The organism is Collinsella aerofaciens, from assembly GCF_964283865.1.
Taxonomy (GTDB): Bacteria; Actinomycetota; Coriobacteriia; order Coriobacteriales; family Coriobacteriaceae; genus Collinsella.
This window is the reverse complement of sequence record NZ_CAXYLS010000002.1, coordinates 173015-229418: the sequence shown is the minus strand read 5'-3', so window position 1 is coordinate 229418 and position 56404 is coordinate 173015. Positions and strand designations below refer to the sequence as shown.

Here is a 56404-nt window from a genome sequence, read left to right as displayed (position 1 = left end):
CATTACAGAATGGTTACTGTGTGTATAACCACTCATGACCTTTCCAATTTATGGAAAAAACGACTCAACAGTCTCCGTAAACTAACTGACATGCTTCGCGATCAGCGAAATAAGGTTTTCGCCCATAGCGACATGGAAGCACTGAAATATGATGAGCTTGTTAGGCGACTTCCTTTAACTTACGGCGAAATTCAAAAACTAATCGACTTCGCACTCGATCTGACAATCGAATTATTTGCAAAAATTACTGGCATTGAAAAAGATCGATTGCCCAAGAACTACAACGATATACAAGGCCTCCTAAAATATGCGGAGGTTGGCATGGAGGCTGTTGAGCAGCATTTGGGTAATCTATAGGATTCAAGCGCCTGCAAGTAGTTAAGCATGCGAGCGCTTGAATCTGAAGACGATCCTTGACATAAAGTCCGACTTTCGCACAATGACGGTTTTCCATGCCAAAAAGACACTGAAGTGTGAGGTGGTTCAAATCTCAGTAATACAAATAATCAGCAGTTCAGGTCTTATGGGAATAATTCAATTCGCATCACGTTGCATCTAAGCGGCTGTTTATACTTGGATATAAACACTAAGGAGGTAGCAATGCTTTGGAGCTATGTTCAGCTAGATGACGGCACTCAGTTTGCCTACTCAGAAACACGAGACGACGGGACCGTTCGCGTAGCCGTCGAGCGCCCGGTTGATTTTGGTTTTGACCATGCAGAATGCTTTCTACCTGCAGTCAAATGGTTTAATGTCGAAGGATTTTCTACTGCCGAACTGGATTTTTTGACCGAGTTCGTTAGATCAAACGCTCCGTTTATCTTCGAGCTTGCAGAACGGCAAAAAGCCGGACCGGCGGTGGCATAATGCCTCGAATTCTTGTTTTTGGACAGTATGTTCTGTTCTTTTGGATTGCAGAAAATGGCGAGCCCGTTCACATCCATGTAGGAGTAAAGAGGGCAGCTGCAAATTCGACTAAGTTTTGGCTCACTAAAAATGGCGGATGCACACTTGCGAACAACGAGAGCAAGATTCCGGCTAAAGATCTCAGGGATCTTTCAAAACTAATCACCATGAACCATCGATACATTTGTGACAAGTGGCGCGAAACCTTTGGTGATGATTCCCCGACATTCTATTGCTAAACCGCAATTGAGCCATGATTACGCTTGTCAACTCATGATTGCCGATGTTGACGGGCGGGACCTTCCTGTTACGCCGTTAGTGCTCCAATCGTACTTTCCGATAGCTCGGAACCCAAAGACAACCAGCACTACGCCTGGATCCAGGACCTTGTTTCCGGAAACCGCACGCGAGCAGAACTCGCCGACGAGCTGCGCCGCAATTGCGTTGTGTGTCTCGACGGTGCGTCGCACGTATAAAATCTAAGCATCCAAACTCTAACTATGAAATGGAATGGACGCCACATGGAACTCCCTAGCACCCTGTGCAGCAATGTGTACGACTTCGCGTTTTGCCCCGAGCCCTGCTACGAACGCCTGGCCGACCTCGCCGACCCCGAGGACTGGGGTCCCGGCAACCGCATCCTCAGAAACTACTTGTCGTTTTCATTTAGCCGGGCGGTGTTCCTGACCGAGCGCGACGTGGACCAGACCGCCCCGTCCAACTTGCCGCTGGTGTTCGACGACGACCGCTGCCTATTCAACACCGGCCTGTACACGCGCCGCTACGAGACCATCTACGGTCTGTTTGAGCCCAACACCAAGCCCGATGCGCGCCAGCGCTGGTTTTTGAAGGGTTTCTTTAAGGAAAGCGATCCCATGATGGTCTCGTTTGAATACCTGCCGTGCCGCGTGCGCTTTGCCGAGGACCCCTCCGAGCTGGTCTTTGACTACCGCCTGCCCATCCGTTCCAACATCGACCACATTCTGGGCGACGAGGAGAACCTCACGCGTATTCCCGCCAGCCTGATGGGGGAGGGCAACTCGCTGCTGCTGCGCCGCGCCTTTGAGGGAGCCGTCGTCGAGGCCGCCCGCCGCGCCGCCGCCAATTACACGCTCGCCGTGCCGCAGTTCTACGGCGGTCGGATCCAACTGCTGCTGCCGCTGTGCCTAACCGGCGACAAGCCCGAACTGGCGCTGACCATCCAGCGCGAGGACGGCTTCTACGCCGCGCGCACCTGCCTCACGCTCGACATGGCATACAACAATGCGCGACTAATCTGTCGCCCCGAGACCTCGTGGATAAAGCGGTAAATGGTGGTTAAGCTGCTGTTTTACCTATTGCTTTGGTTGCTTTGGCTTAGCTAGCATCCACGAATTTAAAATCGGGGGCAAAAAGTTCTTGGTAAACCAGGCGCGGCTATGATAGTATCTCTTTTGCCGAAAGGCGACGGGCGATTGGCTCAGGGGTAGAGCATATCCTTCACACGGATGGGGTCACAAGTTCGAATCTTGTATCGCCCACCATCAAAAGCGCAGGTCAGAGGTGTTAAGCCTCTGGCCTTTTTCTATTTGATACCAAGGGTGACACCAAAAGTGACACCAAATTTTCGATTTTTATTAGCATGGGGTCCTATTTTTTATTGATCGCAAACCCTTCATAGTTCCTACATATTGAATATTATTTTCGTTCGTTGACCAACTATAGAGTGACGTCGTCGAACATTTTGAAAATAGTTCACGCGATCTTTCAATGAATTCTTTGCATGATTCATACGCAATTGTGGAGAAAAAGACCACTGGCTCACAGCTCGTACCAGCACATTCACGCCTTGTGACAACCTTTCAACACATCCCATCCATTTTTTGGTCAGCGTTTGGTCAGCTTCCGGTACTTACCCGCATGATGCCCCAGTAGATAATCGTCCACGACCACAACCGCATGGCCTACGGCCGATACCAAGGGAGGCGCAAATGGACGAAATCGTCTGCGCAAACACCGCATTCCGCTATTGGCGCTGCCCACCGCAGGTGCGCGACCTCTACCCGCGCCTACCCAACTCCGAAGAAGGCTGGCGAGCTCTATCCCAAGCCCCATTCGTAACCGACGTCCTCAAGACCCCGATTATCGCTGTTGCTTCGCCAGGTTATTGCAATCACCACTCGGGATTGCGCTCCACTATTCGCTGGGAAGGGACATCGGATGTCAGCACAACAATCGACACTAATTTAGGCTTTAGTGTTACCAATCCGCTTAACACATTATTTACTATGACACGCTTTGTGTCCCAAATAGATCTCGTACTGGCTATGTACGAACTTTGCGGTTGGTTTTCCGTTTTCGAGCTTGCTCCCGCTGCCGAAATGCAGTTAAAAATGGCGGTAGAGGAGAATCGCAATTCCAGCACGCAGGATCTGTTCGAACTTGGAGAAGGCGAAGACGAGGTTCCTTGGAAACGAGTTTACGCCCGCGCAACCGTAAAGGCCACAGATAAAGAAGGCCAAACGAACAAGCGTGAGGATGGAAGAGAGGTTACGAAACTCAAAGGCACTTCTCTTTGGATGAGAAAGCCGCTCATCGAGCTAAGCGATCTACATCGATTCGCCGACAAGGTCAAAAGTCAAATGTGGGGAAAGCAGTTTTATGATGCCGCTCAGCAGGTTATCGGCATTGCTGCGTCTCCGCTCGAGGTCGCGGGGGTACTGCTTCTAAGTCGTTCTCGACGTCTAGGTGGTTCAGGATTCAGATACGTGTACCTCAACGATTTAACCCCTCTATCCGTGGCAGCCCAAAGCATCGCAGGCCAAAAGGTCTGCTACGGCGACATCGTGATCGTAAACCCAATCCTAATGAAGGCAGTTATTATCGAGATCCAAGGTGAGGTCATTCATGGCTCAGGTGCAATACTTGACCACGATGCGGAGCGCATGACTGCGTTGCAGAGCATGGGATTCGATGTATTCCTGGTGACTCACGATATGCTCAACGATTCAAAGCTGCTAGACACCATAGTCAGAAGTGTCTGCGACCGTTTAGGGATTCGCTATAAAGCCAAAACTGAGGCAATGAAGTGCGCCGAGACGAGACTGCGAGCAAATGTTTTGTGCAACTGGTTGGAAATCGGAAATTAGTCGGCGACAAGGCGCTAGAACTACCTAGTTTGCCTGTTAGTGAAATAATGTCATTTCAAAACTATGCCGGATTACGGGGCTGGACCCGGACTGGCCGTCCATACCCTGCATTTCACGGAATACGCAAGCCGTCTACCTGCGGTTTTGATTTTACCGATTACGGCATGCTCGGGGGTTCCCGGCCTGGCCCCGTAAACCGGCATAGTTTTGAAATCGCCGGGTCGGCGGGAGCGCGATTGGCCCCGGTAATGGGCCTGGCGCCGGCAAGACGGCCGTTGGGCGGATGGCGGCCCGCGCCGCGACTGCGAAATTTTCCAAAAATGTCCTTGCATCGCCGTCCGAGTTCCCGTATAGTACTTTTTCGCACGGGGGCGTAGCTCAGCTGGGAGAGCGCTTGACTGGCAGTCAAGAGGTCAGGGGTTCGATCCCCCTCGTCTCCACCCGAGCATTGAATGAGGCTCCAACGCAAGTTGGGGCCTTTTTTCTTATCTAACGATTGAAGCCATGTGTTGGTTGGGTAGCATCTTGGCGACATTCCCATTGTTAATTACGAATATGAATGTTAATAACTTTACGTCTCTGGATGGCAAAGCTAGTTTGCAGCGCTAACAACAAAGAGGCCGGGCGTAATGCCCGGCCTAAAATACTCTGGTGGGCCCTCCGGGATTCGAACCCAGAACCCAGGGATTATGAGTCCCCTGCGCTAACCGTTGCGCCAAGAGCCCTTATGAACGGTGAATGCAATTCTAATAAAGGCATCTAAGGCCTAATTTCTTCGCTTCACGTCGTGAAATACTACCATGCACGAGCAAGTCGCACAACGCAAGATCAAGTCCAATGCTAAACAACAACCAATCTAGGCGCGTCGCAGAAAAGACGTGTTTTAGAAAAAGTTAAGGCCATTAATTCAGGGCTCAAACACATTTAACCGCGAAATCAAGCTGATGCCATTTCAAAACACCGCCAGTTTACTACGACTGATCGGCGACTCCCGAGCACCGCGTGTTCCCCGTTTGCAAAACCGCAGGTAGGGAGCCCGACGGTTGCGTGAAAAGGCGTGCGTGGTCGAACATTCCTGATTCATCGTAGTAAACCGGCATAGTTCTGAGGCGCAGAGGAGGGGCGGTTCGCAATCGGGTCCGATAATGGGACTGGCGGAGCACGGGAAACCCGGTTGAGCGGGCGGGTCGTGTTTCGCCCGTGCCGGCACGGGCGAAAGTTTTTCTAAAATTGCCCTTGCATCGCCGTCGGAGTTCCCGTATAGTACTTCTTCGCACGGGGGCGTAGCTCAGCTGGGAGAGCGCTTGACTGGCAGTCAAGAGGTCAGGGGTTCGATCCCCCTCGTCTCCACCCGAGCATTGAATGAGGCTCCAACGCAAGTTGGGGCCTTTTTTCATATAGGCACACAAGGTCAAAGGCGGCACCATGATCCTCCTGGTCGACAAGATCGAAAAAAGCTTCGGCGCACGCGTCCTCTTTAGCGGCGCGTCCTTCCAGATCAACCCCGGCGAGCGCTTCGCGCTCGTGGGCCCCAACGGCGCCGGCAAAACCACCATGCTCAAAATCATCATGGGCATCGACAGTCCCGACTCCGGCCAGGTCCAGTACGCAAAGGACTGCCAGGTGGGCTACCTAGAGCAGGAAACTAATCTGGAGCACAAGGACACCACCATCCTTGCCGAGGTCATGGCCGCCGCCAAGGAAATCCGCCGCATGGGCGAGCGCGCTAACGAGCTGCAGGCCCAGATCACCGAGCTCTCCGAGCAGGGCAAGGACGTCGACGCACTCCTTAACGAGTACGGCCAGGTCCAGGACCGCTTTGAGCACCTGGGCGGCTACGAGCTCGAGAGCAACGCCCGCAAAATCCTGTCCGGCCTAGGCTTTAAGGTCACCGACTTTGAGCGCCCGTGCTCCGAGTTCTCGGGCGGCTGGCAGATGCGCATCGCGCTCGCCAAGCTCTTCCTGCGCCATCCCGACCTGCTGCTTCTGGACGAGCCCACCAACCACCTGGACCTCGAAAGCGTCCAGTGGCTGCGTGGCTTTATCGCCAACTACGACGGCGCCGTCCTCATCGTCAGCCACGACCGCGCCTTTATGGACGCCTGCGTCGACCACGTCGCCGCGCTCGAAAACCGTCGCGTGACCACTTACACCGGCAACTACAGCAGCTACCTCAAGCAGCGCGAGGACAACCTTGAGCAGATGCGCGCCAAGCGCGCCGCCCAGGAGCGCGACATCGCCCACATGCAGGTCTTCGTCGACAAGTTCCGCTACAAGCCCACCAAGGCCGCCCAGGCCCAGGAGCGCATCCGCAAGATCGAGCAGATCAAAAAGGAGCTTGTCATCCTACCCGAGGGCCACAAGCACATCGACTTTAAGTTCCCCGACCCGCCGCGCTCCGGCGACATGGTCGTGGGCCTGGAGGGCGTCTCCAAGTCCTACGGCAACAAGCACATCTACAGCGACATCGACCTCAAGCTCTACCGCGGCGAGCACGTGGCGCTCGTCGGCCCCAACGGCGCCGGCAAGTCCACGCTCATGAAGATCATCGCCGGACTGGAGCCGCCCACCACCGGCACCCGCGACCTGGGCACCAACGTGGGCGTGGCCTATTACGCCCAGCACGCGCTCGAGGGCATGACCGAGTCCAACACCGTCCTGCAAGAGATCGACACCGTCACGCCCAAGTGGACCGTGCCGCAGCAGCGCAGCCTACTGGGCGCCTTCCTGTTTAGCGACAACGATTCCATCGAAAAGCAGGTGCGCGTCCTTTCCGGCGGTGAAAAGGCGCGCTTGGCCCTGGCTAAGATGCTCGTGGCCCCCGAGGCACTTCTGTGCCTGGACGAGCCCACCAACCACCTAGACATCGACTCGGTGGACATGCTCGAGAACGCCCTGCAAAACTTCCCCGGCACCATCGTGCTGATCAGCCACGACGAGCACCTGGTGCGCGCCGTGGCCAACCGCGTCATCGACATCCGCGACGGACAAGTCACGGTCTACGACGGCGACTACGACTACTACCTCTACAAGCGCGAGGACCTCGCAGCCCGCGCCGCCGCCGAGGCGTCCACGGAGAGCGCGCCGGCCACGACCAAGTCCGCCAAGGCCAGCGCCGCCCAGGCCGACACCCCCGTCGCCGCCCCCAAGCCTGCCGAGGGCAAAAAGACCAAGGAGCAAAAGCGCGCCGAGGCCCAAGCCCGCGCTGCGCTCAACAAAAAGCTCAAGGGCGTGCGTAACCAGCTCAAGAAGATCGAGACGGAGCTCGACAAAAAGCGCGCCCGCTATGACGAGCTTATGGAATTGATGGCGAGCGAAGAGCTTTATGCCGATCAAGACAAGTTCAACGCCGCGCTGGGGGAATATAACGGCCTTAAGCAAGAGCTACCCAAGCTCGAGGACGAATGGCTGGAGCTTTCCACCCAGATCGAAGAGGAGACCGCGCGTGAACTCTCGTAAGGCCGCTGCCGTGGCGATGAGCATCATCGCCATCGCCTGCCGCATCTGCGGCATCTTTATGAGCGCGATGACCGTGCTGCTGTGCTTTAGCGGCCTCACCGCCAAGTTGCAGATTGTGGGCTTCGTCGTCGAGCTTTCGCGCGCACTGCCGAGCGCCATCGCCGGCTACGGCGTCATCACATCGCCCTTTGGCGGCGTGTTCCGCTTGGATTACGCCATCGTGGCCGTCATCCTGTTTGTGGCCGACTACCTGCTCACGCGCGCCTCGCGTCGCGTCCGCTAGGGGAGCGCCATGTCCAGCAGCTACCTCATGAACCTGCTAGCCAGCGCCGTCGCCGTCATCGTGGGCATCGTGATCCACGAGAGCGCACACGCCGCCGCGGCCTGGGCACTCGGCGATAAGACGGCCCGTTCGCGCGGACGCGTCTCACTCAACCCGCTCAACCATATCGACCCGTTTGGCACCATCATCCTGCCGCTGCTCATGCTTGCCGCCGGCGGCCCGGTGTTCGCCTTCGCCAAACCCGTGCCCGTGTACCTCAACAACCTCAAACACCCCAAGCGTGATGAGGTCCTGGTGAGCGCAGCCGGCCCCGCATCGAATATCGCGCTCGCATGCCTGGCCGCAGCCCTCATGCACGCTGCATACGGCAACCTCTACGCCAGCATGTCCTTTGCCGTGGCGACGCAAATCATGAACTTCGGCGCCACCTTTATCGTGGTCAACCTGTCGCTTGCGTTCTTTAACCTCATTCCGATTCCGCCGCTTGACGGCTCGTCGATTATCGTGCCGTTCCTCAAAGGCAAGGCGCTCTCCACCTACTACCAGCTGCAGCGATACGCCATGCCCATACTCATCATTGTGCTGTATCTGCTGCCCATGTGGACTGGCATCGACGTGATCGGCCGCTATTTCGACGTTACCGTGTATCCGTTGGCCGAGTGGCTGCTCAACTTCGCAATCGCCGGCATCTAAGGTAAACTTACAGGTCGACCGTGCAAAACGGTCGCAACATGCACCCAAACCGCGCCGCGAAGGCGCCGTCAAAGGAGGTCGAAGATGTCGTATCGCGTGTCGACGCAGGTCTACAGCGGACCGTTCGACCTGCTGCTGCAGCTGGTAACCCGCCAAAAAGTTGATATCGGCGCCATCTCGATCAGCGAGGTGGCCGAGCAATACCTGGCCGAGGCCGAGCGTATCGAGGCGCTGGACCTGGACGTGGCGAGCGACTTTTTGCTGGTCGCGGCAACTCTTTTGGACATTAAGGCAGCCTCGCTGGTACCCCAGGAGGCCCCGCGCAAGACAGGCGACGGTGACGAGGACGACGAAGACCTCGAGGAACTCAGTGCGCTCGACGGCGACGCCCTGCGCGAAGTCCTGATCCAGCGCCTGATTGCCTACAAGCAGTTTAAAGGCGCGGCGGCAGCCCTTGGCGCGCGGATGCAGGCCGAGAGCCGCATGCATCCGCGCGTGGCCGGCCCCGACCCCGAATTCCTTGGCCTTATGCCCGACTACCTGGCCGGCATTACCCTGCGCGGCCTCGCCGTCATCTGCGCCGACCTGGACGGCAAGCGCCAGACTTTCCTGCTGGAAGCCGAGCACGTGGCACCGCATCGCGTGCCGCTCGACCTGACGGTGGCCTCGGTCGATCGCTTTACCATGGCTCACCAAACCTGCACCTTCCGCGAGCTGTTGGACGGCGATGCCACCACCGAACAGCTTGTCGTCACCTTCCTGGCCATGCTCGAGCTCGCCAAGCGCGGCTCGCTTACCCTGAGCCAGGACGAAATCTTTGGAACCATTCAAATCAATCGCGTCGAGGGCGCCGAGGCATACGTGCCCGGCGAGGGCCCTGAGCTCACCGAATAGGAGCGGCAACCATGTCAACCCTTTCCACGCTGGAGGCAAACAGCCTCAAAGGCGCCTTGGAGGCGCTGCTGCTGGTGTCGAGCGACCCCGTGAGTGCGCCCGCGCTGGCAAGTGCACTGGATATCGCCCCGGGCGAGTGCGCATCGCTGCTCGCCGAGCTCAAAGTTGAGTACGAGGAGGCTAACCGCGGTTTTCAGCTGCGCGAGGTCGCCGGTGGTTGGCGCTTGTTTACGCACCCCGCCTACCACGATGTGGTAGAGGCCTATGTGCTGAGCTGGGACACGCAAAAGCTGTCGCAGGCGGCGCTCGAGACCTTGGCCGTTATCGCCTACCACCAGCCAGTCACGCGCGAGGTGGTCAAGGGCATCCGCGGCGTCAACTCCGACGGCGTCATTGCGTCGCTCGTGGACAAGGGCCTGGTGCGCGAGCTCGGCCGCGACCCCGAGCGCGGTCAGGCCATCATCTACGGCACGACCAACGCCTTCTTGGAAAAGTTCGGTCTGCGCTCCACCCGCGACCTGCCCGATCTGGAGCAGTTTGCCCCCGACGAGCAGTCGCGCCGGTTTATCCGCGAGCGCCTGAGCGGTCGTAGCATTCAGTCCACGCTCGAGGAGCAGGCCGATGACCTGGACGAAGAGCGCGAACTGCTCGATACCGATGTTGAAGATGTTGAGGCAGTCGAGGACTTGGAAACCCTGGTCGTCGACGAGACCTCGGAGGATTTACATGACGAGGACTAACGAAGTAGGGGAGACGCGTGCCATGGGCAACGCAGTACCCGCAACCGACGCCCAGCCCGTCTACCCGCATACCATGCGCCTGCAGCGCTTTTTGGCGCGCGCGGGCGTGGCGAGCCGCCGCGGATCGGAGGACCTGATGACCGCCGGCCGCGTGACCGTCAACGGCCAGATCGCGACCGAACTGGGCACCAAGGTCGACGTCGACCACGACCATATCGAGGTCGACGGCATGCCCGTCAAGCTCAACCAGGGCTCCGTGTACCTGATGCTCTACAAGCCGACCGGCTACCTCACCACCATGAGCGATCCGCAGGAGCGCCCTTGCGTGGCCGACCTGGTCCCGCGCGACCGCTTTCCGGGCCTGTTCCCTGTGGGCCGCCTGGACCGCGACACCACGGGCCTTTTGCTCTTTACCACCGACGGCGACCTGTCGCAGGATCTGCTGCACCCCAGCAAGCATGTTTACAAGACCTACCAGGCGCTCGTGGACGGCAACCTGACCGATCGCGACTTAGAACCACTCCGCCGCGGCATCGAGCTCGATGACGGCCTGTGCCAGCCGGCGATCTGCCGCGTCATTAACGCGCGCGAGGCCGAGGCCGTAGCTCCGCAAGGCGTTAAGCCCGGCACCACCGCCGTGGAGGTCATCATCCGCGAAGGCCGCAAGAACCAGGTCAAGCGCATGCTGAGCAAGATTCACCACCCGGTGATCCGCCTGCACCGCTGCAACTTTGCCGGCCTGGAGCTCAAGGATGTGGCCAAGGGCTCGTGGCGCGAGCTCACCGACCGCGAGGTGCAGATCCTCAAAGACGGCGGTATCCCGCCCAAGCAGGCCAGCTCCAAGCGCAGCGCCGCGCCGGCGACCAACACCGCGAGTCGCACGCGTCACCACGGTAGCCACGGCTCCGCGCCCAAGCGCAACACCTACCGCGAGCGCTACACGAGCTAGGCAATCGCAAAGCCCCAGCGCCCGCGTCCCATACCAGCACGTCAACCACCGAAAGGAAGCATTGCATGATCGTCGCCATCGACGGCCCCGCCGGTTCCGGCAAGTCCACCATCGCCAAGGAGATTGCCCGCCAGCTGGGCTTTAACAAGCTCGACACGGGCGCCATGTATCGCGCCGTCACCTTCGCCGCGCTCGACCGCGGCATCGATCTGAACGACGAGGCGGCCATTGACACCCTCGCCGAGCAAATCGAGATCCGCTTTACCAACGGCACCGGCGAGGACACGCGCCTGACCATCGACGGCAAGGACGCATCGGCCGCCATTCGCACCCCGCAGGTCGACGCCAACGTGTCCAAGGTCTCGGCCTACCCGGGCGTGCGCGCCGCCATGCTCATCCACCAGCGCCGCGCCGCCGAGGACCGCGATATCGTCGCCGAGGGTCGCGACATCGGAACCGTCGTGTTCCCCAACGCACAGGTCAAGGTCTTCCTGACCGCCGACCCGCGCGAGCGTGCCCGTCGCCGTGTGCTGCAGCGCCACCAAAACGACGCCCAGCCGCTCACCGAAGAGCAGCTTGAGGCCGAGGTCGACGAGACCCTCGACGCCCTCAAGCAGCGCGATAAGCTCGACAGCAGCCGCGAGGTCGCGCCGCTCGTTCCCGCCGAGGACGCGGTACATGTCGACTCCACCGCCCACACCATCGACGAGGTCGTCTCGATCATCGAGGACCTCATCAACCAAAGGAGGTAGCCCATGCGCCTGTTTAAGCAGACGCCCGAGGATTACTACAACGCCCCCTACGCCGAGTTCCCGGCGCTCATCCGCGGCACCGTCGCCGTGGTCATGGGCATCCTGTGGGTCTTCTCCAAGCTCATGTGGCGTTGGAAGGTCGAGGACAGCGACCTGCTGTTTGAGCGCCAGGAAGGCCGCGGCAGCGTGGTCATCTGCAACCACACATCGATGGCCGAGCTCCTAGCTGTGGAGACGGCGCTGTTCTTTGGCGGCCGCCGCATTCGCCCCATTTTTAAGTCCGAGTTTGCGAAGAGCAAGATCGTGCGCTGGGCCTTTAGCCGCGTGGGCGGCATTCCCGTCGAGCGCGGCACCGCCGACATGAAGTGCCTGCGTGCCGCCCAGCATGCGCTGCAGCGCGGTGAGGACGTCCTGATCTTCCCCGAGGGTACGCGCATCCGCTCGCGCGAGATCAAGCCCGAAGTCCACGGCGGCTTTGCGCTCATCGCCCAGATGGGTAAGGCACCCGTCAACCCGCTCGCCATCTGCGGCTGGTCCGATATTACGCCTGCGGGCAAAAAGATCATGCGCCCCAAAAAGTGCTGGATCCGCGCCGGCAAGTTAATTTCGCTTTCCGACGCGCCTGTCGAGCTCAAGCGCAAGGAGCGCCTAGCCTGGTTTGAGTCCGAAGCCATGAGTCGCGTCTACGCCATGCGTGATGACCTGTGCGCCGAGCACCCGGGCAGGTTCTAGCCATGGACGAGGAAGTCATGAACACCGCCGAGGCTGTGCCCGGCAAGGCAGACGCCCCCACTATCGAAATCGCTGCCCACGCCGGCACCTGCTACGGCGTACAGCGTGCGCTCGATATGGCGCTGGCCGCTGCGCCGCAGGCAGGGGAGTGCACTCAGGTCCATACCTTGGGTCCGCTCATCCATAACCCGATCGTGGTACGCGAGCTCGCCGAGGCAGGCGTCGGTCTGGCCGACACCTTGGACGACGCCACGTCGGGCACTGTGATCATCCGCGCCCACGGCGTGGTGCCGCAGGTCATTGATGCCGCTCGCGAGCGTGGCCTTAACGTCGTCGACGCCACCTGCCCCTACGTGAAGAAGGTCCACGTGGCGGCCGAGCGCCTGGTGCGCGAGGGCTACCGCGTGATCGTCGTGGGCGAGCCGGGCCACCCCGAAGTCGAGGGCATCCTGGGCCACGCCGGCGATGACGCGCAGGTCGTGAGCTGCGCTGCCGATGCGGACGCGCTGTCGCTCAAGGGTAAAGTGGGCTTGGTTGTGCAGACCACCCAGACTGCGCAGAACTTGGCCGAGGTCGTGGCTGCTATCACCCCGCGCGTGCAGGAGCTGCGCGTGATCAACACCATCTGCGCCGCCACGAGTGAGCGTCAACAGGCAGCAGCCACACTTGCCAACCGCTGCGACTGCATGGTCATCGTGGGCGGCAAGAACTCGGGCAACACCCGCCGCCTGGCGCAGATTTGCGCAGACGCCTGCGAGCGCACGTATCACATCGAGGAAGCTTCTGAGCTCCAAGCCGCGTGGTTTACCGACGCTCACCACATCGGCATCACCGCCGGAGCCTCCACCCCGCAAGAACACATCGAGCGCGCCGTCGAGCGCATCAAGGAGCTTTGCCGCTAACCATGGACCAGACCGTACCCGCATACGCCGCCGAGGTGGCCGATTACGGGCGCAGCCGCGACCCCGAGCCGGGTGAGGGCGCGCTCGTAAAGAACGTGCGTCCCGAATCGCCCGCGTGGGATGTGGGTATCGAGCCGGGCATGCGCGTGCTCACGGTCAACGGTGAGGCGCTCACCGACATGATCGTGTGGCTCTGGGAGGCCGACGATGATACCGTCGACCTCGAGGTTTTCGACCCGCGCGACGGCACCGTCACCCCCGTCGAGCTCGACCGCTTTCCCGGCGAGGATTGGGGTTTGGAGTTCGATGGCCCCATCTTCGACGGCATGCGTACCTGCGTCAACGCCTGCGTGTTCTGCTTTATGACCATGCTCCCCAAGGGCGGCCGCTCCACGCTCTATATTCGCGACGACGACTATCGCCTAAGCTTTTTGCAAGGCAACTTTGTCACGCTTACGAACCTCACCGACGAGGACGTGCAAAACGTCATCCAGCGCAACATGAGTCCCATGAACGTGTCGGTCCACGCTGTGAGCCCCGACGTCCGCCGTCGTATGATGGGCCGTAACGCCCAGCGAGGCATGGACGTACTCGAGACCATCATGGCCGCCGGCATCGAGATTCACGCGCAGATCGTGTTGTGCCCCGGCATGAACGACGGCGAGGAGCTGGAAAAGACCCTGCGCTTTTGCGAGGAGCACGAGCAAATCACAAGCCTGGGCATTGTGCCGCTCGGTTTTACCAAACACCAAAACCGCTTTAGCTGGTCATACAGCGACAAGCCCGAACTGGCGCGCGAGACCATTGCCATGATCCGACCGTTCCAGGACCGCGCCTATGAGCGCTTTGGCCGCCACACCTTCCAGATGAGCGACGAGTTCTATCTGGACGCCGGCATCGATCCTCCAGAGGCAGACTTTTACGACGGTTACCCGCAGTACTACGACGGCATCGGCATGATCCGCTCGTATCTAGACGAGACCGACGACGTGCTTGCCGCCTATACCGAGCGTCTGGCCCGCGTCCGCGAGGCCATCGCCGCCCGCAGCCAGCATCTGCTGTGCCTCTCGGGCGCCAGCGCACGCGACACGGTGGCCCGCTTTGTGGAGTCGCCCCAGGGACTCGCCGGCACTGTCACGGCCATCAAGAACCGCTACTTTGGCGGCAACGTGGACGTGACCGGCCTCATCGTCGCGTGTGACATCTTGGAGCAGCTGCCCCAAGATCTGTCGGGGGTTATGCTCTTTGTGCCTAAGCTCATGTTCAACGCTGACGGCATGACGCTTGACGAGTATCATCGTGACGATTTACTCGCAAGCCTTACCAGTCGCGGCGCCGAGGTTCATGTGGTGTCAACCATGCCGCATGAGCTGCTCGATACCCTGGAGCATATCCTTGGCATTGTGCCTGCCGACTCTAACACTTCCACTGAACCTACCCATTAAAGGAGAGCAGATGAAACCTATCGTCGCCGTCGTCGGACGCCCCAACGTGGGCAAATCCACGCTCGTTAACCGCCTGGCCCAGACCTCGGACGCCATCGTCCACGAGTCTCGCGGCGTCACGCGCGACCGCTCGTATCACACGGCCGATTGGAACGGCCGCGAGTTCACCATCGTCGACACGGGCGGTATCGAGCCGCTCAAGAGCGACGACGTCTTTGCCACGTCCATCCGCGACCAGGCGCTCGCCGCCGCCGAGGAAGCCGCAGTCATCCTGTTTGTAGTCGATGGCCGCACCGGCGTCACCGAAGAGGACGAGTCGGTCGCCCGCATGCTCAAGCGCTGCGACAAGCCGGTCTTTCTGCTGGTGAACAAGCTCGACAACCCCGATCGCGAAAACGACAGCATCTGGGAGTTCTATTCGCTCGGTATCGGCGAGCCCACGCCGCTCTCGGCCCTGCATGGCCATGGCACGGGCGACCTGCTCGACGATATCGTGGCCCTGCTTCCCGAGGAAGAAGACGAGGTCGCCGATGAGTTCCCCGACGCGCTGAACGTGGCCATCATCGGCCGCCCCAACGCCGGCAAGTCGTCGCTGTTCAACCGCATCCTGGGCGCCGACCGTTCTATCGTGTCCAACATTGCCGGCACGACGCGCGACGCCATCGACACTGTCGTCGAGCGTAACGGCAAGCACTACCGCATGGTCGACACCGCGGGCATTCGCAAGAAGAGCACCGTGTACGAGAACATCGAGTACTACTCCATGGTCCGCGGCCTGCGCGCCATCGACCGCGCCGACGTGGCGCTGCTCGTCGTCGACGCCTCCGTGGGCGTTACCGAGCAGGACCAGAAGGTCATGGGTCTTGCCATCGAGCGCGGCTGCGCCATCGTTGTGCTGCTCAACAAGTGGGATCTGCTCGACGACGACCGTAAGCGCGAGGCCTGCATGGAGACCATCGACCGCCGTCTGGGCGTCATGGCTCCCTGGGCCCAGTACCTGCGCATCTCTGCTCTCACCGGCCGCAGCGTCGAGAAGATCTGGGCGATGGTAGACGCCGCCGAAAAGACGCGCTCGCAGAAGATTAGCACCTCGCGCCTCAACGCGTTCCTCACCGACCTGCGCGAGTTCGGTCATACCGTGGTGGACGGCAAGCGCCGCCTGCGCATGCACTACGTGACCCAGACGGGCGTCAACCCGCCGACGTTCACGTTCTTCGTCAACCACAGTGACCTGGTCAACGACACCTACCAGCGCTACGTGGAGAACCGCATGCGCTCGACCTTCGACTTTGCCGGCACGCCCATTCGACTCTTCTTTAGGAAGAAGGAGCAAAAGGATGCATAATCCGATTCTGCTGACCGCCATCTGCGCCGTGGTCTCGTTCTTTATCGGAGCGATTCCGTTTGGCCTGATCTTGGGCCGCGTGTTTAACCACACCGACATTCGCAAGGCGGGCTCCGGTAACATCGGCACCACCAACGCCCTGCGCGTAGCCGGCCCCAAGGTGGCCGCGCTCACGCTGCTGCTCGACTGCCTTAAGGGCGCCATCTGCGTTGTCATCGCCCGTCCGTTCATCGCGAGCGTGGGCTATGGATTTCCGCCGAACATCATGGCGCCCGGAGCCCCCGGCGACTGGATGCTCGGTGTCATTTGCCTGGCAGCCGTGTGGGGCCATATCTTCTCGCCCTATCTCAACTTCCACGGCGGCAAGGGTATCGCAGTTGGTCTGGGTGTCATCCTCGCCTGGTACTGGCCTATTGGCCTGTCGCTGCTGGGCATGTTTATCGTAGCCGTCGCCATCACCAAGTATGTGTCAGTGGGTTCGCTTGCCGCGGCCATCGGACTTCCTATCGCTGCTTGCGCGGTCTTTCCGTACAGCAGCCTGGGCCTCAAGTTCTGCATGGCGATGATCGGCATCACCGTGGTGTGGGCCCATCGCTCGAATATCCAAAAGCTCATGGCCGGTAAGGAGTCCAAGCTCTCGTTTACCAAGCGCGTCACCGAGCCCGACGATAAGTAGGAGAGAGTCATGAATGTTGCGCTGATTGGCTCCGGCTCCTGGGGAACCGCCGTCGCCGGCCTCGCCGCCGAGCGAGCCGAGCGCGTGACCATGTGGGCCCATAGCGAGCAGACGGCCACCGGCATCAATGCCGAGCACCGCAATCCCCGGTATCTGGTGGACTACGAGCTGCCCGGCAACGTTGTCGCCGCCACGGACCTGTCGCAGGCGCTCGACGGCGCCGAGGCCATCATCTTTGCCGTGCCCTCCACGCACCTGCGCAGCGTATGCCATCAGGCAGCACCCTTCATCGCCGCCGACACCCCGGCACTCTGCCTCACCAAGGGTATTGAGCCCGAATCCGGCCTGCTTATGAGTGAGGTAATCGCCAGTGAGATCGGCAACGAGTCGCGTGTCGCGGCGCTCTCGGGCCCCAACCATGCCGAGGAGATCTGCCGCGGCGGGCTTTCTGCCGCCGTCATCGCCAGCAAAGACTCGCAGGTAGGGGAGACCTTTAAGGACCTGCTCTTATCCACGGCCTTCCGCATCTACCTGTCGCAAGACATGACCGGCGTCGAGGTATGCGGCGCTATGAAAAACGTCATCGCCATCGTGTGCGGCATCTCCGCCGGCTCGGGCGCGGGCGACAACACGCTCGCCCTCATCATGACGCGCGGCTTAGCCGAGATAAGCCGTCTGGTACACGCCCGCGGCGGCCAGGCCATGACCTGCATGGGTCTTGCCGGCATGGGTGACCTCATTGCCACCTGCACCTCCGAGCATTCGCGCAACCGCAGCTTTGGCTACGAGTTTGCCCACGGTGTTTCGCTCGACGAGTACCAGACGCGCACGCATATGGTGGTCGAGGGTGCCGTCGCCGCCCGCAGCGTGAGCGAGCTCGCCCGTTCACTTGGCGTAGACATTCCGCTCACCTTTGCCGTGGAGCAAACGCTCTATAACGGTGTTACTTTGGATAGGGCGCTCGAGATCCTTACCGAACGCGTCCCCTCTCAAGAGTTCTACGGACTTACCGACTAGCGCAGAAAGGCAACAACCATGGGTTCCATTAAAATCGCTCCGTCCGTCCTTTCGGCCGACATGGCCAACCTCAAGGGCGAGCTCGACAAGATCGCCGGCGCCGACTACGTGCACTTCGACGTGATGGACGGTCACTTTACCGGCAACCTCACCTTTGGCGTTGACATCCTCAAGGCCGTCAAACGCTCCACCAACGTGCCGGTCGACGCGCACCTCATGGTGTCGAACCCCGACGAGACGGTCGATTGGTATGCTGACGCCGGCGCCGACATGATCACCGTGCACTACGAGGCTTCCACGCACCTGCACCGCACGCTCACGCACCTGCAGCAGCGCGGCGTCAAGGCCGGCGTGGTGCTCAACCCCGCTACCCCCGTGTGCGTACTCGAGAGCATCATCGACGTTGTCGACATGGTGTTGCTCATGAGCGTGAACCCCGGCTTTGGCGGCCAGAGCTTTATCCCGGGCACTCTGCATAAGCTCCATGAGCTCAAGGCCATGTGCGAGCGCCACGGCGTGTCGCCCATGATCGAGGTCGACGGCGGCATTTCCTCCAAAAACATTGCCGAGGTCGTCAAGGCCGGTGCCAACGTGCTCGTTGCCGGCTCCGCCGTATTTAAGTCCGAAGATCCCGCTGCCGAGGTTGCGCTGCTGCAGAAGCTGGGCAACGAGGCTGCACAGGAGGCATAAATCCTTATGACCGCAGGTCAAAACCGCATAACCGTGAATCTTGACTATGCCGCCTCGACGCCCATGCGCGCCGAGGCGCTCCTTGCGCAGCGTGAGTACGACGATAGCGAGCTTGCGGGCGTCAACCCCAACTCTTTGCACTCACTCGGCCGCAAGGCTGCCGCGCGTCTGGAAGTCGCTCGTCGCGAGATCGCCCGTAGCTTTGGCGCGCGCGTCCGCCCGTCCGAGATCGTCCTGACCAACGGCGGCACCGAGGCCAACCAGCTGGCGCTCCTCGGTCTTGCCGAAGGCGCTCGCCAGCGCGACCGCAAGCGTAACCGCGTGATCGTATCTGCCATCGAGCACGATTCGATCCTGGACAACCTTCCGCTGCTGCGTGCCGCCGGCTTTACCGTCGACCTGGTGCAGCCCTGCCGCGCGGGCTACATCGAGCCTGCCGCTCTCATCGAGCTGCTCGGCGACGACGTCGCGCTCGTGAGCATCATGGCAGCCAACAACGAGACCGGCGTGGTGCAGCCCATCCGCGAGCTAGCCACGGCCGCGCATACCGAGGGCGCCCTGTTCCACACCGACGCCATCCAGGGCTATCTGCACATTCCGCTCGATGCCACCGAATTGGGCGTCGATGCCATGTCCGTTGCCGCCCACAAAATTGGCGGTCCCGTTGCCTCCGGCGCGCTCTATCTTAAGAACCGCACGCCGCTGCGCCCCCGAATCTTTGGCGGTGGACAGGAAGCCGGACGACGTGCCGGCACGCAGGACCTGCGTACGCAGCTGGCCTTTGCCGCTGCCGCCCGCACGCTGGCACCCCATGTGGCCCAGGAGCGCGAGAAGCTGCAAGCCCTTTCCGACAAGCTCTACGCCACGCTTACGGCCCATCCGCGCATTCACGCCACCATGGGCGACTACGCACATGCAGACCGTCTGCCCGGCATGGTATCAATCTACATTGACGGCATGGACTCCGAGGAGCTTATCATCAAGCTCGACGCCGCCGGTTTTGAGGTATCGGCAGGCTCGGCATGCTCGAGCGGCAGCATGGACCCCAGCCACGTTTTGAGCGCGATGGGCATCGGTCGCGAGCAGGCGCTGGGCGCACTGCGCATCTCCTTCGATGACCGCGTGAATCCGGCCGATCTGGACGACTTTGCCCAGGCGTTGCTCTCGATCGTAGGTGCCGCATGACCGTCGCCGAGCTCGAGCGCGCCCTGCTGACGCGCTATCCCAAGACGGACGCCGAACCCTGGGACCACGTAGGCTTATCCGTAGGCGACCCCGATGACGAGATCCGCGGCGTGGCCTGCGCGCTTGACGCTACCAGGGACAACGTGCACCGCGCCTTGGCAGCCGGAGCCAACGTGTTGCTCACGCATCATCCCGTCTACATCAAGGCACCCGAGGCATTTTGCCCGCCCAGCGCGACGCGTCCCCAGTGCAGTGCGGCGCTCTACGAGGCTGCCCGCTGCGGGGTAAGCATCATCTCGCTCCACACCAACCTGGACCGTTCGCACGAGGCGCGCGTTCGCCTGAGTGAGTTGCTGGGCGCTGAGCCCATGAGCTCACTGGAGCATGTGGACGAGCCCGAGGCCTGCGGCCTGGGAGCCCTTACGACACTCGACGAGCCCTGCAGCCTGCGCGACCTTACCACTCGCGCCGCCACGGCGTTTGGCAGCGACCCCCGCGTGTGGGGCGAGGCCGATCGCCCGTGCCGCACCGTCGCCATTTTGGGCGGCTCCTTGGGCGACTTTGGAGAGCTCGCCATCGCCTCAGGCGCAGATGTCATCGTGACGGGCGAGGCTGGCTACCATGTGGCGCAAGACCTTGCCTTGCGCGGTCTGCCGGTGATCTTGCTCGGCCACGACCGCTCCGAGGAGCCATTCGTTGATATCTTGATGAACTCTGCAGTTGATGCCGGGGTCGACCCCCGTCATGCGATTAAAATACTGAACCCTTGCCAATGGTGGACTGTGACAAAAGGAGAGAACTTATGAGCGCCGGCGCTACGCTACTCAAGCTGCAACAGATCGATTTGGAGCTCGCCCGCAACAAGAGCGAACTTGCCAATATGCCGGAGCTCAAGGAGCTCGCTTCCAAGCGCAAGACCTACGTTAAGCTCAAGGCCGAGATGACCAAGCTCTACGCCCAGCGCAAGGACCTGGATATTGAGCTCGACGATCTCAACACCACCGAGATCCAGACCAACAACGCCATCGAGGCCGCCAAGAAGCGCCACGTCGACGGCTCCGACTACCGCGAGGTTCAGGACCTGGAGAACGAGCTCGCCACCCTGGCCAAGCGTCTGGACAAGATCGAGCACACCCGCAAGGACATTGTCGTCGCCCACAAGGAGGCGCTCGACCGCGAGACCCGCGCGCAGGCCATCATCGCCAAGTTCGAGGAGGGCGTGAAGGCCGACACCAAGGCCGCCCGCGCCAAGGCCGCCGACCTCCAGGTCCAGATTGATGCCGCCACCAAGGAGCGCACCGCGCTTGCGGCCACGCTGCCGACCGACGTGCTCACCGACTACGAGCGCCTGCTCAAGCAGTTCCGCGGCCTGGCCGTCGAGACCATCAAGGGCAACATTCCCACCATCTGCCACACCGCACTGCAGGCATCGTCCATGAGCGACCTCAACCACGACGGTAGCGAGATCGCGCACTGCCCGTATTGCCACCGCCTGCTGGTGCTTCCCAGCAAGGAAGCCTAAATGATGACGGCGGCATCCAACAATTCAATGCAACTTGAGGGAAAAACGATCCTGCTGGGCATTACCGGCGGGATCGCCGCCTATAAGTCGTGCAATATCGTTCGCCTGCTGCAAAAGCGCGGCGCGCGTGTCAAGGTCGTTATGAGCGAGCATGCCACCGAGTTTGTGGGCGCGCTCACCTTCCGTGCGCTCACCAACGAACCGGTCGCCGTGGGCCTATTCGACGATCCCTCCGACCCCATCCACCACATTTCGCTAGCGCAGGAGCCCGATCTTGTGATCGTGGCGCCCGCGACGGCCAATATCATCGCCAAGATGGCCAACGGAATCGCCGATGACCTCATCTCTACCACGCTGCTTGCCACGCCGCGACCCATCGTGATCGCACCCGCTATGAACAACGGCATGTGGAAGGCGCCGGCGACGCAGGCCAATATGGCCACATTGCGCGACCGTGGCGTCCATGTGGTGGGACCCGGTAACGGCTACCTTGCCTGCGGCGACGTGGACACGGGGCGCATGAGCGAGCCCGAAGACATCGTCGAGGCCGTCTGCAAGGTGCTGAACCCCGTGCCCCAGGACCTTGCGGGCAAGCGCATCGTGATCACCGCCGGCCCCACGCACGAACCAATCGACCCTGTGCGCTTCATCGGCAACCGGTCGTCGGGCAAGATGGGCATCGCCCTGGCGGGGGAAGCCGCTCGCCGCGGTGCTGCGGTCACGCTTGTGCTGGGGCCGACATCGCTCGATGTTCCCCGCGGCGTGGAGTGCGTGCGCGTGCAAACCGCCGCAGAGATGCTGCAGGCGGCGCTGAAAGCCTTCCAGACGGCCGATGCGGCCATTTGTGCGGCCGCTGTCGCCGACTACACGCCCGCGGCCCCTGCCGACCATAAGCTCAAAAAGGCCCACGAGCGCCTGGATCGCATCGAACTGGTCGAGACGGTCGATATTTTGGCCGAGCTCTCGCGCCAAAAGGGAGGGCGGTGCGTGATCGGCTTTGCGGCAGAGACTGATAACGTCGTGGAGTACGCGCAGCGAAAGCTCGCCCGCAAGGCCTGCGATGTAATTATTGCCAACGATGTCTCGCGCGCCGATTCGGGCTTTGGAACCGACACCAACAAGGCTTGGATCGTGAGCACAGCGGGTACGCAAGAACTTCCCGTGCTAACAAAACCCCAGCTCGCAGATACAATTTTGGACTTGCTTCAAAATTTGTAAAAAAGTTCTTGCACAAGGGCAAAGTTTCGGGTTAATATACTCCCTGTTGCGAGCGAGAGCAGCGCAACAAACAAAAGCTTCGGGACGTGGCGCAGCTTGGTAGCGCACTTGACTGGGGGTCAAGGGGTCGCTGGTTCGAATCCAGTCGTCCCGACCAGAAGTTTGCAGGTCAGGTACTTAGTGCCTGACCTTTTTTGTTTTAAGCAATTGCTTAATTTTGATTAATCAACAGGGTGCCAAAAATCACCCTGCGCGATAATCGCCTTTTGCGGCTACTTGCGCGTTTTGCACACGCTTGGGCCGATTTATTAACGCGATATGAATCTACATACGCGTAGTTGGTATACAGCCGAGTACAGGCTGTATTTATCGCGGCGATTTACACAGATATAGCGACTGTAACGGACAAGCGTGTCGCTGTATTTATTCCAGTAGTTCACTTGACCGGTGGGCAAGTGGGCGATTGCAACGATATGCCAAACGGTATGGGCTCTATACGAGGACGCCGCAGAGGTAATGGCGGGGGAGTGCGGCAAGCGCTCTGAGAGCTGCTGTATGACCCCATTTCTCCTTAACTCGATAATTTGCGTTTCAAGCCACGAATCGGTCGAGCAATTGCCAAAAGTAAGGCCCATGCAGGATTGCACGGGCCTTACATCAGATCAAATTTGAGCTAGAAGCACCAAACGGGGCAGACGCAACACCATCTCGTCGCGGCCTCGGCGAGCGACATATCGCAGTCGAGGTAGACATCGAGGAAATCGTCAGATCCCGCACAGGGGGACCGCGATGGTGGCCACCGCACCGCCCGAGGGGCCGTTGGCGAGCGAGACGGATCCCCCGTGGGCGCTCGCGGCCTCGGAGGCGACGTGGAGGCCGAGCCCGTAGTGGCGGCCTTCGTCACGCGAGGAGCGGGAGGAGTCGTCTGTGAAGAGGCGCTCGCAGCCGCGTTCGAGGGCGGCGGGAGAAAAGCCCGGTCCGTCGTCGGCAACCTCGATGACGAGGTGCCCGCCCGCGACGTCGCAGGAGACAGCCACGCGCGAGCGTGCGTGCTCGGCGGCGTTGGCCACGAGGTTCGCGGCGGCTCGCGCCAGGGCGGTTCGGTCGAGCGCGGCCTCGGGCGCGCCCGCGACAGCGGGGCCCGTGGCCGCGTCGAGCGTCACGCCTCGCGCCCGGGCGATCTGGGCGGCCTCGGCGAGGACCTGCTCGCAAAGCTCGGCCGGCCGCATGGGGGCCCTCTCCGCCCCGCCGGACCCGCGCGAGGCCTCGATGAGCAGGCGCACGTAGCCGTCGAGCCTTTCGACACTGCCGGCTATGTCGCGCGCGGCGGCCGCGAGGTCGGCGTCTTTCTCGTCTTCCAGCTCCTCCGCTACGAAGTCGGCGTTGGCGCGCAGCACGGTGAGCGGCGTCTTGAGGTCGTGGGCGAGCGACGTCATCTGCTCGCGCTGCCCCCGCTCCGCGGCCCAGCGGGCCTCGAGCGACTCGGCGAGGGAGGCCCGCATGGCGTCCATCGCGGCGAGGACGTCGTTCACCTCGCGCACGTTGGTGCTGCCGACCGCGAAGTCGAGCTCCCCCGCGCCGACGCGCCCCGCCGCCTCCGCGAGCGGCGCCATCTTGCGCGAGATCACGCGGCTCGCGCGGCGCGCGACGAGCGCAAGCGCAAGTGCGCTTCCCGCCGTGGCGCCGACGAGCATGAGGTTCTGCGGGTTGGGAAGCAGGCCGGCGAGGTCGCGCGAGACCCACTGCGGCAGATACTCGCTGACGAGCGCGCAGGCCCCGCCACCTTTGAGCGGGAACGCGGCGTAGGTAACGCCCGAACCCCCGCCCTCGATCTCCACTGTGCCCGGATCCGCGGCGAGTGCCGTACGAGCCATTTCCTTCGCGTCCTCGAGCCGCGTGCTCTCGAGGTCTGTCATCAGCACGTTTCGATCCTTGTTCAGGATGAGGTAGCGGTACGCCGTCGGCACGTCCTGCTGCCCGCAGACGCCGTCGCGTGCCAGGCCCTCCGCGACCTCGCGCGCATTGGCCGGCCCCCAGCTTGCCTCGTAGACGAAGCCCGCGTTGATCGCCACAGAGAGCATCATGAACGAGGCGAGCCACGCCGTGGCGACTGCCGCGAACGCGTAGGCGAAGTAGCGCGCGATGACGAAGGAGAGCGGCATGCCCCCGCGACCTCGCGCCCCGATCCTCAGAGCTGCCACTTGTACCCCATCCCCCAGACGGTCGCGATCGGATCGGCGCCGGCCTCGGAGAGTTTCCTCCGGGCGCGACTGACCTGCATGGATATGGCCGCGTCGTCGGCGTCGCTCTCCCAGCCGAGCACCGCCTCGCGTATCTGCGCGCGGCTCATGACCTGCCCGGGGTGGCGGGCGAGGTACTCGCAGATGGCGTACTCGGTGGGCGTGAGCGGCACGGCCTCGCCGCCCACGGCGAGGCCGCGCGCCCTGAGGTCGATCCGCACCTCCCCGAAGGAGAGGGCGTGCGAGCGCGGCCGGCGCTCACGGCGTAGATGGGCCGCGACCTTGGCGCGCAGCTCCGCGGCCCCGAAGGGCTTGCGGACGTAGTCGTCGGCGCCCAGGCCGTAGGCGGCCACGGCATCCTCCTCGGCCACGCGAGCGGTCAGGAAGACGATGGGGCCGTCGAAGTCCGGGCGGATCTGCCGCACGAGCTCGAAGCCGTCGAGCCCCGGCATCATGACGTCGCAGAGCACGAGGTCGAAGCGCGAGAGGTCCATCCCCGGGACCGCCGTCGGGTCCTCCGCCTTGACGACCTCATGGCCGTCGCGGCCGAGGACGCGCGCAAGCGCGTCGAGGATCGCCCGTTCATCATCCACTGCCAGTATCCTCGCCATGTTCGACCTCCTGAAACTCTCGTCGGAATTGTACTAACGCCGCGCTCAGCGGTCCAGAGCCCTGCGCGCAGCCACGGGTGTCTCGGCCGCGTCGCACGCGCGGTAGCGCACGCCCGAGCCGCCGCGCGCCTCGATCTCGAGCCAGCCCTCGCCGTCCGACTCCCGCCCGAAGAAGATGAGCTGGAGCTCTCGGACATTGCCTCTGTCGTCCGCCGCGTCCACCAGGTAGACGTAGTTTGCCCCCGCCCCGGTGGCGTCGGCGTAGGAGCTCGCGTGGCTGCCGGGCTCGGGCGCGGGCGCCCACATGGCGATCTCAGGGTTAGGCAGCACGCGGTCGGCGATCGAGCGCAGCGCCGACCCCCAGCCGGCGTCGAGCAGGGCATTCCCGCCCAGGACGAGCGCTGCGGAGAGGAGGACGAACATGGCGGCGAGCGGCTTCCTACGCATCTACCCTCCCGTCCTCGAAGCGGCAGAACCAGGCAAGAAGGACGGCGTCGGCTGCCAGGGTGAGAACGAGGCTAGCGAGCGCAGTCGTGAGGAGAGGGCCCGCCGCGCGTGCGGCGTCGATGAAGGCCTCCACCCCGAGCGACCCCAGGCGCGCGGGCCAGGCGAGCGGCACCCAGCTCAGGGGCGTCGCCAGAGCGCCGGTGAGCTCGCCGGTCATGAGGCCGTGCGCAAGTCCGCCCACCGAGAAGAACGCGAGGAGCACCCCCGCCGCGCCGGCGCCGATGGCGGCGTTGCGGCCGAGGCGCAGGGCCACGCCGAGCCCCAGCGCGTAGAGGGGCAAGCTGCCCAGCACGATGCCCGCCCAGGCGGCCGCAAGCGGAGCGGGCCCGAGCGGCAGGCGCCCGGCGACGGCGAGCACGGCCCCGAACACGCCGAGCGCCACGGCCAGCGCGCCCGCGCCGAGCGCCGCAAGGGCGAGCAGCTTCGCCGCGACGGCGCGCCCGCGCGAGGGGACCGCCGTGAGGTTGGCGAGGCGCCCGGCAGCGCGCTCCTCGTCCACGGCGAGCCCGCAGACGATGGCGGACATGAGCGGCATGAGGGCGCCGAGGAACTGGGCGCAGGCGTCCGCGCCCAGCGCCGGGTCCCATCGGGTTACGGAGAAGTACTCGCCGCAGGCAAGACCGGCTGCCAGGCCGCAGGCGAGGTGCACCGCCGAGAGCGGGGAGCGCGCCAGGCGCAGGGCCTCGGAAAGCAGGGCCCGCGGGAGAGTCATGCGCGGCGTCGGATCGGAGAGTCGTGTCATGGCCATCACCTCTCCTCGGAGTGCGCAAACCAGGCCGCGCCCGCCGCCGTGAGCGCGGCGAACGCGAGCGCACTGACCGCAAGGCCCGCCAGCGTGAGCATGCCGTCCGCCGTGAGCGCCCCGCCGAGCGCCATGTCCGCCGCGAGCGGCTCGCCGCTCGGCAGCACGGGAATGAAGCTCGTGGGGATGACCATGCTCGCCGACGGCGGAAAGAGCTGCGGCAGCGGCATCAGCGACCAGGCGAACCCACCCACGAGCTGCGCGGCGAGCGGGCAGAAGATGCCCGCGAGCATGCCGAGCCGCGCCGTGAGGAAGAGCCCTGCGGGGATCATCCACGCCGCGGTCACCGTGTTGGCGAGCGCGCAGAGGAGCATCGTGAGCGTGCCCGCGGCCGTGAGACCCTGCGAGGAGAACGCCGATCCCGCGAGGTAGATGCCGAAGACCACGAGGTTCGAGAGCGTGCAAAGAGCAAGGCACCAGAGCGCCTTGGCCCACCAGGCGCGCCCGAGCGGGAAGCCCAGGCCCAGAAGCCCCCGCATCCGCGTGCGAGCGTCCGCCCGTGCGACGCACGCCACCACGAGCGATAGAGACACGGGCAGGAAGAGCGCGTACCAGTAGTTCCACGCACTAAAGATCTGCACGCCCCGGTAGGGCATCGCGCCGAGCAGCGGCATCGGCAGCGCCATGAGCACGGCCAGGCGAACCGGTGCCGCGTGGCGCGACTTCAGGGCCTCGGCGCGCAGGCCCGCGAGCAGGCCGCCTTTCTCGCCCGTCATGCCGCCACCTCCCCGCGTGCTCGTCGCCCTTCCCGACAGAAGCTCATGAAGAGTTCCTCGAGGTCCTGCCCGGGCCGAAGCGCATCCTCGTAGGCGAGGCGCCCCCCGCAGATGATGCCGATGGTGTCCGCCATCTGCTGCACCTCGGAGAGGATGTGGCTCGAAACGATCACCGTCGTACCCGCCGCCGCGAAGCCGCGGATCTGGTCGCGCAGCTCCTCGATGCCGATGGGGTCGAGGCCGTTGGTGGGCTCGTCGAGCACGAGCAGGCGTGGCCGGGCGATCAGCGCCAGCGCGAGCCCCAGGCGCTGCCGCATGCCCATCGAGAAGCGCCCGGCGCGCTTCTTCCCGGTGTCCGCGAGGTCCACGGCGGCGAGCACCTCATCTATGCGGCTCTCGGGAAGGCCCAGCAGCGTGGTGCGCACGCGCAGGTTCTCGCGCGCGGTGAGGTTGGGGTAGAGCGGCGCCTCCTCGATGAGGCTGCCGATTGCGTAGAGGTCCTCGCGGCGCCAGGCGTGCCCGGCAAAGAGGATCTCCCCGGCCGTCGGCCGCAGCATCCCGCAGATCATCTTGAGCGTTGTCGACTTGCCGGCGCCGTTGGGACCGAGCAGCCCGTACACCTCGCCCTCGCGGATATGAAGGCTCACGTCGGCCACGGCGTCCTGCGCCTGGTCGCCGCGGCCGAAGCGCTTGGTGAGCCCGCGCGTCTCGAGCATGTAACCCATGGGTTTATCCTTTCTCTTCCGGGCGCGCGGGCCGAGCCACCGTGCCCGCGCGCCTTACCTTTCGGGTTCACCATCCATGGTGGGGCGCGTTTCTAACGAAGCCGTAACGGCCGTTGGGCTCTTTTGGCGCCAACCCTTCTCGACCCGCACATCATGATTAATTTGCTTAAGGCAACAACTTTCCCGATAGATGTAATCACCGAATCAAAACGTGTACATCAGCCATCAAAGATGCCGAAAAATGTCATATTTGGAGGCTGATGTACACAAATGCAGAATCCCGCACAACCCAGTAGCATCCTCCATATGTCTGGACTCTCTATGCTTACGCTGGATAGACATCGCCGGAACGGGTATAGTATCGAAAGTTTTGTCGTTAACCAGCGGGGGAGTCCTGTGGGCATCAAAAAGAAGATCAAAAAGGAGCTTATCGGCACTTCCGATTACCCGTCGAATAAGATCTTTACGATCTCCAATTTCATCACCTTTACGCGCCTGATCCTCACCCTGGTATTTCTGTACCTGTTTGTGACGGATAACAACCGCGTCATCGCCATCGTTATCTACGCCGTTGCCGCCTCTACCGACTGGATGGACGGTCAGATCGCCCGCATGACCAAGACGGTCTCGTGGCTCGGCAAGGTCATGGATCCCATCTGCGACCGTGCGCTGCTGTTCACCGGCGTACTTGGGCTGGTGGTCCGCGGAGAGCTGCCCATCTGGGTCTGCGTGCTCATTATTGGCCGCGACATCTATCTGGGCATCGGCACGCTTATCGTTCGTCATTATCACCGTCGCCCCATCGATGTCGTCTTTCCCGGAAAGATTGCCACTGCACTGCTCATGACCGGCTTCTCGCTCATGCTGCTCGGGTTCCCCGTTATTGACGGCCTGCATCTTTTACCTTCAACCCTTACGGCCTTCCCGGGCCTCAACGGAAGCTCGGTGCCCCTCGGCATCTTCTTTGTGTACGGCGGCGTGATCTTCTCCATGCTCACGGCTGTCATCTATTCCATTAAGGGCGGAGTGGCCATTAAACAGGCTCTCGCGCATCCCGAGGACGAGGACATCGACTTTCTGAACCCTGAAATCGAAGACTGATTCGTTGGGGTATGATTACGTACGGTTCATTATTTGCGGCACGTCCGCGATAAGTTAGGGGTTGTCATGGACAACATGGTTAACAATATGCCTCAGAATGATAAGACTGCTGACGCTACCTGCGTATTCCGCGTGCCTTCAAGCGACGTCACCGTTCCCGACCTCATGGCCAACGTGCGCATCACCGCCCCCGTTCTGTCCATCGTCAAGGGTCCGCAGACTGGTGCCGCCTTTGAGCTCGAGGACGACGTGACCACCATCGGCCGCGATCCTGCGAACGGCATCTTCCTCAATGACATGACCGTTTCGCGCAGCCACGCGCGCATTATTCGTGAGGGGCTCCAGGCTCGCATCGAGGACTTGGGCTCGCTCAATGGCACCTGGGTCGACGGTGCCATCGTCAATGCAGCCCCGCTGCACGATGGTTCATCCGTCCAGATCGGTACGTTTACGCTCATCTACCACGAGAGCACGCCGGAGCGCATCGAAACCGGTGAGTAGGGCATGGCCGAACGCAACTATTTGAGTATCGGCCAAGTCGTCAACCTTCTTCGAGGCGCATACCCCGATCTTTCGAACTCAAAAATTAGATTTCTAGAGGATGAGGGGCTCATTACCCCTCATCGTACGCCTAAGGGATACCGTCAGTACTCCAAGGAGGACGTTGATCGCCTGGAGGTCATTCTGCACCTGCAGAAGACCCGCTACATGCCGCTCAACGTGATTAAGCAGCGCTTGGAAAACGCTACGGACCTGTCAACGCTCGCCTACGAGGTGGGCTTACTGTCCGATGTTCCGCTCAAGACGGAGCCCAAGGAGACTAAACAAAAGCTGCATCCCATCGAGACCATTCCCGATATGTTGGGCGTCGAGATTTCGTTTATCCGCTCGCTCGCCGAGAACGACCTTATTCGCATCATCAAGAGTCCGCAGAATCGTGAGCTCGTCGATGGTCGCGATTTTCCGATCATCCGTTACTGCTCCGAGCTGTCACGCTTCCATATCGAGCCGCGCAACCTGCGTCAGTACGTGTCTTCCGCCAACCGCGAGTCCTCGATGTTTGAGCAGGTGCTCGTGAGCATGCTCGGCATGGATACCTCCGATGACGAGCGCGACGCCAAGCTCGAGCGTGCGTTTAAGAAGCTTCACGACCTGACGGAGGGCGTGCACACCGCGCTGCTCAAAAACCGCGTTTTTGAGTCGCTCAACGCCGTGGTCGAGGACGCCGACATCGATGCACTCGATGAGGAAATCGCTCGCTCCGAGTCCACCAAGGCCAAAAACGAAGAAACTGCCGCGCCTGCTTCGCACGAGGATTCTCTCGTAAAGCCGCTCAAGGTCGTCGCCCCTTCGCACTCCGGCACCGTCACCGCGGGCAAATAACCGCTGCTGATATTTCGGCAACTCATTGAAAGGTCATGCAATGTACGACTTCGAATCTCAAATCGTCGACATCCCCGACTATCCCGAGCCCGGAGTCGTCTTTAAAGACATCACGCCGCTCTTTGGCAATCCCGAGGCGCTCAAAGCCATGACCGATGCCCTCGCCGAGCACTTTGCCGGCATGGGGATCACCAAGGTCGTGGGTCCCGAGGCTCGCGGCTTTATGGTTGGCGTACCGGTGGCTGTAGCCCTTGGCGCCGGCTTTGTTCCCGCACGTAAACCGGGCAAGCTGCCGCGCGAGACCGTAAGCCAGAGCTACGAGCTCGAGTACGGCACCGATTCAATTGAGATCCATGCCGACGCTATCAGCTCTAAAGATACCGTGTTGATTCTGGACGACTTGGTCGCGACGGGCGGAACCGTCGAGGCAACAGGTAAACTGGTGCGAGATATGGGCGCAAAGCTTATCGGTTACGGTTGTATACTTGAGCTTGCGTTTCTCAACCCGCGCGAGAAGCTCACGCCGTCTGATGACGATGTGGAGCTCTTTAGCCTGGTGACGGTAGGCTAGCCGTTACCCTTAGTTACTGGAAAGGAAGCTACATGCGCACAGCAAACACGCACAAAAACATGGCACGCTGCGCTGCTACGGCAACCCTCGCTTGTGTTTTGGGCTTGGGCCTCGCGGCTCCTGCCTACGCCGATACCGCATCCGACCTTGCCGCTGCTCGTACGAAACTCGAGCAGATCGGCACCCAAACCCAGCAGATTTACGATGAGCTTGCCACGCAGACGCAGGCGCTCGATCAGACTGCCGGCGAGATCACGCAAAAGCAGCAGGAGATCGCCGATGGTCAGGCCAAGCTCTCGACCTATGTCGCCGGCGAGTACAAAACCGGCGGTTTGAGCCTGCTTCAGGTTTTGACGGGTGTCGATGATCTGAGCGATATGCTCAACCGTCTGTTCTACTACGGCAAAGTTTCCGATAAGCAAGCTCAGACCATTCAAGAGGTCAAGGAGCTTAAGCAGCAGCTCACCGATAAGCAGGCCGAGCAGGAGAAGAACGTCGCCACCACGCAAAAGAAGGTCGACGAGCTTAATGCCCAGCAGGCTGAAGCCCAGAACGTCGTAAACTCCCTGGATTCGCAGCTGCAGGCCGAGCTCGCTGCCGAGGCCGAGGCCAACGCTGCGCTGCAGGCTGGCATTAATGCTAGCACCGCCGAAAAGGCCACGGTGAGCAACGACACCGCCGGTACGACCGAGAACACCAACAATGGCGGCCAGACCAACAATAACAACAACCAGGGCGGCAACACGCCGGCTCCCGCACCGCAGCCTGCCCCCACGCCCGCTCCGGCTCCCACGCCTTCAGCACCGAGTCAGTCTGTTGATGGTGGCTCCGTTGTTTCGCGCGCCTACAGCAAGCTCGGCTATGCGTATTCTTGGGGCGGCATTGGACCGAACAGCTTTGACTGCTCCGGTTTTGTAAGCTATTGCCTCACGGGACGCTACTGCCGTCTGGGCACCACGGTCGACTTCATGGGTTGGACCCGTGTGTCCGATCCGCAACCCGGCGATGTTGTGGTTAACTCCTACCATACCGGCATTTATATCGGTGATGGTCAGATGATCCATGCTTCCGACTACAAAACGGGCGTCATCATCAGCTCCGTTGCCGCCGGCATGAACAACAATTACATTTTCGTGCGCTACTAATTTATTACTGCAGCGAACGAACGTGGGCCTCGCGATCTTGAGTCACGAGGCCCATTCTTTTTTCCCTACCGTTTGCCATAAAATCAGGACGGCTATCTAGTATTCAAAACTAGATAGCCGTCCAATCAATCAAAAAGATGGCTATAATTGTTGGGGAACAACTAGAAAGGACCCTCAATGAGCTGGGCACTTATCTCAGATTCGAGCTGCAATCTTCGCGATTGGCAACCGACTGCACCCCGTACCACCTTTGCATTCGCTCCTCTCAAAATTCGAGTAGGGGAGCGCGAATTTGTCGACGACCTTTTGCTCGATGTTCACGAGCTTAATGTTGCCATTCAGTCGGAAGCCAGCGCATCATCGAGCGCCTGCCCAAGCGTGGGGGAGTGGGCTGAGCTCTTTAAGCTCGCCGACAAGACGATCTGCATGCCAATCTCGGAGGGTGTCTCTGGAAGCTATAACGCTGCCGCTACGGCACGCGATATGGTACTTGCCGAGGAGCCCAATCGTCAGATTCACCTGGTCAATTCGCGGGCAGCAGGCGGCAAGATGGATCTGATCTTCTTGCTGTTTGATCGTTATCTTGCAAGTAACCCGGACGTTTCCTTTGAGGACGCCTGCGCTTACTTCGACAGTCTCGAGCAAAACAGCAAGATTCTCTTTAGCCTGTGTAATTACGAGAACCTTGCAAAGGCAGGACGCATTCCTAAGGCAGCCGGCGTCATTGCCAACAAGCTCAATATTCGCATTTTGGGCACGGCGAGCGAGGCCGGTAAAATCGAGCTCGTCGGGCACACGCGTGGCGAAAAGAAGATGCTCAACAAGATCATCGACACCATGGAAGCCGAAGGTTTTACGGGCGGCGAGGTCGTTATCGACCATGTCGAGAATGAGGCAGGCGCCCAAGCACTTGCCAGCCGAATTGTGGAGCGCTGGCCAGGCTCCAAGACTATCATCATGCCCTGTAACGGGCTAGATTCATACTATGCCGAAATGTATGGGCTCATTATCGGCTACGGCATGGGCGTGGCTTCGGGCCAATAACGTCCAACCAAGCAAAAATACGGGCGGGACAAAGTGGCAGATAGCCCTTTGTTCCGCCCGTTTTATACGTCGGCTAGCTATTAAACCCATTAAACTTTAGATAGCTCATCAGGTACGCTTTCGAAACGAAGGATGAAACCGCACTGCGCACAAGCAGCGACTCACGCGTTACCTGATGCGCCGTATCGGGAACCGGCGCCTGCTCGACGGAAAACGCCGAACGAATCGATGCCTCGAGCTGATCGACCACATAATCGAAGGCCGTCGGGGCATCGTAGCTCAAACGCTGAATGTTAAAGAGTGCCTGCACCGCAGCAATAGGTAGCACCTGCTTAAAGAGGCAGATAGCGATCAGGCGGGCAATCTGCTCGCGGCCATATTGCTTTTTGACCGGAGCAGGCACCAGGCCGACCTTCACGTAGTTATTGATCATCGATGGCGTAATGACAGGGTGCTCAACGCAAATGGACAGCGGCTCCATCCACAGCGCAACATACTCAATGACCTGGTCGCGGTAGAGTGTCACATTGGGCAACTGGTTATAGCGCGGCAGACTCAACGTATTGAGTTTACGCACGATATCGGACTGAATGAATGCATCGGGCAGCACCGTGGGCTGAATATCCTCGGGCTTAATGCTTACCGACGAATCGGACATCGGAATAACGTGTTTAACGTGGTTCATAAAGGTCCTCCGTTCATTTTCTATATTGTATTCTAGGTTATCTAGTTTTGCATACCACATAGCCGGCAAGTAAAAGTGGTTGGACAACACATTGATGCATCGTCCAACCACTTTGTTTAAAGATAGCAACCTTACATAAGATATATTATCGTACTTATTCACGGAGAAACGCGTATGCGCTCGTTGCTGCTATGGCTCCGTCCGAAACGGCGGTCACAACCTGGCGTAAACGCTTGGAACGGATATCGCCGGCTGCGAATAAGCCGGGCGTACGGGTGGCCATCGAATCGTCGGTGACAATGCCGCCGTCAGGAGCCAGATCGACTAGATGCTCAACCAGCTCGGTATGCGGCAGCATCCCCGTAAAGACAAAGATGCCAAACGAGCCAGGTTCAAATGACTCGGTATGAGTCTCGCCAGATGCATTGTCCTTAAAGGTAATCGTCGTTGGCATGGCTTCGCCCGATAGCTCCACAATACTAGTTTGGTACCTAACTGTAATATTGTCCTTTGCGAGTACTTTCTGAACAACACCATCGGGCGCACGAAACTGGTCGCGGCGCAGCACGATGGTCACACTGCTGGCAATGTCGGACAGGAACAGCGCCTCTTCGCATGCCGAATTGCCACCACCGATTACAAAAACCTGCTTGCCGCGGAAAAACATGCCGTCACATGTTGCGCAATATGAAACGCCACGACCGCGATACGTATCCTCGCCTGCGAAACCTGCCGGACGCGGCGTGGCACCCATGCAAGCGATAACGCTCGAGGCCAGCGTATCGCCCATATCGTGATGCACCGTAAACAACGCTGCATCGGCATCGTAATCGATACCCGTAACCATGCTCCATGTAACCTGTGCTCCCAGGCCCTCTGCATGCTGCTGAAAACGCTCGCCAAGTTCGGCGCCACTCAGGAGCGGGAAACCCGGATAGTTCTCGACCTCATTGGTTGTGGCGATCTGCCCTCCCGACATGCCCTGCTCAATCACGGTCGTCGTCAGGTTGGCACGCGCAGCATAAATGGCGGCAGCATAGCCCGCGGGGCCGCCACCGATAATCGCAACATCGATCGGCTGATCGGTAGTCATGGAACATCCTCTCGTCGAAACATTGACGTTCTTTGCGCTCATACCCAAATTTACGTGAACGTGACACTCATGCACTACAATGATAAATCCGTATTACAAAGCTGAAGGGGAGTTATCGATGGACCAGGCGCAGACGAGTGACGACGCTCCCCTGCTCACGCACAGCACTCCCCAATCGGAGCAAACCACGCTCCTGGCTCAACAAAAACCTCTCGTGACCATCGTGCACGCCTCCGTTGGCTCGGGCCACAAGGCCGCCGCAAATGCGATAGCGCAGGCATTCGACCTCATCCGCGGCACCAATGGCATCCCCGAGGATATTGAGATTGAAGTGCTCGATATCCTTGATTTTGGACGTATTAAATTCGACGGCAATAAGACCGCGGCTTCTTTTACGGGAGCCACGCGCCCCATTTACGACCTGACCTGGCGATATACGCTTACGGGACATCTTCTCTGGGGTGGCGGAACGGCATGGTCGCGAATTATGTTCCCCGCCTTCAACGAATATATTCGTAGCCGCAGGCCCATAGCCGTGGTTGCAACGCACATCACAGCAGCCAATGTTGCCGTGGGCGCCCGCGTAATTACGGGTATCGATTATCCGGTCATCTGCGTACCGACCGACTACGAAGTCGAGGGATGGTGGCCCCACAAGGACACCGATTTATTCTGTGTTGCCAACGAATTTATGGCCGAAACGCTGCGTCCGCGCAAGGTGCTCGAGACAAAGATTCGCATTACCGGCATTCCTATTCGCGCCGGATTCGACACGGATTACGATCGCGAGGAAGAGCTAGCTAAGTTCAACCTCCCCACCGACAAGACCGTCGTGCTGGTAATGGCCGGTGCCAGCTTGCCTCAACCGTACGCTCGCTTTCGCGCGGAGATGGACCGCACCCTCCCCTTCCTACGCAGCTTCGAAGACATGCACTTTGTCTTTTTGCCGGGCAAAGACACCGAATATGCCACCCGCCTCAAAACGCTCTTCGACGCCATGAAGCTCGAAAACGTCACGGTTCTGGACTATGTCGATGATATGGCAGCGCTTATGCACGGCTGCGACCTGGCAATTCTCAAATCGGGCGGACTCACCGTCACCGAATGCCTGTGCGCACACCTGCCGATGATCCTGCTGGGCAAGTCCTATGGCCAGGAAAAGGCCAACACCACCATGCTCACCGGCATGGGCGCCAGCATGCATGTCACCACCGCACGAGAGCTCATCGTGACGTTGCGTCATCTCCACGATCATCCTGAGTCGCTCAAGGCACTGCTCATCAACGGCGAAGTACTACGCCGCCCACACGCAGCCGAAGACATAGCCATCGCAACCATGGAGCTCGTAGGCAAACCCCAAAAGCGCAAAAGAACCTTTTGCCGCTTCTACTGGGGCGGAAAACCCGCGCATATCCGCTAGCGTCTTTATGTCCGCTTACCTGCGGGAGGCCCCTATATATCATCCCATGCTCAAACATTCTCGCTTCGCTGCGAAACTGCGCGTGGGACGATATATAGGGGCCTCCCGCAGGTAAGCTGCGTTTACGTACTAGCAGCTATACCAGATTCCCCACCACTAGAACCTTCAAAGGCGAAACCGGAAAATCTAAATACAGTAAGCCAATGCGACAAAGGGATTGTTCCTTTGTCGCATTGGCTTACTAGAATGTAAATATTTTTTCAAGCGAGTAGCCGCCCGCCCGCCTCTCTCACATATCGTTCCACGCGCAGTTTCGCAGCGAGCGAAGCGACGCGAGAATGTTTGAGCATGGAATGATATAGGTAAGCCCCGGGCGGGAGGGATACGAGCGCCCTAGGCGATGCCGCTGGAGCCGAAGCCTCCGTTGCCTCGGTCGGTTTTGTCTAGTTCTTCTACTTCTATGAGGTTGACCGTGGGGACTTCTTGGATGACGAGTTGGGCTATGCGGTCGCCTTTATTGATTTGAATGTTAATGGAGGGATCCAGGTTGATGAGGATAACCTTGAGTTCTCCTCGGTAGTGGGCGTCGATGAGGCCCGGCGTGTTGACTATAGACAGGCCCTGCTTGATGGCCAAGCCGCTGCGGGGCTGAACGAAGCCGGCGTAGCCATCGGGCAGGGCGATGGCCAGCCCCGTAGAGACCAGACGGCGTTCGAAGGGCTTCAGGACGCAGTCCTCATTGGAGCGCAAATCCAAGCCGGCATCGGTGGGATGGGCGTATTTGGGAAGCTCGACGGTGGGATCGAGACGCTTTATGTTGACGGTAATGTTGGACATGGAATCACCTTAGCTTGTCGAGCTCTTGCAGAAACTCATCGACGTCTTTGAAATCGCGGTAGACCGAGGCAAAGCGGATGTACGCCACCTTGTCGATCTTGGCCAAGCGCTTGAGCACCATGTCACCCAACTCATGGGACGTGACGGCCGTCAGTGTGCGAGAGCGCAGCTCGACCTCGATGTCATCGATAATCTCATTGAGCTTCTTAGTGTCGATATCGCGCTTGATGGTGGCGCGCATCAAGCCGACAAGAAGCTTATTGCGATCGAACCGCTGCTTAGTTCCATCTGACTTAATGACCTCGATAGGGTCCTCGCATCGCTCAAACGTTGTAAAGCGGTAGTTACACGAGCAACATTCGCGACGGCGCTTAATGGTGTTATTTGACTCCTGCATACGGGAATCAACGACGCGGGTATGTGCCTTGCCGCATTTGGGACAGCGCATGGTACCTCCTCTTAAACGATAACAAGGGTACCATGCGCAGCGCGATAATGATTACGAACGAGCAGGAACCTTAAGATGCGCACCGGCGGCGAGCGAACCATGCTCCAGATGATTGACGCTACGGATCATGTCGGAAGTCTCTTGCGTGGAAAGGCCTTCGATTGGATATTCTTCGGCAATCGACCAAAGAGAATCGCCAGGCTGAACGCGAATGGTCTCGTAGGTAATGTTGGAAACGGACTCGGCATACGCGGCGTGACGAGTGCTAAAGACCGACATAGCGAGGACAAAGAAGAGCGTAAGCGCAACGGCGACGGCGACAATCGTCGGAACCTTCAGGGCAACGCGGGCCGGCGCGACTACAGCCTGCTGATTGCGCGCAGGCTTTACGGTCAAAGGCTGAAAGCCGGAGCGGCCACCCTGAACAACCGTAAAAGTGGGTTCTGCAGGCGTCTCGAGCTTAAGGGCGAGGTTTCCCTGGACCATATTCGTTACGTTCATCATGTTCTCCTCTCGCGTGTTTTGCTGAGAACAGTTTTATCAAGCCGCGCGGACAAAAATGTCTAGCGCGAGAACGAATGTTCGGTTATTATTATCTTCGAACAGTTGTTCCTGTCAAGCAAAATTCGAACATTTGTTTGACATGGGTAGAGAGGATGCCCTGATGGCTCGCAAAATTACCAAGCGTCAGCAGCAAATTTACGACTTCATCAAGGAATATCAGCAGGAGAAGGGTTATCCGCCCAGCGTGCGCGAGATGGCTTCTGCCGTGGGCCTTTCCTCCCCCAGCACCGTGCACGCCCATCTCTCTGCCCTGGAGGCGCGCGGGCTACTCAAGCGCGATGCCACCAAACCGCGCGCCCTGGAACTCTTTAACGAGGATGGTTCCTCTGTCTCAATTTCTAAATCTGACGAGCCCACCGCACCTCGCGGAACGGTCTCGCTACCGCTCGTTGGTCGCGTCGCGGCTGGGATTCCCATTCTGGCCGAGCAGAATATCGAAGACACGTTTACTATCCCGACCGAAATCGCCACTGATCAGGGTTCCTTTATCCTTGAGGTGCATGGGAGCTCAATGATCAATGTCGGCATCTTCAATGGCGATTACATCATCGTCCGTGAACAAAAGAGTGCCATGAACGGCGAAATTGTCGTGGCCATGATTGATGGTTCGGCGACCGTCAAGACGTTCTACAAGGAGCAGGGGCGTGTGCGCTTGCAGCCCGAGAACGACACCATGGAACCTATCTATGCAACGAATCCCGTTATCCTGGGCAAAGTCGTCGGCTTGATGCGCCGGTTCTCGTAATGCAAAAACGCATCACCATATTTGATACCGTCCGCGGGTTTACGATGATTTCTATGGCAGGTTTTCACGCTTGCTATGATCTCGCCTACCTGTACGGCTGGGATATGCCCTGGTTTACCCAGTCAGCCTTTCAAGACATCTGGCGCGCCAGCATCAGCTGGGTATTTTTGTTTATCGCCGGTTGGATGTGCACCCTTTCGCGCAACAATATCAAACGTGCCGCCAAATACGCCTTAGCAGCACTCGTTGTCTGGTTGGCAACAACACTTGTCTCAGTCGACGATTCGGTTAATTTTGGCATCATCTACTGCATGGCCGCATGCACCGGCATCGTGGCGTTGACCGATCCCGTCCTTAAGAAGATAACGGCGAGATGGGGCATGCCCCTATGCCTTATGTTGTTCGTAATCACCTGGAGCATCCCCAAAACGATCTACCCTGTCCCCTACCTGGCGTGGCTGGGATTTCCGAGCCCTGGGTTTATCTCAGGTGATTACTACCCCATCATCCCGTTTATCTTTATGTATCTTGCAGGATACTTCGCCGCACACATAGCGCAGGGAATCGATAAGACCGTCCCTAGCTGGGCCTACGCCAACCCCCTGCCGGCGCTCGCCAGCCTTGGACGTCACGCTCTCCTCTTTTATCTGCTGCATCAGCCCATCATTCTGGGCATTTTGGAGCTCGTCTACTCGGTGCGATAACGCTCGAGCAGCGGTGCAATACGAGCCGGCAACTTCGCCACAATGCGAACGCCGTCCTCGAGATATTCCTCATGCAGAAGGGTTCCCTGCTCATGCACCAGCGTGATGAGAGCGCCCTCACGATACGGGATATCAGCGGAGAGCAACACATCGGTGGCAGCTGCCTCGCGAGCAATCCGGTCGACGAGATCGTCGAGCCCCTCGCCCGTTTGGGCCGAGAACAGAACGGCCTCCGGATAGCGACGACGGAAACTCAATCGATCGACGCTATCGAGAAGATCGATTTTATTGAATACGGTCAGCGTTAAACGCTCTCCGGCGCCGATCTCATCAAGCACGCGGTCGACAGCCTCCAGCTGCCGCTCATAGTCCTCGTCAGACGCATCTACGACTTTGAGAATTAGATCGGCGCCCAAAACCTCGGACAGCGTCGATTTAAAGGCATCGACCAGACCATGGGGCAGCTTTTGAATAAAGCCGACGGTATCGGTGATCGTCATGCCACGACCACCGGGCAAACGGTACGAGCGCGTTGTAGGATCGAGCGTGGCAAACAGCTTATCCTGCGAAAGTACCGTGGATCCCGTCAAACGATTAAGCAGCGTCGACTTGCCGGCATTGGTGTAGCCAGCCAACGCAACGCGAAACGCTGGCGATTCAATACGGCTTTTCGATTGCACATCGCGGCGCTGTTCAACCTGTTTCAGTTCGCGTCGAAGCGCAGCGATTTTATTGCGAATCAGACGACGGTCGACCTCGAGTTGGCTTTCGCCCTGGCCAAAGCGCGAGCCAATACCGCCACGCGTCTGTTCCTTGGCAAGGTGGCTCCACATACCTCGCAAACGAGGCAACAGGTACTGCAACTGTGCCAGCTGCACCTGCAAGCGGCCCTCACGCGTCTGGGCATGCAGACCAAAGATATCCAAAATCAACGCCGTACGGTCAATAATCTTGACCGGTTCGCCCACGGCTTTCTCAAGATAGGACTGCTGTGAAGGAGTCAGGTCGTCGTCGAAGATAACAACATCCGCATCCATGCGATGCACCAAACCGCACAGCTCCTCGACCTTTCCGGAGCCGATAAACGATTTGGGATAGGGCTTGACCAGGCGCTGAGACAAGCGTGCAACGCATTGGGCCCCAGCAGTGTGGGCTAGACGCTCGAGCTCGTCGAGCGAACGGTCGAGCGGCCAGGCGTTATCGTGCCACTCAACACCAACCAAGATGGCGCGCTCGGGTTCAGGCGCCGTGGGGACCAAAGGGAAACGAGCCATTAGGCAGCCTCGATGCGATGGTAAATATCATCAACGACCTCATCGATCGTAAACTCATCCATATCGAACCACACGATGCGATCGTCACGCTTAAACCAGGATAGCTGGCGCTTGGCATAGCGACGTGAGCGCATCTTGATAAGCTCACGGGCCTCATCCATGGTAATAGCGCCACGCAAGGCATCAATAATCTCTTTGTAACCAATTGCCTGCATCGACGTGAGCGCATCGCCCAGGCCCTGGTCCATAAGGCCACGGACCTCATCAACCAGTCCCTGCTCAAACATCAGGTCGACACGTAGGTTAATGCGCTCATACAGCACTTCACGGCTACGCGTCAGACCAAACCACAAGGCATGATAGCGCTCGCGCGGAACACTGAATTTCGACTTCTGCTGGGCATATGACACGCCGTCATCGTGCATCTCGAGCGCACGAATCACACGACGCACGTTATGGGGATGAATCACGGCAGCAGATTCCGGGTCGCGCTCGGCAAGCAAGGCATGCAATGCTTCCTCGCCAATGCGCTCGGCAAGCTCCTGATAGCCCACGCGGCGTTCGTCCTCAAGTTCTCCCGAAGGAAAATCCATTTCATCGAGAGCGGCCTTGAGATACAAGCCCGTACCGCCGCAAAAGACCGGAAGACGTTGTTCAGCAAGTAAACGCTCAATATGCGCTCGGGCATCCGACTGATAGAGCGCAGCAGAATACGCGACGCCCGGATCCACGATATCGACAAGGCGCAGGGGCACCGAGCACTCCTCAGGCATCATTTTGGCCGTACCGATGTCCATGCCGCGATAGATTTGCATCGCGTCACACGACAACACTTCGGACGAAAGACGAGCGGCCAGGCGGTCGGCAACATCACTCTTGCCGACCGCCGTCGGACCGACGATCGCTACGGCAGAAAGGTTTGCACCGGGGGAAATCATTAGCGAGGCTCGCCCACGACGGAGCCAGACAGATACCACGTCTTGGCGACATCAATATCGACATCAACGATTTTGCCGATAAGTTGATCGATGCTATAGCCAGCAGGAATCGGCGCATGCACCGTCTGGTTCTTGGGGCTCTTACCCAAAAGGACAGCGTCGTTCTTCTTGCTCGTACCCTCAATAAGTGCAGGTACCACGGTGTGAAGCTCGCCCTGGTTATACTCGTGCGCTGTCGTCTCGATAACCTTGACCAGACGGTTAAAGCGCTCAAGGATGACCTCGTGCGGTGTGGGATCATCAATCTCGGCGGCCGGGGTACCAGCGCGCTTGGAGTAGATAAACGTGTAGGCCTGAGCATAGCGAACGGTCTCGGCAAGCGAGAGCGTCTGCTCAAAGTCTTCCTCGGTCTCGCCGGGGAAGCCAACGATGATATCGGTCGAGAGCGCAATATCGGGCATGCGGTTGCGGATGCGATCGACCAGGTCCAGATAGTCCTCACGCGTATAGCGACGGTTCATCTCTTTTAGAATGCGCGTCGAGCCCGACTGAACGGCCAGATGCAGTTGCGGCATGACGGCGGGCGTCTCGGCCATGGCGTCGATAGTCTCGGGCAGTAGGTCCTTGGGGTGCGAAGACGTAAAGAAGATGCGCTCCACGCCCGTATCGCCAACGGCGCGCAGCAGGTCGGCAAAGCGCGGCTTCCCAAACAGATCGCGGCCATACGAGTTAACGTTTTGGCCCAGCAGCGTGATCTCGCGCACACCCTGGCGCACCAGACCGGTCACCTCATCGACAATCTCCTCGAAGGGGCGGCTCTTTTCGCGGCCGCGCACATACGGCACGATGCAATAGGTGCAGAAATTGTTGCAGCCCGTCATAATGGGGACCCACGCGTGATACTGGGTCTCACGATGCCACGGCATGCTCATAGCATCCGTGTCCTCGTGCTCATTGGTGCGAATATGACGCTTGCCGTCCAAGAATGCCTCGGCAATGAGCTCGGCCACATGCGCGATCGAATGCGTGCCAAAGATGACATTGACGTTATCGACATTGGTGAGCAGACCCTCGCCGTCGCGCTGCGCGATGCAGCCACCCACGGCGACTACGCGCTTGCCCGAGGGCGAAGGCGGGAGGCTCTTACAAGAGTTGCACTGACCGTACAGACGGGTGTCAGCTGCCTCGCGAACGCAGCACGTCATGAACACGACAATGTCAGCATGCTCCGGATCGAGCGCCATGAGGCAGCCATACGAGTCGAGCAGGCCACTCACGCGCTCGGAGTCGTGCTGATTCATCTGGCAGCCAAAGGTGCGGATAAAGTAGGTTTTACCGGCAAGAATATCGCGTACGGAACCCTGGTCCATGTGTATAAGTCCTAACGAGGTGGAATAAGCGGAATCAAAGAGCGCGGGCAAAGAGTAAACACTCTACGCCACAGGCTTAACGTCGTCCATCACAACGTTATCCATAGCAGCTCGATTAATCTGATGAACGTAAATAGAAAGACGGATGGCCGTGCGCGACTCCCCGTTGATGAGGATGTCAGAGAACACCGGCGCGCAGGAAATATCAAACCCGGTCGGAATCAAAAATCCGCGTGCAATGGCCACAGCCTTAATGGCCTGGTTGACGGCACCCGCGCCGACGCACTGAATATTGACGGGAACACCATCTTTGACCATGCCGGCAATGGCGCCGGCAACGGACGCGGGCGATGATTTGCTTGATACCTTCAGGCAATCCATGAAGAAACTCCTGCGTTTAAAAGTACGTTTTAACTGCAATAACTGTATCGTACCGAACGGACTCGGTAAAGATGCTATTCCTCTTTGGCAAGATCGAACGTCACGGTAATACGATCACGCGAAACACGAATCTTGGGGTCGCCGCAAAGGTTGAGATAGTACCGCGCTGCAAGATCGTTAAAGTCGCGCTCCACTGCTCGCGAGAACTGCGCCATGTCGTCCTTGGCAATACGCAGTCCGCGACGATCCTTGGCAAGATCGACCGGAGCAGACGCATGTGAGGACGAATCGCGCTCGCGTAGCAGGCGTGCGGTCACACCGCGAACGGGCTTAATCTGGCCCGCCAAGATACGGTGCGCCGTACGCTCGGACATCTCAAGGCCCAAACCCGAACAGATACGGATAAAGTCTTCCGCATCCGAAGCAAGACCCAGGCGATCGACCACCGGAAGCTCGGCTTCGTCATCGATAAACAAAAGACGAGAAGCATCAAGACGGCTGGAGGCCTGCGCATGCAGCGTCGCGGCGATCTCGGACGGAGACCCCAGATAGACATCACAGGCGCGCAGCTCCTCGAGGGCAAACTCGCAAGCGGCGCGAATGATGTTGTGAGGGCCACGGGCGCAAACATAGTGACCGTCCTCGTCCTTCACGGCCTGAGGCCAGCTGGACTGATCGGCGCGCTCGCTAAGGCGGTCGGTAGCGACGCTCACCTTAAAGACCGAGCCCAGGTCAACATCCGACGCGACAACGCGTGCCTCGTCGGTGTTCTGCTTAATCGAGAACAATGCCATGCCTCGACCGTGAACGCCCCAACGATCCATCTTCATGCTCTCGAGTTTGGAGGTAACGCGGGCATCGAAGATGCGCTCCTGCATATCCTGCGGCACGCCCGAGCCGTTATCCAGAAAGACGAGCGTACGGACGCCATCTTCCTTGGTCGTGGCGAGATAGACCTTGTCGGCGCCGGCATCACGAGCGTTGCGCAGCATTTCGATGACAATATCCTCGACATGCTGAATATCGTGCTTTGCCTGGCGCCGCTCGGCTTCCGAAACGCGGAGGCGGACATATCCCTCGCCAAGGTTCTCCTCGACGCGAAGGTTGCCCTCCCCCGACATCGACGCGATAAATGAGATAAGCTCGTTCGCGTCGTTCATATTATTTAGCGATATCGACAGCGCGGCTCTCGCGAATCACGACGACGCGCACCTGACCGGGATACTCCATCTCTTCCTCGATCTGATGGGCGATGTCATGAGCCAAGACCGTGGACTGAGCATCGGAAATCTTGTCCGGCTGAACCATGACGTGGACCTCGCGACCAGCCTGCATGGCATAGGTACGCTCGACGCCGTCATGGGAGTTGGCAATCTCCTCGAGCTTCTCAAGACGCTTGATGTAGTTCTCGGCCGACTCGCGGCGGGCACCGGGACGAGAAGCAGAAACGGCATCGGCAGCCTGGACCAGGACATCGAGCACCGTGTTGGGGTCGACATCGGCATGATGGGCTTCGATCGCGTGGACGATAACGGGCTTCTCGCCATAACGGCGGGCAAGCTCGGCGCCAATGACGGCATGCGGACCCTCAACGTCGTGGTCGATGGCCTTGCCCAGGTCGTGCAGAAGACCGGCACGCTTGGCGGTCACAACGTCCAGACCAAGCTCGGAGGCCATAACGCCGCACAGGTCAGAAACCTCAAGCGAGTGCTGCAGAACGTTCTGGCCAAACGAGGTGCGGTAGCGAAGAGCACCCAGGGTCTTGACGATCTCGGGATGCAGGTCGTGGATACCGGTATCGAAGGCGGCCTGCTCGCCAGCCTCGCGCACACGCTGCTGAACCAGGTCGGCGGCCTTGTGATACATCTCCTCGATGCGTGCGGGGTGAATGCGGCCGTCTGCAATGAGGTTCTCGAGCGCCACGCGGGCAGTCTCACGACGGACTGGATCGAAGCTCGAAAGCACGACGGTCTCGGGGGTGTCGTCAATCACGAGGTTGACGCCGGACACCTGCTCAAAGGTGCGGATGTTGCGACCCTCGCGACCGATGATGCGACCCTTGAGGTCATCGGAGGGAATATGAACGGAAGTAACGGTGACCTCGGCGGTATGGTCGGCGGCGCAACGCTGAATCGCCAGGGAGAGAATCTCCTGGGCGGTCTTGTGGCACTCGGCGCGGACCTGCTGCTCGGACTCACGGATGATGGTGGCCGCCTCGTGGGTAACCTCGCCGCGGACCTTGTCGAGCAGCTCCTTGTGAGCATCCTCACGCGTAAGGTCGGCAATACGCTCAAGCTCGGAAGTCTGCTTGGCGCAGAGCTCCTCAAGCTCACGAGAGCGCTTCTCGACCTGGCCGGCCTGGCTAGACAGCTGATACTCGCGCTTATCGAGCGCATCGTTGCGGCGATCAAGCGATTCCTCACGCTGCATTACGCGATTTTCGAGCGTGCGAATCTCGCTCTTACGCTGCTTGTCCTCGGCCTCGGCGGCCTGCTTGTTCTTGATGATCTCTTCCTTAGCCTCGAGCAGAGCCTCTTTTTTGAGGGTCTCGGCCTGACGCTTTGCATCACCGATCAAGGACTCTGCCTGCGCGTGTGCCGACTGAATCTTTTCGTCGGCCTCGTGAAGACTACCCTGCTTGGCGGTGCGCATGTAGGCAATGGCGGCGATGGCACCCAAAACGAGGCCAACGAGCGCTGCAATGATAGGCATGCTCACTCCTTTTTATGGATTCGTTACACAGCAAAGCGAACCGTCCTTACGAACGGCTCGCGACATTTGAGTAATATGGGCGCAGCTTATGCGGGTCGGATACAGATAAACATATAAACAAACTCATCACAGATGAGCACATATCACAAAGCAAATGACAGTATTTATCCTACGTTGAACCGCAACAACTGTCAAATTAACGCACCCGGCACGGCGCCAATCGAGCGGTGAACGGCAGGGGCGTAACGGGTGAACGTTTACACGGCGCATTCCTCGCTTGAGGCATCGAGGCGCGCCTTAACGGCATCGGCGGCGATGCGATACGAGAAGCCTTTACCCATCAAAAATCTGACGAGCTTTTCGAATGCACGTACTTCGGGAACGCGACGTTTAGCGAGCAAGGCCGAAGCGCGGGCCAAGTCATCATCAACGGCAAAATAAGCCTCGGGATACCCGGGGATATCGTCAAGCACGACATGACGGCGTTTGAGTTCAACCTCGATCTTACGCTGTCCCCAGCCGCGACGCTTACGCTCTTCAATAAAGTACGAACAAAAGCGGTTCTCATCCAAAAAACGATACTCGGTCGCTCGAGCAACGGCAAAATCGATCGCAGGCTGTCGAAAGCCATAGCGCGCCAACTTATCGCGCACCTCGCCCGTGGCATGATCGCGGCGCGAAAGCATCTCGGTCACCATGGTGAGCGCACATTTACGTTCGATAAGCTGCACCGCCTCGCGAAAGTCATCCCAATCACAGGGAAGATCGGGGCGGTTCTTAACGTACAGGCGCGCCACGCGCACGGGAATCCAAATGGAACGTTCAAAACCGCCCTCGAGATCGCAATCGATACGCGCGCAGGGCTTTTTAGACGCATAACCGCTCGAGAACGAGGAGGCCGCCTTCTTATCGGGAAAGACGACCGTGGCCTCGGTCACCGTATACGACATGTCGGCATCCGCTACTCGTCGTCATCGTCGAGCATCGCGGAACCATCGATGGCGTACAGCTCATCAAACTCCTCGGGGGCAGCCTGGTCGGTCAACTCAACCTCGGAGGGGGCATCGTCGTCATACTCAAGACCGCAGGCAAGGCGAACCTTGTGCTCGATCTCGTCGGCGCAATCGGGATGCTCGCGCAGGAACGTCTTGGCGGCCTCGCGACCGTTGCCGAGCTTATCCTCGCCATAGGCAAACCAGGACCCCATCTTTTTACAGATGCCGCACTCGACGGCCATATCCAGAATCGAGCCCTCTTTGGAGATGCCGGTGCCATACATGATGTCAAACTCGGCCGAGCGGAACGGAGCGGCCACCTTGTTCTTAACGACCTTGGCACGAACGCGATTGCCGATAACCTCGTCCTTGAGCTTGATGGTATCGATTTTGCGAATATCGATTCGCACGGAAGAGAAGAACTTGAGCGCGCGGCCGCCCGTGGTGGTCTCGGGGTTGCCGAACATGACGCCGATCTTCTCGCGCAGCTGGTTAATGAAGATGCAGGTCGTGTTGGACTTGGAAAGCGAGCCGGCGAGCTTGCGGAGTGCCTGGCTCATCAAACGAGCCTGCAGACCCACCGTCGTGTCACCGATCTCGCCCTCGATCTCGGCACGCGGAGTCAAGGCGGCAACAGAGTCGACGACGATGGCGTCGATGGCACCGGAGCGCACAAGCATATCGACGATCTCGAGCGCCTGCTCGCCCGTATCGGGCTGGGAAATGAGGACCTCATCGATATCGACACCGATGCGCGCGGCATAGGTGGGATCAAGCGCGTGCTCGGCATCGATAAATGCCACAACGCCGCCCATGGCCTGTGCCTCTGCAAGAATCTCAAGCGAAAGCGTCGTCTTACCGGAGGACTCGGGGCCATAAATCTCGACGATACGGCCGCGCGGAACGCCACCGATACCCAAGGCGGCATCGAGCGCCAGAGAGCCCGTCGGAATAGCCTCGACCTCGAGCTCGGGACCGCCGTCGCCATACCTCATAATAGAGCCCTGGCCGAACTTCTTCTCAATCTCGGCCTTGGTGGTGGCGATCATCTCGTCGCGCTCTTTACCCGTCGTGCGTGCATGAACGGTACGTACGGGACCTGAATTCTTGGCCATGAATAGCCCTCCTCTTAACAACCTGAAACGATAATAAACGAACGGCTGTTCGTGGTCAACCGTTCAGATTCATCATATGCACCCGACCATTCCAAAACCCAGCCAAACGCCAACCAATCACCGACCAAACGCTTGACCACGTCAATCACAAATACGAGTGCGCGAACAAATTTATGCCATGTACCAGCGCAAACGTAATTCCGGTCAAAGGTCCCTATCTCCACAATTAAGGGGCCCTAAGGCCCCTTAAACCACGTCTAATCCATAGAATTGAGCACGCGGACAATACGCTCCAAAGCCTCCGCGACCGCATGGACACGAACGCACGACCGATCGCCCTCATAATGACAGCGCGCAGACTCGACAACCGGCGCTCCCCCATCGGCCGCACGATACGCCCACCCAATATAGAACGTACCGGCGGGGTCTTGCTCAGTGCCGCCACCGGGCCCAGCGTAGCCCGTTGCGCTCACGGCCACATCGCTCTGATAGAGGTCCAGCGAGCCCACGGCCATCTCGCGCGCCGTCTGGTGCGACACGGCGCTAAACCGATCGAGCGTTTCCTGCTCGACGCCGAGCACGCGATGTTTGATCTCATCGCAGTAGGTCACCGCACCGCCACGAAGCACCGCCGAGGCACCCGGGATATCGGCAATCGTCGAGGCGATCATGCCCGCCGTCAGCGACTCCGCCGTCGACACCGTCACACCACGGGCACTCGCGCGCTCGACAATGTCGCGCGCCAGCTCCTCGTTGTTTGCGGCGATCTGCAAATAAGACTCCGTCATACCCACCAGGACCTAGACCGAAAAGACGATCTTGCGACAGTTCCAGAAGTACTGGGCGCCCGAGACAATGGTCAAAATCACGGCGATGACGTACAGGAAGCGCGACACCGAATAGACACCGAGCAGCAGCGACACCGGCCCCAGCTGAAGGCCGGCCATCGCAAAGACGCACAGATAGCCGCAGATGGAGACCATCGTGGTCGCCGTCTTATACTTGCCGAGCTTATCGGCGGCAACGACCACGCCGGCAGCGCTCGCGACCATGCGAAGGGCGCTCACCAGCAGCTCGCGGAACAAGATGATGAACACGGACCACACGGTCACCGCGCCAAAATCCAAGAACAGCAGCAGGGCCGAGAACACCAGCAGCTTGTCGGCGATGGGGTCCAAGAACTTACCGAAATCGGTGATCTCGTTGCGCGAGCGCGCCAGATAGCCGTCGACCTTGTCGGTGCACGACAGGATCACGTACAGAATGAAGGCGGCGGCAGCAAGCGGGCCGTCGAAGGTGCTCCAGTCCGTACCGGCAACGCTCGCGTGAGACAGGGCCGAGACGATCATGAACACCGGGATAAAGACGATGCGAACGCACGTCACGATGTTGGCGGGCGTCCAAACACTCGTCAGTTCCTTATTGCTCTCGTTTGCCACGACGCTCTCCTACTCCACAACATGGCCGATAAGCTCATAGCAGAAGCTATCGGTAAACTCGACGGTCAGAATATCGCCCACGGACGCCTCGCTGGAGTCCAGATGCACCGCGCCATCGGAATCGGGCGCCTGGAACCAGGCATGACCGATCAGCTCGGCGCCGTCCTCGGTCTCCTCGATGCCGTCGACGATCACCTGGGCACGCTCGCCCACATGGGCTGCCGTGGCGGCAAAACCGAGCGACTCAGCCAGATCCATGGCCTCCTGGGCTCGCTCGAGCTTGACCTCCTCATCGACCTGGCCCTCCATCTTGGCGGCCAGGCTGCCCTCCTCACGCGAGTAGGCAAAAACGCTCGTGTAGTCAAAGCCGACGGTGTCCATAAAGTCGATAAGATCACGGAACTCGTCGTCAGTCTCGGTCGGGAAGCCGACCATGGCCGTAGAGCGAATCACGATGCCGGGGATACGCTCTCGAAGGTCGCAGAACAGATCCTCGAGCTCCTGGCGCGAACCGGAGCGACGCATGGCCTTCAGGATGCGCGCGTCGCAGTGCTGCACGGGGATATCGATATAGGGCAGCACCTCGGGCGTATCACGAATCGTCTCGATAAGCTCGTCGGTCATGCCCTCGGGCTGCAGATAGAGCACGCGGACCCAGACGTTGTGCGGGCGCACAGCCTCGGCGACGGCACGCAGCAGCTGCGCCAGATTGCGCGGCGAGCCCTCGGCGATGTCCTCGTCGGCAAAGTCGGTACCCCAAATGCCCGTGTCCTGGCCGATCAGCACGATCTCGCGCACACCGCCGGAAACAAGGTCGCGCACCTCGGAGATAATGCTCTCGGCACTACGCGAATGATAGCGACCGCGAATGTAAGGAATCATGCAGAAGCTGCAGAAACGATTGCAGCCATCGGAAATCTTGACGTAGGCAACGGCGCCCTCGACGGTACGCTTGACCTGCGGGATATAGGCCGCGATCTCGCGCTCCACGCCCAGTACGCCATCGATGACAGAGACGATACCGTCTTCCTCATCGGCCTTCACAAAGGCCGCGACCTCGGGAAGCTCGTCGGGCAGGTCATCGCCGTAACGAGACGGAACGCAACCGCACATGACGATGGGGCAGGCGCGAACGCCGTCCTGCACCTCGTTAGCGAGCTCGAGCGTGGTCTCGATGCTCTCGGACGTCGCCGAGGCAAGAAACGAGCACGTGTTGACGATGGCGATATCGGCATCCTTTGGATCGAATGCCTCCTCGTAGCCCGCAGCGGTCAGCAGCGAACGCATGCGGTCGGTATCGACCTCGTTCTTGGCGCAGCCAAGCGTGATATAGAGTACGGAACCCAACGGAGTATCCATGTTGGAGAGCGGTCCTTTCGAAAGAATTAGCGGTAGTTGGTAAACTGCAGCGGCTGGCCGTAGTCCTGGTCGCGCAGGAACTGGATCACCGTCTGAAGCGCGTCCTTAGAGGCCGAGGTAACGCGCAGCTTATCGGCCTCGATGGTCACCTTGACCTTAAGCTTTTGGTCCTTGATGTCCTTATTGATCTTCTTGGCGGTCGCCTGGTCGATGCCCTCGACGATATGGCCGAGCACGCGCACGGTACCACCCGAAGCCGCCTGCGGCGCGTCCCAAGAGACAGCCTTGAGGTCGATGCCGCGCTTGATGAGCTTTGAGCTCAGCACGTCAATGATCTGTTTGGAGACAAAATCGGCCGGGGCACTAATCGTAAAGAGCTTGTCGCCCTTCGAAAGCTCGATGGTGGCGCCGGAGTCCTTGAGGTCATAGCGCTGGGAAATCTCGCGGGTGGTCTGCTGGAAGGCGTTATCGACCTCCTGCATGTTGACCTCGGACACAACGTCGAAGCTGGAATCTTTAGCCATGGTTCTTCCTTTCGGTACGGGGAGCCTTAGTAGCTGTCGTACGAATAGTCATCTGAATCGTTTGCTGTCTGGCCATCGGATGCCGTGTCGGTGCCGTCGGTAGACTGTGCATCGGCGCCGTCGGCAGACTGGGCGTCGGTGCCGTCGGCAGTATCGGTGCCGTCGGTACTCTCGCCATCCTTGGAGTCTGTGGTCTCCTTCTTGGGAACGGTAATGGTCACGCGCGCCACGCCCGATGTCTTGGTGTCATAGCGAACCTTTTCGCCGTTCTTGGTGACGGTGACATCGGAGGGCTTGGACGTGGTGATCTCAATCGAGGACTCGGGCGTGTACTCCTGCTCAAAGGGACCGGTCGCCTGGGCGCCGTAGACCGATTTACCGTCGACCTTGACCTCAATCCAGGCGGTCTTGCCCTTGGCAACCGAGACCTTGACCTTAATGACCTCGTCCTCTTCCTTTTTCGCCGTCGCCTTGGCGGCATCGGAATCGGCAGAATCCGTCGTCTCGTCGGTACCTTCATCCTCGTCAACGGATTCGGTCTTCTTGGAAGACTTCTTGGTCGTCGTCTTGGTGGCCGCGGGCGTCTCGGGCGTCGACTCGGGTGCAGAAGAGCCGCAGCCACGCAGGAGGACTACGATGAGCAAAATCAGCAAAAGCGCCACGGCACCAATGCCGGCGTAGATGATGCGCGGATCGAGTCCATTATTCTGGGGAGCACGTCCACCGCCGCGTCCGCGATTATTAGAACTACCGCGACCGTTTACCTGCGGCATGCGGCCGCGAGCGCTATCGGAACGACCACGATAGCCGCCCTGGCGCTGCGAGCCACGCTGACCCGAACGCGGCGCAAGCTCACCACGGTCCTGATAGCCACGCTGTCCAGAGCGAGGCACCGAAGAGCGCTGCCCGTAAGGCTGCGATTGCGAACGGAGGCGCGGCGTCACCTGCGTGGTATCGGCATCGGCGTAACCACCGCGGGAACGCCCGGCAGAAACTCCGCGATAACCCCGACCGGAGTAGCCACCGTCGCCGTAACCGGCGCGAGGATCACGGCTCAACCCGCGAGCGGCGGGAAGCGCACGGTCATCCGGCATGGGCGTACTGCGAAAGCGATCTCGCTGAGAACGAATCTCCTCGCTGGAGCCCGTCTCGGTGACATAGCCCGCTTGCGGAGGACGCTGACCGTACCGCGTCGAGCGACCGCCCTGAACCATCAGAAAGCGTCCGTTATCGACCGACGAACGCGAGTTAACGTAGCCGGCAGCATCCTGAAAACGACCGCCCTGCTGCGAGGTCTCGCGTTCATATGCCATGAGGTCGTCAAAATAAGCGTTGACGACCTCGCGCGGGTTAAGCCCCAAAAAGCGAGCATAGCTCGAAATCATGCCCTGCGCATAGCCACGCGGGGGCATCGATGCAAAGTTACCGGTCTCGAAAAACTCGATGATCTGCGGCCTGATTTTGATGGTGTTGGCGACCTGCTGGATGGAAAGGCCCATCCGGCGACGCTGCTCGAGCAGCATGTCACCAAAGCGTGCAGCCATCAGAATCCTCCAAACTCACGATCTTCACGTGCCATCTCGGCGTCGACAGACTCCAGCGCGGCAAGCCCCTCCTCGTCCAGCAGGACCTCGCGCGGCTTAGAACCGTCGGGCGGGCCGACGACACCCTTTTCTTCCAGCATGTCCATAATACGCCCGGCGCGCGCATAGCCAACCTTGAGGCGGCGTTGCAGGCCAGATGTGGAGCCCAGCTGCGATTCCACCACAATATGGGCGGCTTCCCAGATAAGCGGGTCGTCATCTTGCGGCTCGGCAACGCCCGTGCGGACAATGCCGCCACCAGCCATGGACATGGAAGCGGGCGCCACGGCAGACAGGATCTCCTCGTGGTAGTCGGGCTCGCTTTGCGACTTAACGAACTCGACAATCTCGTTGATCTCGTCGTCCGAGACAAAGCAGCCCTGGATACGACGGGGCTTGCCCCAGTCGACCTTGGAGAACAGCATGTCGCCCAAACCGGTGAGCTTTTCGGCGCCCATCTGGTCGATAATGACGCGGGAATCGATGCCCGTAGCCACGTTAAAGGCGATACGGTTGGTGATGTTGGCCTTAATAAGGCCCGTCACCACGTTGGAGCTGGGGCGCTGCGTAGCCACGATAAGGTGAATACCGGCAGCACGGCCCAGCTGGGCGATACGGACGATCGAGGCCTCGACATCCTTGCCGGCTACCATCATCAGGTCCGAAAGCTCGTCGATGATGATGACCAGATAGGGCATCTTTTGCGGCGGGTTATCGTAATGCTCAAACTCGCCGGCGGCCTGCTTTTCGTTATAGGTCGAGATCTTGCGCACGTTAAGGCGCTCGAAGACCTTCAGGCGGCGCTCCATCTCGGACACCGCCCACTGCAAGGCACTCGCGGCCTGCTTGGGCTCGGTCACTACGGGCACGTAAAGGTGCGGCAGGCCGTTATAGCCTGCGAGCTCGACGCGCTTGGGGTCGACCATGATCAAGCGAACGTCCTCGGGAAGCGCGCGCATGAGCAGGGTCGTGATGATGGAGTTGATCATGACCGACTTACCGGAACCCGTGGTACCGGCGATCAGCAGATGGGGCATCTTGGCGAGGTCGGCGACAACCGGCGTGCCCTCGGCATCGCGACCGATGGCAAGCTCGAGCGGACCGCCCTTCACATAGGGAAGCACGTCGCCCAAATTGACGTTCTGGCGCTTGCGATTGGGAATCTCGATACCAACGAGTGAGGTGCCGGGGATCGGCGCGAAGATGCGCACCGACTGGGCGGCAAGCGAAAGCGCGATATCGTCCTCGAGGCTCGAGATCTTGCTCACGCGCTCGCCCTCACCGGGCTGCAGCTTAAAAGTCGTGACCGTGGGGCCGGCAATCCAGCCGACAACGCGGGCGCTACGGCCAAACTCAAGCAAGGTGGACTGCAACGACTCGGCAGTCTGTTCCAGCTCCTTGTCAGAAGACGCGGAGGACGCCGACTGTGGGTTGGCATGCAGGATTTCGAGCGGCGGGAGCTTGAGACCGTCCTCTTGGTCGCCCTCGGCATCGACAGTGGTACCGTCCGCTCCCCCATCGGTGGCTGCAACAGGAGCAGCGGAAGCCGTGGGGGCGGAGGCATCGGAAACCTTGGGATGCTTTAGGAAGTCAGGGATCTGCGGAGCTGCCGAAACGGGATTCACGGCAAATGGCGGCTCTGACTCGTCAGCCTTGTCCGGGTCGTCTTCCATCGAAAACTGTCCGGTGACCTGTCCTGCGTTGGCGCGGCGACGCGGCAGCAAGGTGGTCTTGGCGGTCTCGAGCGGAGCCTCGTCGTAATCGTCATCGCCCTCAGTGAGTTCAATTTCGCTATCGGACCAAGACGGGTCAGGCTCGCTCGTGTTGAGCTTGGGCGCGGCCTTGCCCTTCTTGGCATGGCGACGCGGCAGCAGCGTGGTCTTGGCGCGCTCGGCCTCCACGGCCTCGGACACGTCGACAAACGGGTCATCGTCCTCGTCGTCATCCAAAACCGGGTCGGCATCGCCACCCATGAACGTGGTCACCGCGGCGTCAGCCCCCTTCTGGCGCAGAATGCTCAGGTGCGGACGGGCAACGCCGGGAACCGACAGGGCCTCTTCATCGCCCCACGGGCTCGCGTTGACATCGGCACGACGGCGCTCGGCAAAATCGGCAGCGCGATCACGTGCGGAGCGCAAAACGCCACCCACCGAAAAGCCAATGATGACCAGGCCAACGACGACAAGGCCCAGCAAGACAACCATAGCGATAGGTTTACCCAGGGCGTTTTGCAAGGCACTTGCGATAAAGGCGCCAATGTAGCCGCCCGAGGCGGTAAGGTTCTGCGGCGTAAACATGAGGTCGCACGAGTCGGTCGTACCCGGAACCATCAACGATAGGATAGAAACAATGGCCACAAAGACCACGGCACCACCCGCGACCGAGCGAATGTTGAGCGGCGAGTCCTCACCCAAAAAGAGCGTGGCGGCAAACAGCAAGATGACGATCGGCAGCACGTAGGCGCCCAGACCAAAGCCGAGGTGATAGAAACCGGCAACCGCAGCTGTCACGGGTGCCGTTGCCGGAGAAATCACGGCAATGAAGGACGCAATCGCCAAAACGGCAATGATAACGCCGGCGATATCGCGATTGGCCGAAGGCTCGACCAGGGGTTCGAACTCATCGAACTCGGACTCGTGGCCCTTATTGGCACGCAGATGGGAACCGGCACCCTTAGCAGATGCCGGTTGGTTGTTGGATTTGTTGCCTTTGGCGTTTTGTGCAGATCCGCGCGCCAAACTAAACCTCCATGACGACTGGGATGATCATCGGACGGGTGCGCGTGCGGCTCCAGATAAAGTTGGAGAGCGAATCGCGCACGGCCTTGCGAATGGCAT

58 protein-coding genes and 5 tRNA genes (2 of these 63 cut by a window edge) are annotated in these 56404 nt (G+C 59.9%); 36 read left to right on the top strand and 27 right to left on the bottom strand.

Translation table 11 applies throughout. The features are described from left to right. The 7 genes from ACRX4W_RS02500 to ACRX4W_RS02470 all read left to right on the top strand — a co-directional run. On the top strand, positions 1 to 357 hold the end of the coding sequence (locus ACRX4W_RS02500) for an AbiU2 domain-containing protein (RefSeq protein ID WP_432299023.1). Its footprint begins 462 nt before the window's first position; the window shows 357 of its 819 coding nt (coding positions 463-819); the start codon falls outside the window, past its left edge; its stop codon occupies positions 355 to 357. A gap of 243 nt (positions 358 to 600) precedes the next feature. Further along, entirely contained in the window at positions 601 to 867 is a 267-nt protein-coding gene (locus ACRX4W_RS02495) for a hypothetical protein (RefSeq protein WP_432299022.1), read from the top strand. Next, positions 867 to 1145 (top strand): DUF4160 domain-containing protein, encoded by a 279-nt coding sequence (locus ACRX4W_RS02490; RefSeq protein WP_373199885.1) that lies wholly within the window; start codon positions 867 to 869, stop codon positions 1143 to 1145. The genes ACRX4W_RS02495 and ACRX4W_RS02490 overlap by 1 nt, the downstream gene beginning before the upstream one ends. A gap of 282 nt (positions 1146 to 1427) precedes the next feature. Then, positions 1428 to 2216: a DUF3825 domain-containing protein gene (locus ACRX4W_RS02485; RefSeq protein ID WP_432299021.1), complete on the top strand. Its 789-nt coding sequence runs from the start codon at positions 1428 to 1430 to the stop codon at positions 2214 to 2216. 138 nt (positions 2217 to 2354) lie between these two features. Further along, a tRNA-Val gene (locus ACRX4W_RS02480) sits at positions 2355 to 2429 on the top strand. A 447-nt stretch (positions 2430 to 2876) separates the two neighbouring features. Then, a complete protein-coding gene (locus ACRX4W_RS02475) occupies positions 2877 to 4034 on the top strand; it encodes a hypothetical protein (RefSeq protein WP_124786170.1) in 1158 nt (385 codons plus the stop codon). A gap of 367 nt (positions 4035 to 4401) precedes the next feature. Continuing rightward, positions 4402 to 4474: transfer RNA gene (locus ACRX4W_RS02470), tRNA-Ala, on the top strand. A gap of 209 nt (positions 4475 to 4683) precedes the next feature. Here ACRX4W_RS02470 and ACRX4W_RS02465 read toward each other — a convergent pair. Next, positions 4684 to 4759, bottom strand: a tRNA-Ile gene (locus ACRX4W_RS02465). A 552-nt stretch (positions 4760 to 5311) separates the two neighbouring features. On the opposite strand from ACRX4W_RS02465, the gene ACRX4W_RS02460 reads away from it, so the two are divergent. The 20 genes from ACRX4W_RS02460 (at position 5312) to ACRX4W_RS02365 (ending at position 22693) form a co-directional block, all read left to right on the top strand. After that, a tRNA-Ala gene (locus ACRX4W_RS02460) sits at positions 5312 to 5384 on the top strand. Between the two features lie 75 nt (positions 5385 to 5459). After that, positions 5460 to 7493, top strand: a complete 2034-nt coding sequence (locus tag ACRX4W_RS02455) for an ABC-F family ATP-binding cassette domain-containing protein (RefSeq protein WP_432299020.1) — start codon at positions 5460 to 5462, stop codon at positions 7491 to 7493. Beyond that, a complete protein-coding gene (locus ACRX4W_RS02450) occupies positions 7480 to 7776 on the top strand; it encodes a hypothetical protein (RefSeq protein WP_164473297.1) in 297 nt (98 codons plus the stop codon). The genes ACRX4W_RS02455 and ACRX4W_RS02450 overlap by 14 nt, the downstream gene beginning before the upstream one ends. Before the next feature lie 9 nt (positions 7777 to 7785). Next, positions 7786 to 8469 carry a site-2 protease family protein gene (locus ACRX4W_RS02445; protein WP_117564781.1) on the top strand — a complete coding sequence of 228 codons (684 nt, stop codon included), beginning with the start codon at positions 7786 to 7788 and terminating at the stop codon, positions 8467 to 8469. Between the two features lie 84 nt (positions 8470 to 8553). Further along, positions 8554 to 9363: a segregation and condensation protein A gene (locus ACRX4W_RS02440; RefSeq protein WP_117564782.1), complete on the top strand. Its 810-nt coding sequence runs from the start codon at positions 8554 to 8556 to the stop codon at positions 9361 to 9363. A gap of 11 nt (positions 9364 to 9374) precedes the next feature. Then, positions 9375 to 10103 (top strand): SMC-Scp complex subunit ScpB, encoded by a 729-nt coding sequence (scpB, locus tag ACRX4W_RS02435; protein ID WP_117564783.1) that lies wholly within the window; start codon positions 9375 to 9377, stop codon positions 10101 to 10103. A gap of 22 nt (positions 10104 to 10125) precedes the next feature. Further along, positions 10126 to 11052 (top strand): pseudouridine synthase, encoded by a 927-nt coding sequence (locus tag ACRX4W_RS02430; RefSeq protein WP_117646529.1) that lies wholly within the window; start codon positions 10126 to 10128, stop codon positions 11050 to 11052. 65 nt (positions 11053 to 11117) lie between these two features. Next, positions 11118 to 11804, top strand: coding sequence for a (d)CMP kinase (cmk, locus tag ACRX4W_RS02425; RefSeq protein ID WP_432299019.1), 687 nt, complete (start codon positions 11118 to 11120; stop codon positions 11802 to 11804). 3 nt (positions 11805 to 11807) lie between these two features. Continuing rightward, a complete protein-coding gene (locus ACRX4W_RS02420; RefSeq protein WP_117840616.1) occupies positions 11808 to 12536 on the top strand; it encodes a lysophospholipid acyltransferase family protein in 729 nt (242 codons plus the stop codon). 2 nt (positions 12537 to 12538) lie between these two features. After that, positions 12539 to 13438 carry a 4-hydroxy-3-methylbut-2-enyl diphosphate reductase gene (locus ACRX4W_RS02415; RefSeq protein WP_233505669.1) on the top strand — a complete coding sequence of 300 codons (900 nt, stop codon included), beginning with the start codon at positions 12539 to 12541 and terminating at the stop codon, positions 13436 to 13438. Positions 13439 to 13440: 2 nt separating this feature from the next. Beyond that, positions 13441 to 14883 (top strand): DUF512 domain-containing protein, encoded by a 1443-nt coding sequence (locus ACRX4W_RS02410; RefSeq protein ID WP_117776261.1) that lies wholly within the window; start codon positions 13441 to 13443, stop codon positions 14881 to 14883. A 10-nt stretch (positions 14884 to 14893) separates the two neighbouring features. Further along, the gene (der, locus tag ACRX4W_RS02405) at positions 14894 to 16228 is read left to right on the top strand and encodes a ribosome biogenesis GTPase Der (RefSeq protein WP_117776260.1); all 1335 of its coding nucleotides are present in this window, start codon (positions 14894 to 14896) and stop codon (positions 16226 to 16228) included. Beyond that, positions 16221 to 16904, top strand: coding sequence for a glycerol-3-phosphate 1-O-acyltransferase PlsY (gene plsY / locus ACRX4W_RS02400; RefSeq protein WP_055250144.1), 684 nt, complete (start codon positions 16221 to 16223; stop codon positions 16902 to 16904). The genes der and plsY overlap by 8 nt, the downstream gene beginning before the upstream one ends. A 9-nt stretch (positions 16905 to 16913) precedes the next feature. Next, a complete protein-coding gene (locus ACRX4W_RS02395; RefSeq protein WP_432299018.1) occupies positions 16914 to 17921 on the top strand; it encodes an NAD(P)H-dependent glycerol-3-phosphate dehydrogenase in 1008 nt (335 codons plus the stop codon). Between the two features lie 18 nt (positions 17922 to 17939). Then, on the top strand, positions 17940 to 18611 hold the full coding sequence (gene rpe / locus ACRX4W_RS02390) for a ribulose-phosphate 3-epimerase (protein WP_432299017.1): 672 nt from the start codon (positions 17940 to 17942) through the stop codon (positions 18609 to 18611). 6 nt (positions 18612 to 18617) lie between these two features. Beyond that, positions 18618 to 19796, top strand: a complete 1179-nt coding sequence (locus tag ACRX4W_RS02385) for a cysteine desulfurase family protein (RefSeq protein WP_432299016.1) — start codon at positions 18618 to 18620, stop codon at positions 19794 to 19796. Next, entirely contained in the window at positions 19793 to 20602 is an 810-nt protein-coding gene (locus tag ACRX4W_RS02380) for a Nif3-like dinuclear metal center hexameric protein (protein ID WP_432299015.1), read from the top strand. The genes ACRX4W_RS02385 and ACRX4W_RS02380 overlap by 4 nt, the downstream gene beginning before the upstream one ends. Continuing rightward, a complete protein-coding gene (locus tag ACRX4W_RS02375; protein ID WP_432299014.1) occupies positions 20599 to 21318 on the top strand; it encodes a zinc ribbon domain-containing protein in 720 nt (239 codons plus the stop codon). The genes ACRX4W_RS02380 and ACRX4W_RS02375 overlap by 4 nt, the downstream gene beginning before the upstream one ends. 3 nt (positions 21319 to 21321) lie before the next feature. Then, a complete protein-coding gene (coaBC, locus tag ACRX4W_RS02370) occupies positions 21322 to 22536 on the top strand; it encodes a bifunctional phosphopantothenoylcysteine decarboxylase/phosphopantothenate--cysteine ligase CoaBC (protein WP_432299056.1) in 1215 nt (404 codons plus the stop codon). A gap of 80 nt (positions 22537 to 22616) precedes the next feature. Beyond that, positions 22617 to 22693 (top strand) — tRNA-Pro (locus ACRX4W_RS02365). Positions 22694 to 23300: 607 nt separating this feature from the next. Here ACRX4W_RS02365 and ACRX4W_RS02360 read toward each other — a convergent pair. Genes ACRX4W_RS02360 through ACRX4W_RS02335 form a run of 6 tightly spaced genes read right to left on the bottom strand, consistent with a single transcriptional unit; the run spans position 23301 to position 28137 of the window. Further along, positions 23301 to 24698, bottom strand: a complete 1398-nt coding sequence (locus ACRX4W_RS02360; protein WP_432299013.1) for a sensor histidine kinase — start codon at positions 24696 to 24698, stop codon at positions 23301 to 23303. 26 nt (positions 24699 to 24724) lie between these two features. Next, a complete protein-coding gene (locus tag ACRX4W_RS02355) occupies positions 24725 to 25387 on the bottom strand; it encodes a response regulator transcription factor (RefSeq protein WP_055250129.1) in 663 nt (220 codons plus the stop codon). A 45-nt stretch (positions 25388 to 25432) separates the two neighbouring features. Then, positions 25433 to 25834 (bottom strand): hypothetical protein, encoded by a 402-nt coding sequence (locus ACRX4W_RS02350; RefSeq protein WP_055250127.1) that lies wholly within the window; start codon positions 25832 to 25834, stop codon positions 25433 to 25435. Beyond that, the gene (locus ACRX4W_RS02345) at positions 25827 to 26642 is read right to left on the bottom strand and encodes an ABC-2 family transporter permease (RefSeq protein WP_124786162.1); all 816 of its coding nucleotides are present in this window, start codon (positions 26640 to 26642) and stop codon (positions 25827 to 25829) included. The genes ACRX4W_RS02350 and ACRX4W_RS02345 overlap by 8 nt, the downstream gene beginning before the upstream one ends. Continuing rightward, entirely contained in the window at positions 26642 to 27412 is a 771-nt protein-coding gene (locus ACRX4W_RS02340) for an ABC-2 family transporter permease (RefSeq protein WP_055250124.1), read from the bottom strand. Before ACRX4W_RS02340 ends, ACRX4W_RS02345 begins: the two co-directional genes overlap by 1 nt. Continuing rightward, positions 27409 to 28137 (bottom strand): lantibiotic protection ABC transporter ATP-binding protein, encoded by a 729-nt coding sequence (locus tag ACRX4W_RS02335; RefSeq protein ID WP_055250122.1) that lies wholly within the window; start codon positions 28135 to 28137, stop codon positions 27409 to 27411. Before ACRX4W_RS02335 ends, ACRX4W_RS02340 begins: the two co-directional genes overlap by 4 nt. A 396-nt stretch (positions 28138 to 28533) precedes the next feature. Between ACRX4W_RS02335 and ACRX4W_RS02330 the strand changes: the two genes are divergently transcribed. The 6 genes from ACRX4W_RS02330 (at position 28534) to ACRX4W_RS02305 (ending at position 33381) form a co-directional block, all read left to right on the top strand. Beyond that, positions 28534 to 29238: a CDP-alcohol phosphatidyltransferase family protein gene (locus ACRX4W_RS02330; RefSeq protein WP_089573364.1), complete on the top strand. Its 705-nt coding sequence runs from the start codon at positions 28534 to 28536 to the stop codon at positions 29236 to 29238. A 66-nt stretch (positions 29239 to 29304) separates the two neighbouring features. Next, positions 29305 to 29739: an FHA domain-containing protein gene (locus ACRX4W_RS02325; protein WP_192934514.1), complete on the top strand. Its 435-nt coding sequence runs from the start codon at positions 29305 to 29307 to the stop codon at positions 29737 to 29739. Positions 29740 to 29742: 3 nt separating this feature from the next. Continuing rightward, positions 29743 to 30621, top strand: a complete 879-nt coding sequence (gene ftsR, locus ACRX4W_RS02320) for a transcriptional regulator FtsR (protein ID WP_117773499.1) — start codon at positions 29743 to 29745, stop codon at positions 30619 to 30621. Between the two features lie 40 nt (positions 30622 to 30661). Beyond that, positions 30662 to 31192, top strand: a complete 531-nt coding sequence (locus ACRX4W_RS02315; RefSeq protein ID WP_117773500.1) for an adenine phosphoribosyltransferase — start codon at positions 30662 to 30664, stop codon at positions 31190 to 31192. 32 nt (positions 31193 to 31224) lie between these two features. Continuing rightward, positions 31225 to 32337 carry a C40 family peptidase gene (locus ACRX4W_RS02310; protein WP_432299012.1) on the top strand — a complete coding sequence of 371 codons (1113 nt, stop codon included), beginning with the start codon at positions 31225 to 31227 and terminating at the stop codon, positions 32335 to 32337. 177 nt (positions 32338 to 32514) lie between these two features. Next, complete coding sequence (locus ACRX4W_RS02305; RefSeq protein ID WP_117773501.1) at positions 32515 to 33381, top strand: DegV family protein; 867 nt, start codon at positions 32515 to 32517, stop codon at positions 33379 to 33381. 73 nt (positions 33382 to 33454) lie between these two features. Here ACRX4W_RS02305 and ACRX4W_RS02300 read toward each other — a convergent pair whose 3' ends face one another. Further along, positions 33455 to 34066 (bottom strand): DUF1836 domain-containing protein, encoded by a 612-nt coding sequence (locus tag ACRX4W_RS02300; protein ID WP_192934515.1) that lies wholly within the window; start codon positions 34064 to 34066, stop codon positions 33455 to 33457. Positions 34067 to 34220: 154 nt separating this feature from the next. Continuing rightward, positions 34221 to 35159: an NAD(P)/FAD-dependent oxidoreductase gene (locus ACRX4W_RS02295; RefSeq protein WP_117773502.1), complete on the bottom strand. Its 939-nt coding sequence runs from the start codon at positions 35157 to 35159 to the stop codon at positions 34221 to 34223. A gap of 118 nt (positions 35160 to 35277) precedes the next feature. Between ACRX4W_RS02295 and ACRX4W_RS02290 the strand changes: the two genes are divergently transcribed. Beyond that, positions 35278 to 36579: an MGDG synthase family glycosyltransferase gene (locus ACRX4W_RS02290; protein ID WP_432299011.1), complete on the top strand. Its 1302-nt coding sequence runs from the start codon at positions 35278 to 35280 to the stop codon at positions 36577 to 36579. Between the two features lie 393 nt (positions 36580 to 36972). On the opposite strand, the gene dut is transcribed toward ACRX4W_RS02290, so the two are convergent. Genes dut through ACRX4W_RS02275 form a run of 3 tightly spaced genes read right to left on the bottom strand, consistent with a single transcriptional unit; the run spans position 36973 to position 38365 of the window. Beyond that, positions 36973 to 37416 carry a dUTP diphosphatase gene (gene dut, locus ACRX4W_RS02285; RefSeq protein WP_117773504.1) on the bottom strand — a complete coding sequence of 148 codons (444 nt, stop codon included), beginning with the start codon at positions 37414 to 37416 and terminating at the stop codon, positions 36973 to 36975. 4 nt (positions 37417 to 37420) lie between these two features. Beyond that, entirely contained in the window at positions 37421 to 37864 is a 444-nt protein-coding gene (gene nrdR / locus ACRX4W_RS02280; RefSeq protein ID WP_022093781.1) for a transcriptional regulator NrdR, read from the bottom strand. Positions 37865 to 37915: 51 nt separating this feature from the next. Next, positions 37916 to 38365 (bottom strand): LysM peptidoglycan-binding domain-containing protein, encoded by a 450-nt coding sequence (locus tag ACRX4W_RS02275; RefSeq protein ID WP_161194491.1) that lies wholly within the window; start codon positions 38363 to 38365, stop codon positions 37916 to 37918. Positions 38366 to 38528: 163 nt separating this feature from the next. Between ACRX4W_RS02275 and lexA the strand changes: the two genes are divergently transcribed. Then, positions 38529 to 39173, top strand: a complete 645-nt coding sequence (gene lexA, locus ACRX4W_RS02270; RefSeq protein ID WP_040359862.1) for a transcriptional repressor LexA — start codon at positions 38529 to 38531, stop codon at positions 39171 to 39173. Beyond that, on the top strand, positions 39173 to 39877 hold the full coding sequence (locus tag ACRX4W_RS02265) for a heparan-alpha-glucosaminide N-acetyltransferase (RefSeq protein ID WP_117773506.1): 705 nt from the start codon (positions 39173 to 39175) through the stop codon (positions 39875 to 39877). The genes lexA and ACRX4W_RS02265 overlap by 1 nt, the downstream gene beginning before the upstream one ends. On the opposite strand, the gene hflX is transcribed toward ACRX4W_RS02265, so the two are convergent. The 15 genes from hflX to ACRX4W_RS02190 all read right to left on the bottom strand — a co-directional run. Then, positions 39862 to 41151 (bottom strand): GTPase HflX, encoded by a 1290-nt coding sequence (gene hflX / locus ACRX4W_RS02260; protein WP_432299010.1) that lies wholly within the window; start codon positions 41149 to 41151, stop codon positions 39862 to 39864. The genes ACRX4W_RS02265 and hflX overlap by 16 nt on opposite strands. Continuing rightward, positions 41151 to 42089 (bottom strand): tRNA (adenosine(37)-N6)-dimethylallyltransferase MiaA, encoded by a 939-nt coding sequence (miaA, locus tag ACRX4W_RS02255; protein WP_373204412.1) that lies wholly within the window; start codon positions 42087 to 42089, stop codon positions 41151 to 41153. Before miaA ends, hflX begins: the two co-directional genes overlap by 1 nt. Then, entirely contained in the window at positions 42089 to 43459 is a 1371-nt protein-coding gene (gene miaB, locus ACRX4W_RS02250) for a tRNA (N6-isopentenyl adenosine(37)-C2)-methylthiotransferase MiaB (protein WP_432299009.1), read from the bottom strand. Before miaB ends, miaA begins: the two co-directional genes overlap by 1 nt. Positions 43460 to 43522: 63 nt before the next feature. Then, positions 43523 to 43840, bottom strand: coding sequence for a stage V sporulation protein S (locus ACRX4W_RS02245; RefSeq protein WP_006235982.1), 318 nt, complete (start codon positions 43838 to 43840; stop codon positions 43523 to 43525). A 74-nt stretch (positions 43841 to 43914) separates the two neighbouring features. After that, positions 43915 to 45000 carry an ATP-binding protein gene (locus ACRX4W_RS02240; protein ID WP_432299008.1) on the bottom strand — a complete coding sequence of 362 codons (1086 nt, stop codon included), beginning with the start codon at positions 44998 to 45000 and terminating at the stop codon, positions 43915 to 43917. Between the two features lies 1 nt (position 45001). Continuing rightward, positions 45002 to 46552: a ribonuclease Y gene (rny, locus tag ACRX4W_RS02235; protein ID WP_432299007.1), complete on the bottom strand. Its 1551-nt coding sequence runs from the start codon at positions 46550 to 46552 to the stop codon at positions 45002 to 45004. Positions 46553 to 46809: 257 nt separating this feature from the next. Further along, on the bottom strand, positions 46810 to 47502 hold the full coding sequence (locus ACRX4W_RS02230) for a regulatory protein RecX (protein ID WP_432299006.1): 693 nt from the start codon (positions 47500 to 47502) through the stop codon (positions 46810 to 46812). Positions 47503 to 47513: 11 nt separating this feature from the next. Further along, positions 47514 to 48662, bottom strand: coding sequence for a recombinase RecA (gene recA, locus ACRX4W_RS02225; protein ID WP_432299005.1), 1149 nt, complete (start codon positions 48660 to 48662; stop codon positions 47514 to 47516). 257 nt (positions 48663 to 48919) lie between these two features. Further along, entirely contained in the window at positions 48920 to 49435 is a 516-nt protein-coding gene (locus tag ACRX4W_RS02220; RefSeq protein ID WP_432299004.1) for a CinA family protein, read from the bottom strand. A gap of 27 nt (positions 49436 to 49462) precedes the next feature. Beyond that, a complete protein-coding gene (gene pgsA / locus ACRX4W_RS02215; protein WP_118079882.1) occupies positions 49463 to 50101 on the bottom strand; it encodes a CDP-diacylglycerol--glycerol-3-phosphate 3-phosphatidyltransferase in 639 nt (212 codons plus the stop codon). Positions 50102 to 50110: 9 nt separating this feature from the next. Continuing rightward, positions 50111 to 51460 (bottom strand): 30S ribosomal protein S12 methylthiotransferase RimO, encoded by a 1350-nt coding sequence (gene rimO / locus ACRX4W_RS02210; protein ID WP_432299003.1) that lies wholly within the window; start codon positions 51458 to 51460, stop codon positions 50111 to 50113. Positions 51461 to 51486: 26 nt separating this feature from the next. Beyond that, positions 51487 to 51984, bottom strand: coding sequence for a YajQ family cyclic di-GMP-binding protein (locus ACRX4W_RS02205; RefSeq protein WP_432299002.1), 498 nt, complete (start codon positions 51982 to 51984; stop codon positions 51487 to 51489). Between the two features lie 26 nt (positions 51985 to 52010). Next, on the bottom strand, positions 52011 to 53528 hold the full coding sequence (locus ACRX4W_RS02200; RefSeq protein ID WP_432299001.1) for a helix-turn-helix domain-containing protein: 1518 nt from the start codon (positions 53526 to 53528) through the stop codon (positions 52011 to 52013). Next, the gene (locus ACRX4W_RS02195) at positions 53528 to 56305 is read right to left on the bottom strand and encodes an FtsK/SpoIIIE family DNA translocase (protein WP_432299000.1); all 2778 of its coding nucleotides are present in this window, start codon (positions 56303 to 56305) and stop codon (positions 53528 to 53530) included. The genes ACRX4W_RS02200 and ACRX4W_RS02195 overlap by 1 nt, the downstream gene beginning before the upstream one ends. A gap of 1 nt (position 56306) precedes the next feature. Further along, positions 56307 to 56404, bottom strand: the 3' end of a protein-coding gene (locus tag ACRX4W_RS02190) for a ribonuclease J (protein ID WP_432298999.1). Its footprint extends 1573 nt past the window's final position; 98 of the gene's 1671 nt are visible here — the last part of the coding sequence; its start codon lies beyond the right edge, outside the window; it ends in the stop codon at positions 56307 to 56309.

Coding starts and splice junctions, on each gene's coding strand:
- miaA (WP_373204412.1), bottom strand. CDS start 42,089: ATGATTTCCCCCGGTGCAAACCTTTCTGCCGTAGCGATCGTCGGTCCG.
- ACRX4W_RS02200 (WP_432299001.1), bottom strand. CDS start 53,528: ATGGCTGCACGCTTTGGTGACATGCTGCTCGAGCAGCGTCGCCGGATG.
- plsY (WP_055250144.1), top strand. CDS start 16,221: ATGCATAATCCGATTCTGCTGACCGCCATCTGCGCCGTGGTCTCGTTC.
- ACRX4W_RS02340 (WP_055250124.1), bottom strand. CDS start 27,412: ATGACGGGCGAGAAAGGCGGCCTGCTCGCGGGCCTGCGCGCCGAGGCC.
- ACRX4W_RS02295 (WP_117773502.1), bottom strand. CDS start 35,159: ATGACTACCGATCAGCCGATCGATGTTGCGATTATCGGTGGCGGCCCC.
- ftsR (WP_117773499.1), top strand. CDS start 29,743: ATGGCCGAACGCAACTATTTGAGTATCGGCCAAGTCGTCAACCTTCTT.
- lexA (WP_040359862.1), top strand. CDS start 38,529: ATGGCTCGCAAAATTACCAAGCGTCAGCAGCAAATTTACGACTTCATC.
- ACRX4W_RS02300 (WP_192934515.1), bottom strand. CDS start 34,066: ATGAACCACGTTAAACACGTTATTCCGATGTCCGATTCGTCGGTAAGC.
- ACRX4W_RS02375 (WP_432299014.1), top strand. CDS start 20,599: ATGAGCGCCGGCGCTACGCTACTCAAGCTGCAACAGATCGATTTGGAG.
- ACRX4W_RS02445 (WP_117564781.1), top strand. CDS start 7,786: ATGTCCAGCAGCTACCTCATGAACCTGCTAGCCAGCGCCGTCGCCGTC.
- ACRX4W_RS02310 (WP_432299012.1), top strand. CDS start 31,225: ATGCGCACAGCAAACACGCACAAAAACATGGCACGCTGCGCTGCTACG.
- ACRX4W_RS02230 (WP_432299006.1), bottom strand. CDS start 47,502: ATGTCGTATACGGTGACCGAGGCCACGGTCGTCTTTCCCGATAAGAAG.
- ACRX4W_RS02265 (WP_117773506.1), top strand. CDS start 39,173: ATGCAAAAACGCATCACCATATTTGATACCGTCCGCGGGTTTACGATG.
- ACRX4W_RS02490 (WP_373199885.1), top strand. CDS start 867: ATGCCTCGAATTCTTGTTTTTGGACAGTATGTTCTGTTCTTTTGGATT.
- ACRX4W_RS02305 (WP_117773501.1), top strand. CDS start 32,515: ATGAGCTGGGCACTTATCTCAGATTCGAGCTGCAATCTTCGCGATTGG.
- ACRX4W_RS02415 (WP_233505669.1), top strand. CDS start 12,539: ATGGACGAGGAAGTCATGAACACCGCCGAGGCTGTGCCCGGCAAGGCA.
- coaBC (WP_432299056.1), top strand. CDS start 21,322: ATGACGGCGGCATCCAACAATTCAATGCAACTTGAGGGAAAAACGATC.
- hflX (WP_432299010.1), bottom strand. CDS start 41,151: ATGGCTCGTTTCCCTTTGGTCCCCACGGCGCCTGAACCCGAGCGCGCC.
- ACRX4W_RS02355 (WP_055250129.1), bottom strand. CDS start 25,387: ATGGCGAGGATACTGGCAGTGGATGATGAACGGGCGATCCTCGACGCG.
- ACRX4W_RS02495 (WP_432299022.1), top strand. CDS start 601: ATGCTTTGGAGCTATGTTCAGCTAGATGACGGCACTCAGTTTGCCTAC.
- nrdR (WP_022093781.1), bottom strand. CDS start 37,864: ATGCGCTGTCCCAAATGCGGCAAGGCACATACCCGCGTCGTTGATTCC.
- ACRX4W_RS02240 (WP_432299008.1), bottom strand. CDS start 45,000: ATGAACGACGCGAACGAGCTTATCTCATTTATCGCGTCGATGTCGGGG.
- ACRX4W_RS02335 (WP_055250122.1), bottom strand. CDS start 28,137: ATGGGTTACATGCTCGAGACGCGCGGGCTCACCAAGCGCTTCGGCCGC.
- ACRX4W_RS02205 (WP_432299002.1), bottom strand. CDS start 51,984: ATGGCTAAAGATTCCAGCTTCGACGTTGTGTCCGAGGTCAACATGCAG.
- ACRX4W_RS02410 (WP_117776261.1), top strand. CDS start 13,441: ATGGACCAGACCGTACCCGCATACGCCGCCGAGGTGGCCGATTACGGG.
- ACRX4W_RS02325 (WP_192934514.1), top strand. CDS start 29,305: ATGGACAACATGGTTAACAATATGCCTCAGAATGATAAGACTGCTGAC.
- ACRX4W_RS02420 (WP_117840616.1), top strand. CDS start 11,808: ATGCGCCTGTTTAAGCAGACGCCCGAGGATTACTACAACGCCCCCTAC.
- ACRX4W_RS02360 (WP_432299013.1), bottom strand. CDS start 24,698: ATGCCGCTCTCCTTCGTCATCGCGCGCTACTTCGCCTACGCGTTCGCG.
- ACRX4W_RS02430 (WP_117646529.1), top strand. CDS start 10,126: ATGGGCAACGCAGTACCCGCAACCGACGCCCAGCCCGTCTACCCGCAT.
- ACRX4W_RS02475 (WP_124786170.1), top strand. CDS start 2,877: ATGGACGAAATCGTCTGCGCAAACACCGCATTCCGCTATTGGCGCTGC.
- recA (WP_432299005.1), bottom strand. CDS start 48,662: ATGGCCAAGAATTCAGGTCCCGTACGTACCGTTCATGCACGCACGACG.
- rpe (WP_432299017.1), top strand. CDS start 17,940: ATGGGTTCCATTAAAATCGCTCCGTCCGTCCTTTCGGCCGACATGGCC.
- ACRX4W_RS02485 (WP_432299021.1), top strand. CDS start 1,428: ATGGAACTCCCTAGCACCCTGTGCAGCAATGTGTACGACTTCGCGTTT.
- dut (WP_117773504.1), bottom strand. CDS start 37,416: ATGTCCAACATTACCGTCAACATAAAGCGTCTCGATCCCACCGTCGAG.
- miaB (WP_432299009.1), bottom strand. CDS start 43,459: ATGGACCAGGGTTCCGTACGCGATATTCTTGCCGGTAAAACCTACTTT.
- ACRX4W_RS02385 (WP_432299016.1), top strand. CDS start 18,618: ATGACCGCAGGTCAAAACCGCATAACCGTGAATCTTGACTATGCCGCC.
- scpB (WP_117564783.1), top strand. CDS start 9,375: ATGTCAACCCTTTCCACGCTGGAGGCAAACAGCCTCAAAGGCGCCTTG.
- ACRX4W_RS02440 (WP_117564782.1), top strand. CDS start 8,554: ATGTCGTATCGCGTGTCGACGCAGGTCTACAGCGGACCGTTCGACCTG.
- ACRX4W_RS02245 (WP_006235982.1), bottom strand. CDS start 43,840: ATGGATTGCCTGAAGGTATCAAGCAAATCATCGCCCGCGTCCGTTGCC.
- ACRX4W_RS02455 (WP_432299020.1), top strand. CDS start 5,460: ATGATCCTCCTGGTCGACAAGATCGAAAAAAGCTTCGGCGCACGCGTC.
- rimO (WP_432299003.1), bottom strand. CDS start 51,460: ATGGATACTCCGTTGGGTTCCGTACTCTATATCACGCTTGGCTGCGCC.
- ACRX4W_RS02350 (WP_055250127.1), bottom strand. CDS start 25,834: ATGCGTAGGAAGCCGCTCGCCGCCATGTTCGTCCTCCTCTCCGCAGCG.
- rny (WP_432299007.1), bottom strand. CDS start 46,552: ATGCCTATCATTGCAGCGCTCGTTGGCCTCGTTTTGGGTGCCATCGCC.
- cmk (WP_432299019.1), top strand. CDS start 11,118: ATGATCGTCGCCATCGACGGCCCCGCCGGTTCCGGCAAGTCCACCATC.
- ACRX4W_RS02395 (WP_432299018.1), top strand. CDS start 16,914: ATGAATGTTGCGCTGATTGGCTCCGGCTCCTGGGGAACCGCCGTCGCC.
- ACRX4W_RS02275 (WP_161194491.1), bottom strand. CDS start 38,365: ATGAACGTAACGAATATGGTCCAGGGAAACCTCGCCCTTAAGCTCGAG.
- ACRX4W_RS02290 (WP_432299011.1), top strand. CDS start 35,278: ATGGACCAGGCGCAGACGAGTGACGACGCTCCCCTGCTCACGCACAGC.
- ACRX4W_RS02380 (WP_432299015.1), top strand. CDS start 19,793: ATGACCGTCGCCGAGCTCGAGCGCGCCCTGCTGACGCGCTATCCCAAG.
- der (WP_117776260.1), top strand. CDS start 14,894: ATGAAACCTATCGTCGCCGTCGTCGGACGCCCCAACGTGGGCAAATCC.
- ACRX4W_RS02315 (WP_117773500.1), top strand. CDS start 30,662: ATGTACGACTTCGAATCTCAAATCGTCGACATCCCCGACTATCCCGAG.
- ACRX4W_RS02345 (WP_124786162.1), bottom strand. CDS start 26,642: ATGGCCATGACACGACTCTCCGATCCGACGCCGCGCATGACTCTCCCG.